The sequence below is a fragment of the Thauera sp. ZXT1-4 genome (genome assembly GCF_052598215.2).
On record NZ_JBQWSN020000002.1, the window covers coordinates 164,261 to 219,756 of the forward strand.

The 55,496-nt window shown below is 68.3% G+C and carries 50 protein-coding genes and 2 tRNA genes (2 of these 52 running past the window's edge); 20 read left to right on the plus strand and 32 right to left on the minus strand.

Annotation, left to right across the window (positions count from 1 at the left end; all coding sequences use genetic code 11):
* On the minus strand, positions 1-775 hold the 5' portion of the coding sequence (locus ACUH78_RS02895; RefSeq protein WP_445332645.1) for an iron-containing alcohol dehydrogenase. The gene continues 383 nt to the left of window position 1, outside the view; 775 of the gene's 1,158 nt are visible here — the first part of the coding sequence; the start codon lies at positions 773-775; the stop codon falls past the left edge of the window.
* Between the two features lie 210 nt (positions 776-985).
* On the opposite strand from ACUH78_RS02895, the gene ACUH78_RS02900 reads away from it, so the two are divergent.
* Positions 986-1,495: a CIA30 family protein gene (locus ACUH78_RS02900; RefSeq protein ID WP_445332644.1), complete on the plus strand. Its 510-nt coding sequence runs from the start codon at positions 986-988 to the stop codon at positions 1,493-1,495.
* An 11-nt stretch (positions 1,496-1,506) separates the two neighbouring features.
* On the opposite strand, the gene ACUH78_RS02905 is transcribed toward ACUH78_RS02900, so the two are convergent.
* The 4 genes from ACUH78_RS02905 to ACUH78_RS02920 all read right to left on the minus strand — a co-directional run bounded on the left by ACUH78_RS02905 (position 1,507) and on the right by ACUH78_RS02920 (position 6,648).
* Positions 1,507-2,151 (minus strand): TolC family protein, encoded by a 645-nt coding sequence (locus ACUH78_RS02905; RefSeq protein WP_445332643.1) that lies wholly within the window; start codon positions 2,149-2,151, stop codon positions 1,507-1,509.
* Positions 2,148-5,201 (minus strand): efflux RND transporter permease subunit, encoded by a 3,054-nt coding sequence (locus ACUH78_RS02910; protein ID WP_445332642.1) that lies wholly within the window; start codon positions 5,199-5,201, stop codon positions 2,148-2,150. The genes ACUH78_RS02905 and ACUH78_RS02910 overlap by 4 nt, the downstream gene beginning before the upstream one ends.
* A 14-nt stretch (positions 5,202-5,215) precedes the next feature.
* Positions 5,216-6,307 carry an efflux RND transporter periplasmic adaptor subunit gene (locus ACUH78_RS02915; RefSeq protein WP_445332641.1) on the minus strand — a complete coding sequence of 364 codons (1,092 nt, stop codon included), beginning with the start codon at positions 6,305-6,307 and terminating at the stop codon, positions 5,216-5,218.
* An 89-nt stretch (positions 6,308-6,396) separates the two neighbouring features.
* Positions 6,397-6,648 carry an RNA recognition motif domain-containing protein gene (locus ACUH78_RS02920; protein ID WP_445332640.1) on the minus strand — a complete coding sequence of 84 codons (252 nt, stop codon included), beginning with the start codon at positions 6,646-6,648 and terminating at the stop codon, positions 6,397-6,399.
* Positions 6,649-6,768: 120 nt separating this feature from the next.
* Between ACUH78_RS02920 and ACUH78_RS02925 the strand changes: the two genes are divergently transcribed.
* Positions 6,769-7,236: a DeoR family transcriptional regulator gene (locus tag ACUH78_RS02925; RefSeq protein ID WP_445332639.1), complete on the plus strand. Its 468-nt coding sequence runs from the start codon at positions 6,769-6,771 to the stop codon at positions 7,234-7,236.
* Here the strand turns inward: ACUH78_RS02925 and ACUH78_RS02930 are convergent.
* The 8 genes from ACUH78_RS02930 to ACUH78_RS02965 all read right to left on the minus strand — a co-directional run bounded on the left by ACUH78_RS02930 (position 7,172) and on the right by ACUH78_RS02965 (position 12,399).
* The gene (locus ACUH78_RS02930; protein WP_445332638.1) at positions 7,172-7,561 is read right to left on the minus strand and encodes a cold-shock protein; all 390 of its coding nucleotides are present in this window, start codon (positions 7,559-7,561) and stop codon (positions 7,172-7,174) included. The two genes, ACUH78_RS02925 and ACUH78_RS02930, sit on opposite strands and share 65 nt — an antisense overlap.
* Positions 7,558-7,779 (minus strand): hypothetical protein, encoded by a 222-nt coding sequence (locus tag ACUH78_RS02935; RefSeq protein WP_418364711.1) that lies wholly within the window; start codon positions 7,777-7,779, stop codon positions 7,558-7,560. The genes ACUH78_RS02930 and ACUH78_RS02935 overlap by 4 nt, the downstream gene beginning before the upstream one ends.
* A gap of 79 nt (positions 7,780-7,858) precedes the next feature.
* On the minus strand, positions 7,859-8,554 hold the full coding sequence (locus tag ACUH78_RS02940; protein WP_277833020.1) for a potassium channel family protein: 696 nt from the start codon (positions 8,552-8,554) through the stop codon (positions 7,859-7,861).
* Complete coding sequence (locus ACUH78_RS02945; RefSeq protein WP_445332637.1) at positions 8,547-9,881, minus strand: TrkH family potassium uptake protein; 1,335 nt, start codon at positions 9,879-9,881, stop codon at positions 8,547-8,549. The genes ACUH78_RS02940 and ACUH78_RS02945 overlap by 8 nt, the downstream gene beginning before the upstream one ends.
* Before the next feature lie 398 nt (positions 9,882-10,279).
* The gene (locus ACUH78_RS02950; RefSeq protein WP_445332636.1) at positions 10,280-10,687 is read right to left on the minus strand and encodes a class I SAM-dependent methyltransferase; all 408 of its coding nucleotides are present in this window, start codon (positions 10,685-10,687) and stop codon (positions 10,280-10,282) included.
* 7 nt (positions 10,688-10,694) lie between these two features.
* Entirely contained in the window at positions 10,695-11,117 is a 423-nt protein-coding gene (locus tag ACUH78_RS02955; RefSeq protein ID WP_445332635.1) for a rhodanese-like domain-containing protein, read from the minus strand.
* A 69-nt stretch (positions 11,118-11,186) separates the two neighbouring features.
* Positions 11,187-11,711: a M48 metallopeptidase family protein gene (locus ACUH78_RS02960; protein ID WP_445332634.1), complete on the minus strand. Its 525-nt coding sequence runs from the start codon at positions 11,709-11,711 to the stop codon at positions 11,187-11,189.
* Positions 11,712-11,772: 61 nt separating this feature from the next.
* Positions 11,773-12,399 (minus strand): LysE family translocator, encoded by a 627-nt coding sequence (locus tag ACUH78_RS02965; protein WP_445332633.1) that lies wholly within the window; start codon positions 12,397-12,399, stop codon positions 11,773-11,775.
* Between the two features lie 114 nt (positions 12,400-12,513).
* Between ACUH78_RS02965 and ACUH78_RS02970 the strand changes: the two genes are divergently transcribed.
* A complete protein-coding gene (locus tag ACUH78_RS02970; RefSeq protein WP_445332632.1) occupies positions 12,514-14,919 on the plus strand; it encodes a molybdopterin-containing oxidoreductase family protein in 2,406 nt (801 codons plus the stop codon).
* 69 nt (positions 14,920-14,988) lie between these two features.
* Here the strand turns inward: ACUH78_RS02970 and ACUH78_RS02975 are convergent, their stop codons facing one another.
* The 3 genes from ACUH78_RS02975 to dbpA all read right to left on the minus strand — a co-directional run bounded on the left by ACUH78_RS02975 (position 14,989) and on the right by dbpA (position 18,467).
* On the minus strand, positions 14,989-15,852 hold the full coding sequence (locus tag ACUH78_RS02975) for a DUF429 domain-containing protein (RefSeq protein WP_418364841.1): 864 nt from the start codon (positions 15,850-15,852) through the stop codon (positions 14,989-14,991).
* Between the two features lie 51 nt (positions 15,853-15,903).
* A complete protein-coding gene (locus tag ACUH78_RS02980) occupies positions 15,904-16,821 on the minus strand; it encodes a histone deacetylase family protein (protein ID WP_418364703.1) in 918 nt (305 codons plus the stop codon).
* 182 nt (positions 16,822-17,003) lie between these two features.
* On the minus strand, positions 17,004-18,467 hold the full coding sequence (dbpA, locus tag ACUH78_RS02985; RefSeq protein WP_445332631.1) for an ATP-dependent RNA helicase DbpA: 1,464 nt from the start codon (positions 18,465-18,467) through the stop codon (positions 17,004-17,006).
* 233 nt (positions 18,468-18,700) lie between these two features.
* Between dbpA and ACUH78_RS02990 the strand changes: the two genes are divergently transcribed.
* The 4 genes from ACUH78_RS02990 (at position 18,701) to ACUH78_RS03005 (ending at position 24,071) form a co-directional block, all read left to right on the plus strand.
* Complete coding sequence (locus ACUH78_RS02990; RefSeq protein WP_445332630.1) at positions 18,701-19,873, plus strand: M20 aminoacylase family protein; 1,173 nt, start codon at positions 18,701-18,703, stop codon at positions 19,871-19,873.
* Between the two features lie 10 nt (positions 19,874-19,883).
* Complete coding sequence (locus ACUH78_RS02995) at positions 19,884-22,382, plus strand: ABC transporter permease (protein WP_445332629.1); 2,499 nt, start codon at positions 19,884-19,886, stop codon at positions 22,380-22,382.
* Positions 22,383-22,385: 3 nt separating this feature from the next.
* Complete coding sequence (locus ACUH78_RS03000) at positions 22,386-23,666, plus strand: DNA recombination protein RmuC (RefSeq protein ID WP_445332628.1); 1,281 nt, start codon at positions 22,386-22,388, stop codon at positions 23,664-23,666.
* A gap of 75 nt (positions 23,667-23,741) precedes the next feature.
* Complete coding sequence (locus ACUH78_RS03005; protein ID WP_418364698.1) at positions 23,742-24,071, plus strand: hypothetical protein; 330 nt, start codon at positions 23,742-23,744, stop codon at positions 24,069-24,071.
* 21 nt (positions 24,072-24,092) lie between these two features.
* Here ACUH78_RS03005 and ACUH78_RS03010 read toward each other — a convergent pair whose 3' ends face one another.
* Positions 24,093-25,790, minus strand: a complete 1,698-nt coding sequence (locus ACUH78_RS03010) for an alkaline phosphatase family protein (RefSeq protein ID WP_418364697.1) — start codon at positions 25,788-25,790, stop codon at positions 24,093-24,095.
* Positions 25,791-25,867: 77 nt separating this feature from the next.
* Here ACUH78_RS03010 and ACUH78_RS03015 point away from each other — a divergent pair, with 77 nt between their 5' ends.
* Positions 25,868-26,722, plus strand: coding sequence for a creatininase family protein (locus ACUH78_RS03015; RefSeq protein WP_418364696.1), 855 nt, complete (start codon positions 25,868-25,870; stop codon positions 26,720-26,722).
* A 75-nt stretch (positions 26,723-26,797) separates the two neighbouring features.
* Here the strand turns inward: ACUH78_RS03015 and ribA are convergent, their stop codons facing one another.
* Positions 26,798-27,955 carry a GTP cyclohydrolase II gene (ribA, locus tag ACUH78_RS03020; RefSeq protein WP_418364695.1) on the minus strand — a complete coding sequence of 386 codons (1,158 nt, stop codon included), beginning with the start codon at positions 27,953-27,955 and terminating at the stop codon, positions 26,798-26,800.
* A 96-nt stretch (positions 27,956-28,051) separates the two neighbouring features.
* Here ribA and ACUH78_RS03025 point away from each other — a divergent pair, with 96 nt between their 5' ends.
* The gene (locus ACUH78_RS03025; RefSeq protein ID WP_418364694.1) at positions 28,052-28,921 is read left to right on the plus strand and encodes a RibD family protein; all 870 of its coding nucleotides are present in this window, start codon (positions 28,052-28,054) and stop codon (positions 28,919-28,921) included.
* Between the two features lie 99 nt (positions 28,922-29,020).
* On the opposite strand, the gene ACUH78_RS03030 is transcribed toward ACUH78_RS03025, so the two are convergent.
* From ACUH78_RS03030 to ACUH78_RS03045, 4 genes are all read right to left on the minus strand, one after another.
* On the minus strand, positions 29,021-30,022 hold the full coding sequence (locus tag ACUH78_RS03030; RefSeq protein WP_418364693.1) for a lysylphosphatidylglycerol synthase transmembrane domain-containing protein: 1,002 nt from the start codon (positions 30,020-30,022) through the stop codon (positions 29,021-29,023).
* Between the two features lie 21 nt (positions 30,023-30,043).
* Entirely contained in the window at positions 30,044-32,017 is a 1,974-nt protein-coding gene (locus ACUH78_RS03035; protein ID WP_418364692.1) for a glycosyltransferase, read from the minus strand.
* 61 nt (positions 32,018-32,078) lie between these two features.
* Positions 32,079-32,477, minus strand: a complete 399-nt coding sequence (locus tag ACUH78_RS03040) for a 6-pyruvoyl trahydropterin synthase family protein (protein WP_418364691.1) — start codon at positions 32,475-32,477, stop codon at positions 32,079-32,081.
* Positions 32,465-33,511 (minus strand): zinc-dependent alcohol dehydrogenase, encoded by a 1,047-nt coding sequence (locus ACUH78_RS03045; RefSeq protein ID WP_418364690.1) that lies wholly within the window; start codon positions 33,509-33,511, stop codon positions 32,465-32,467. The genes ACUH78_RS03040 and ACUH78_RS03045 overlap by 13 nt, the downstream gene beginning before the upstream one ends.
* A 99-nt stretch (positions 33,512-33,610) precedes the next feature.
* Between ACUH78_RS03045 and ACUH78_RS03050 the strand changes: the two genes are divergently transcribed.
* The gene (locus ACUH78_RS03050) at positions 33,611-34,393 is read left to right on the plus strand and encodes a CDP-alcohol phosphatidyltransferase family protein (protein WP_445332627.1); all 783 of its coding nucleotides are present in this window, start codon (positions 33,611-33,613) and stop codon (positions 34,391-34,393) included.
* Between the two features lie 53 nt (positions 34,394-34,446).
* A complete protein-coding gene (locus ACUH78_RS03055) occupies positions 34,447-35,070 on the plus strand; it encodes a YceI family protein (protein ID WP_418364688.1) in 624 nt (207 codons plus the stop codon).
* Positions 35,071-35,125: 55 nt separating this feature from the next.
* On the opposite strand, the gene moaA is transcribed toward ACUH78_RS03055, so the two are convergent.
* On the minus strand, positions 35,126-36,217 hold the full coding sequence (gene moaA / locus ACUH78_RS03060) for a GTP 3',8-cyclase MoaA (RefSeq protein WP_418364687.1): 1,092 nt from the start codon (positions 36,215-36,217) through the stop codon (positions 35,126-35,128).
* Positions 36,218-36,409: 192 nt separating this feature from the next.
* On the opposite strand from moaA, the gene ACUH78_RS03065 reads away from it, so the two are divergent.
* Positions 36,410-38,839 (plus strand): Lon protease family protein, encoded by a 2,430-nt coding sequence (locus tag ACUH78_RS03065; RefSeq protein WP_418364686.1) that lies wholly within the window; start codon positions 36,410-36,412, stop codon positions 38,837-38,839.
* 42 nt (positions 38,840-38,881) lie between these two features.
* On the opposite strand, the gene ACUH78_RS03070 is transcribed toward ACUH78_RS03065, so the two are convergent.
* From ACUH78_RS03070 to ACUH78_RS03095, 6 genes are all read right to left on the minus strand, one after another.
* Positions 38,882-39,493 carry a DUF2238 domain-containing protein gene (locus tag ACUH78_RS03070; protein ID WP_418364685.1) on the minus strand — a complete coding sequence of 204 codons (612 nt, stop codon included), beginning with the start codon at positions 39,491-39,493 and terminating at the stop codon, positions 38,882-38,884.
* Between the two features lie 20 nt (positions 39,494-39,513).
* Positions 39,514-40,884, minus strand: coding sequence for a tryptophanase (locus ACUH78_RS03075; RefSeq protein ID WP_445332626.1), 1,371 nt, complete (start codon positions 40,882-40,884; stop codon positions 39,514-39,516).
* Between the two features lie 361 nt (positions 40,885-41,245).
* A complete protein-coding gene (locus tag ACUH78_RS03080; protein ID WP_445332625.1) occupies positions 41,246-41,650 on the minus strand; it encodes a G protein-coupled receptor family protein in 405 nt (134 codons plus the stop codon).
* A 175-nt stretch (positions 41,651-41,825) separates the two neighbouring features.
* A tRNA-Asn gene (locus ACUH78_RS03085) sits at positions 41,826-41,901 on the minus strand.
* Positions 41,902-41,992: 91 nt separating this feature from the next.
* Positions 41,993-42,068 (minus strand) — tRNA-Asn (locus ACUH78_RS03090).
* 90 nt (positions 42,069-42,158) lie between these two features.
* On the minus strand, positions 42,159-43,367 hold the full coding sequence (locus ACUH78_RS03095) for an amino acid aminotransferase (RefSeq protein WP_418364682.1): 1,209 nt from the start codon (positions 43,365-43,367) through the stop codon (positions 42,159-42,161).
* A 151-nt stretch (positions 43,368-43,518) separates the two neighbouring features.
* Between ACUH78_RS03095 and uvrB the strand changes: the two genes are divergently transcribed.
* Positions 43,519-45,606 carry an excinuclease ABC subunit UvrB gene (gene uvrB, locus ACUH78_RS03100; protein WP_418364681.1) on the plus strand — a complete coding sequence of 696 codons (2,088 nt, stop codon included), beginning with the start codon at positions 43,519-43,521 and terminating at the stop codon, positions 45,604-45,606.
* Between the two features lie 39 nt (positions 45,607-45,645).
* A complete protein-coding gene (locus ACUH78_RS03105; RefSeq protein ID WP_418364680.1) occupies positions 45,646-46,119 on the plus strand; it encodes a low molecular weight protein-tyrosine-phosphatase in 474 nt (157 codons plus the stop codon).
* Between the two features lie 109 nt (positions 46,120-46,228).
* Here the strand turns inward: ACUH78_RS03105 and ACUH78_RS03110 are convergent, their stop codons facing one another.
* Positions 46,229-49,357 (minus strand): Rne/Rng family ribonuclease, encoded by a 3,129-nt coding sequence (locus ACUH78_RS03110; protein ID WP_445332624.1) that lies wholly within the window; start codon positions 49,355-49,357, stop codon positions 46,229-46,231.
* Between the two features lie 443 nt (positions 49,358-49,800).
* On the opposite strand from ACUH78_RS03110, the gene ACUH78_RS03115 reads away from it, so the two are divergent.
* A complete protein-coding gene (locus tag ACUH78_RS03115; protein WP_445332623.1) occupies positions 49,801-50,763 on the plus strand; it encodes an RluA family pseudouridine synthase in 963 nt (320 codons plus the stop codon).
* Positions 50,756-51,412, plus strand: coding sequence for an HAD-IA family hydrolase (locus ACUH78_RS03120; protein ID WP_445332622.1), 657 nt, complete (start codon positions 50,756-50,758; stop codon positions 51,410-51,412). The genes ACUH78_RS03115 and ACUH78_RS03120 overlap by 8 nt, the downstream gene beginning before the upstream one ends.
* Positions 51,413-51,473: 61 nt before the next feature.
* Here ACUH78_RS03120 and ACUH78_RS03125 read toward each other — a convergent pair whose 3' ends face one another.
* Positions 51,474-52,220, minus strand: a complete 747-nt coding sequence (locus ACUH78_RS03125; protein WP_445332621.1) for an SAM-dependent methyltransferase — start codon at positions 52,218-52,220, stop codon at positions 51,474-51,476.
* On the minus strand, positions 52,217-52,792 hold the full coding sequence (locus tag ACUH78_RS03130; RefSeq protein ID WP_418364675.1) for a Maf family protein: 576 nt from the start codon (positions 52,790-52,792) through the stop codon (positions 52,217-52,219). Before ACUH78_RS03130 ends, ACUH78_RS03125 begins: the two co-directional genes overlap by 4 nt.
* A 47-nt stretch (positions 52,793-52,839) precedes the next feature.
* On the opposite strand from ACUH78_RS03130, the gene ACUH78_RS03135 reads away from it, so the two are divergent.
* The 4 genes from ACUH78_RS03135 to ACUH78_RS03150 all read left to right on the plus strand — a co-directional run.
* Entirely contained in the window at positions 52,840-53,364 is a 525-nt protein-coding gene (locus ACUH78_RS03135; protein WP_418364674.1) for a YceD family protein, read from the plus strand.
* Between the two features lie 29 nt (positions 53,365-53,393).
* Positions 53,394-53,573, plus strand: coding sequence for a 50S ribosomal protein L32 (gene rpmF / locus ACUH78_RS03140; protein WP_418364673.1), 180 nt, complete (start codon positions 53,394-53,396; stop codon positions 53,571-53,573).
* A 95-nt stretch (positions 53,574-53,668) separates the two neighbouring features.
* Positions 53,669-54,685: a phosphate acyltransferase PlsX gene (gene plsX / locus ACUH78_RS03145; RefSeq protein WP_418364672.1), complete on the plus strand. Its 1,017-nt coding sequence runs from the start codon at positions 53,669-53,671 to the stop codon at positions 54,683-54,685.
* Positions 54,682-55,496, plus strand: partial view of a beta-ketoacyl-ACP synthase III gene (locus ACUH78_RS03150; protein WP_418364671.1) — the 5' portion only. It continues 151 nt past the right edge of the window; 815 of the gene's 966 nt are visible here — the first part of the coding sequence; its start codon is at positions 54,682-54,684; the stop codon falls past the right edge of the window. Before plsX ends, ACUH78_RS03150 begins: the two co-directional genes overlap by 4 nt.

Below are 55,496 nucleotides of genomic sequence, written 5' to 3' on the forward strand. Positions count from 1 at the left end.
GCACCCCGACGCCGATCAGTCCGTTCAGGGCCTGGGTGGCGGCCCACATCAGGTTGGCGCGTACCGCGTAGTCCTCGGGCGTGGCCAGGGCCTGGGGGCCGACCTCGATCAGGGTCTGCAGCAGACCCTCGGCATAGCGGTCCTGCACCGGGGCGTTCACGGGATAGGTCAGGTATTGCTCCATGACATGCACGAAGGCGTCGACCGCGCCATTGGCGATCTGGCGCGGGGGCAGGGTATAGGTCTTGACCGGGTCGAGCACCGAGAAGCGTGGGAACACGTGCGGGCTGGAGAAGCCGAATTTGGCCTGGAGCGACTTGCGCGTGACCACCGAGAAGCAGTTCATCTCCGAGCCCGTGGCCGGCAGGGTAAGCACGCAGCCGATCGGTAGCGCGCGGGCGACATGCTTGCCGCGCGTTTGCATGATCTCCCACGGCTCGCCCTCGTAGCCGGCAGCGGCGGCGACAAACTTGGTGCCGTCGATCACCGAGCCACCACCCACCGCGAGCAGGAAGTCGATCTGGTCACGGCGCACCAGCTCGACTGCCTTGATCAGTGTCTCGTAGCTCGGGTTGGGCTCGATGCCGCCGAAACGCTGTACGCTGCGCTGCCCGAGTGCGGCCTGCACCTCCGGCAGCGTGCCGTTGCGCTCGGCGCTGCCGCCACCGTAGAGCACCAGCACGCGGGCGCCAGCCGGTACGAGTTCGTCCAGGCGGGCGATCGTGCCTTCACCGAAGACGATGCGGGTGGGGTTGTAGAAGTCGAAGTTCTGCATCGGGGGGTCCTTTGTTGTTGTCGCCGGCAGCGGTTGCCGGAGTGAATGTGGCGGGTCTTGAACGAGACCCGGTATTGAAAAGGCCGAGTCGCAAAAGTTCGCGGCAGTGCGGAAGGTGCCCGCTGGGCTGAATAGCTTCGATGGCGGGCTTGCATTGGCCGGCTGGCGTTGGCCCAGCCTTCTTAAGCTGCGCAGGGCCATAATGGTGCCATGCCTGACACGCTCTTCCTCTTCGATCATCCGCAATCCGTCGCGGCCTGGGGCGCGATCGACGACCGCGTGATGGGCGGGGTATCGCGCAGCGCGCTGCGCCTCGATCCCGCCGGCCATGTGGTGTTCGGTGGTGTGGTCTCGCCGGACAACAACGGCGGCTTCGCCTCGGTGCGCGCGCCCGTGTCGGATGCGCCGAACGGTGCGATCGACGCGCTGCAGATCACCGTGCGCGGCGACGGCCGGCGCTACAAGCTCAATCTGCGCATCGACGGTGGCTTCGATGGCATCAACTACCAGGCGGCTTTCGACACCATGGCTGGCGAGTGGCAGGTGCTGCGGCTGCCGATCGACGCCTTCCGCGCCAGCTTCCGCGGCCGGCCGGTGCCGGATGCGCCGGCGCTGCGCGGCGCACGCATCCGGCAAGTCGGGTTGATGATCGCCGATCGGCAGTTCGGGCCCTTCGAGCTGGCGATTCGAGAGATTGGCACGCTCGCTGCGGGCGAGTAGGGCGCCTTCGATCAGCCTCGGGTCGAGGTCGTGCCTCCTCCCAGCGCGCGATACAACTGCACCACGGCCTGCTGCAGGCCGCGCTTGACCTGCGACTGAGCCAGTTCGCTGTCGAAGAGCTGTGCGAGATCGGTGCTGGCGAAGCGGAGCAGCGTGGTGAGCGTGATGCGCGGCAGGAAGGCCTTGCGGGCGGCGAGTCGGCCCCACAGGTCGATCTCCCAGGCCGGCATCGACAGGCCGGCGACAGCGTTCTCGCCGACACGGTTCTCGCGCGGATCGAAACCGGGCATGCGCTCCCGCGTCGCAGACGCGGTCGCATTCACGCCCGGGAACAGCGCCGCACGCTCGATGCCGTACTGCGCGCGGGCAAGCTCGATGCGCTCGATCGCGATGCGCAGGTCGGCGTTGGCGACCAGCGCCTCCTCGATCAGCGCATGCAGTTCGGGTGCGGGCAGGATCTCCCGCCACGGCAGCGCGCCCAGGCTTGCTGCGTCCTGCTCCGCTTCAGCGTTCGCCGTCGCCGCCTGTCGCGGCCAGCGCTCCGGCACCGGCACGTCCGGTCGCACGAAGGCGGCGGGCTGGCAGGCAGCAAGCAGCAGGGCCAGGACAGCAGACAGGGCGGGGAGCAGACGCCCAGGCAGCGGTGCGCGTCTCATCGTCCCGCCTCCGTCTCGTCGCCGCGGATGCGGAAGAAGCTCGCGTACAGCAGCGGCACCACCACCAGCGTGAGCCCGGTGGCGAAGATGAGGCCGAACATGATGGTCACCGCCATGCTGCGGAAGAAGGGATCGACCAGCAGCGGCGCCACCCCAAGCACGGTGGTAGCCGCCCCCAGGAAGACCGGCCGTGCGCGGCTGGCCGAGGCGTCCAGCACCGCAAGCAGGCGCGGCTTGCCTTCGCGGATCTCCACGTCGATCTGGTCCACCAGCACGATCGCGTTCTTGATCAGCATGCCGGTCAGGCTCAGGAAGCCGAGGATGGCCATGAACTCGAAAGGCGCCTGGAACAGCAGCAGCCCGACCGCGACGCCGACCACCGCCAGCGGCACGGTGAGCCAGATCACTGCGGTCTGGCGCAGGCCGTTGAACATCACGATCACCGCCACCACCATCGCCGCGAAGCCGAAGGGCGCGGCTGCGGCCAGCCCCGCGTTGGCCTCGGCCGAGGCCTTGTGCTCGCCATGCCATTCGAGCACGTAGCCCGGCGGCAGCGCGATGGCCTCGATCTGCGGGCGCAGGCGCTCGAACAGCGGCGCGGACAACTGCCCGGCGGGCGGGTCGCACTGCGCCTTGATGGTGGGGAAGCGGTTCTCGCGCCGGATCAGCGCGTCCTCCCACACCGTGTCGACGCGCTCGACGAACTGGCTCACCGGTACGAACTTGCCCGCCGTCGCGCTGAAAACCTGCGCATTGCCAAGCTCCTCGACGCCGCCGCGCTCGTCGACTGGCGCGCGCGCAAGGATGGGGATCAGGCGATCACGCTCGCGATACACGCCGATCTGCTGGCCGACGTAGTTGCGCTCGAGCGCGGCGGCGATGTCAGAGGGCAGCACGCCGGCGCGCTGCGCGGCCTCGATCGAGAAGCGCGGGCGCACCACCGGCACCGCCTGGCGCCAGTCGTCCTGGATCGCCACCGCCTCGGGGTCGGCGGCCATGATCGCCTTGGCCTCCTCCGCCAGCCGGCGCAGCACCGCTGGGTCGGGGCCGCGGAAGGCGGCCTCGATCTTCTTGCCGCCACCGCGCCCGAGCATGAACTTCCACACCTTCACGCTGGCCTGCGGGAAGCCGGCCTCGAGCTCGGGCTGCAGGCGCTCGATGAGGCCGGCGATGTCCTCGAAGCGTTCCACGTCCACCAGCAGCTGCCCGTAGGCCGGGTTGGGGTCCTCCGGGCTGTAGGTGAGCATGAAGCGCAGCCCGCCCTGGCCGATGAAGCCGGTCACATGAGTCACGCCCGGTGCCGCGCGCACCTTGGCCTCGGCCTCGGCGACCACGGCTGCGGTCGTGCGGAGGTCGGTGCCCTGCGGCAGCGCCAGGTCGACCACGAACTGCGGCCGCGCCGAGTCGGGCATGAAGCCGGGCGGCACATGGCCGAAGGCGACCACGCCGGCCGCGAGCAGGCCGACCAGCACCACGCCGCTGAGCTTGCGGTGGGCCAGCACACCCCGCAGCAGGCCGCGATATGCGCGCAGCGCTCGGCCTTCCTGTACGTTCGTCTCCACCTTCACCTTGAGGAAGGCGGCGCACAGCAGCGGCGTCAGCGTGATCGCGAACAGCCACGACAGCAGCATCGAATACAGGATCACCCAGAACAGCGAGCCGGCGTATTCGCCCATGTCGGTGGGCGACAGGCCGATCGCACTGAAGGCGAGGATGCCGACCACCGTGCCGCCGAGCAGCGGCCAGACCGTCGCGCGCACCACCGCGCCGGCGGCGGAAGCCACTGTTTCACCCTTCTGCAGCCGCACCAGGATGCCGTCGGTGACCACGATCGCGTTGTCCACCAGCATGCCGAGCGCGATGATCAGCGCGCCGAGCGAGATGCGCTGCATCGCGATGCCGTCCATCCACATGGCGATCAGCGTGCCGGCCACGGTCAGCACCAGCACCGCGCCGATGATCAGTCCGCTGCGCAGGCCCATGAAGAGCAGCAGCACCACGACCACGATTGCCACTGCGGCAACCAGGTTGTCGACGAAGCTCGACACGGCAACGCGCACCGAGTCCGACTGGAAGGAGACCACGTTCAGCGCCATGCCCACCGGCCGCTGGTCCTCCAGCTCGGCCAGGCGGCGCTTGACCGCGTCGCCCATCTCCACCACGTTGCCGCCGAGCACGTTGGAGATCCCCAGCCCGATCGCGGCCTGGCCGTCGTGACGCATCAGCACCGCGGGCGGATCCACGTACTCGCGGCGGATCTCCGCCACGTCGCGCAGGCGCAGCAGGCCGCTGCCCGCGTCGCCGGCCACCACCAGCTCGCCGAGCGCGTCCACCGACACCACGGCGTCCGCGGGCTGGATCTGCAGGCGCAGCGGCCCGGCATCGACCGCCCCCGCCGGCGCGACCAGGTTCTGCGCGCGCAGCGAGGCGTAGATGCGGTCGAGCGGCACGCCGAGCTGGGCGGCGCGCGCGCTCGACACCTCGACGTAGATCGCCTCCTTGCGCTCGCCGAGCAGCGCCACCTGCGCCACGCCCGGCACCAGCACCAGCTCGCGGCGCAGGAAGTCGACGTAGTCGTACATCTGGCGCGGGCTGTAGCCCTCGCCGGTGACTGCGTAGAAGAGCGCGAAGACGTCGCCGAAATCGCTCTTCACCACCGGCTCGGCCGCGCCCGGCGGGAGCGTGCGCGCCGCATCGGCGATCCTGCTGCGCAGCTTGTTCCAGACCTGGTCGAGCTCGGCCTGACTGTGCGAGAACGCCAGCTTGGCCTCCACCTTGACCAGCGATTCGCCGGCGCGCGACACGGAGCTGATCTCCTCCACCTCCTGCATCTGCTGCACCGCGCCCTCGATGCGGTCGGTGATCTCCTCGGCCACCTGCGCCGGCGAGGCGCCCGGATAGGCGGTGACGACGACCGCCTGGCGGATGACGAACTCCGGGTCCTCGAAGCGGCCGAGGCGCTCGTAGGCCAGCCAGCCGCCCGCCAGCACCAGCAGCGTGGCCACCCAGGCGACGACCGCCTTGTGGATCGTGTATTCGGCGATGTTCATGCGCGGCCCCGGGCTCAGCGGGATTCGAGCGGACGCACCGCCATGCCTTCGCGCAGCGCACCGACGCCCGCAGCGACGATGCGCTCGCCGGGGGCGAGGCCGGAGGCCACGACCATGTCGGCGCCGACGATGGCGCCGGTGTGTACCGGGCGGCGCGTCACCCGCCCGTCCTGCCCGACCACCCACACGCCCGGCTGGCCCTGCGCGTCCGCGGAGACGGCGGCGAGCGGCACGCGGATCGTGGCGGCGGCCGCGGCCGCTTCAGCCTCTGCGTCCGCTGCCTCCACGCTCACCGCCATCCCCGGCAGCAGGTTCACGCCTGCCGGTACCGAGCGCACGGCGAGCACCACCGCATAGGTCTGCGTCAGCGGGTCGGCCTCGGCGGCGAAGGACTTGAGCTCGAGCGACAGCGCCTGCCGCGGCGCGCCGGCGTCACCCGCCACCGCGCGATCCCCTTCGAGGAAAGCGACCGCGCCCTGCTGCGGCCGCATGCGGCGCACCAGGCGCTCGGGCACGTTCACCACCACTTCGAGCGCGTTCAGATCCTGCAGCTCGGCGATCGGCTGCTTGGCCTGCACATTGGTGAAGGGCTCGATGCGGCGGCGGGTGATCACGCCCGGGAAGGGCGCCTTGATCACGGTGTCGGCGAGGTCGCGCTCGGCGGCGGCGAGGCTGGTGCGCGCGGCCTCGAGGCGGGCGCGGCGGTCGTCGACCTCGGCGCGCGCCACCGCCTGCTCGCTGTCCCACAGGCGCTGGTAGCGCGCGAGGTCGTTCTTCGCGCGCTCGAACTCGGCGCGCGCCGCGTCCAGGCGCGAGCGGTAGATGCGCTCGTCCAGGCGCGCCACCACCTCTCCCGCCTTCACCGGCCGCCCTTCCTCGAGGCTGAATTCATCCACGAAGCCGGGCACGTCGAACGACAGCTCGGCGCGTCTGGCTGCGCGCACCCGCCCGGACAGGCGCACTGCCTCTCTCGCAGCGGTCTCACCCACGGTGACAATGAGCGCCGGACGCGCCGCCTCCACCACCGCTGCGGGCGCAGGTGGCTCGCCGCAGGCCGCGAGGGACAGGCTGAGCAGCCCTGCGCAGAGCACGGAGGGAGTGTTCATCCGAGGAGGTTCCTTAGGGGTTGAATGGCCATACTTGCGCGGCCGTTACGCCGCAGGGGGCTGCTCGACCGGGGAGAGGCGGCGGGGCTTCATGAGGTCCTCCCGACCGGCAGCATCACGCTCGCGTGGACGAAGCGGTCGTTGAAGTAGATGCCGTCGATCCGCCGTGCCACTTCGGTCGCTGCTCCGGTGGGAAGGTCCAGTTCGACGATGAACCAGGGACGTTCCAGGTCGCCCTCATGGATCGGCTCGACCCCGAGCACCGGCCCGAAATGGCGCATGCGCTCGCGCAGTTTCTCGAGGTCCGTTTCGGGGCCCAGGCCCGAGACGATCAGCTTCATCAATGGTCTCCGGTGGTCCGGTTTGAATTGCGTCGAAAAGGGCTTGAAGGATAGATCGGACATCGGGACAATCGGCAGCAGCCGGCCCATTCTGGGCCGAATGATCGCGAGGAGACCTTGATGGACGACTTCGACCGGCGCTTCGAGAAGAGCTTCTCGATGGTGGCTTTCGCGACCAATCGCCACCTCGTCGACCACATGCGCCGACTGGTGCAGCTGCTCGACATGGATGTCGACAGCGCCATGCTGTGGGGACTGGTCGCGCACCTCAGCGTCGCCCACGCGATGCGTCCGGGGGCGCTGCCGTCCGATCTGCTCGCCCCCGACGGCTTCATGCTCGGCGAGGCTCGCGCCGTCCGCCTCGCAGATCTGGTGCAGGTGTCGGGCCTGCCCAAGGAGACCGTGCGGCGCAAGCTGGAGAAGCTGCGCGAGCGCGGCAAGCTCACCCGCAGCGAGGACGGGCGCTGGATTGCGCCACGCAGCGGCGTCGACGAGGGCAGCTACGAGTTCACCCGCGAGTCGGTCAAGCGCCTGTTGCAGACCGCGCGGGTGATCGAAGGCATATTGCAGCACGCCCGCGTGGACTGAAGTGCGACGCGGCAGCCGTCCGAGCCACACCATCGCCGCCAGGAGGGCGAGGAATCCCGCCGCGAACACCAGGGGCAGGGCGCTGCGCCCTCGGCGCGGCCGGCGCCACCGCGCGCTCGCCGACGAAGGTGACTGCCTTCGCCTGCCGCCGCCCCTTGGCGTCGGTGGCCAGCTCGTAGCTGACCAGCTCGTCACGCTGCGGCCGGCGCTGGCGGTTAGTGAGGCTGCTGACGTGCAGAAAGACCGGCTCGCCACCGCCGGTGGGCGTGATGAAGCCGAAACCTCTGTCGTCTTTCCAGGTGGTGACTTTCCCTTGGAGACTCACAGCTCGCCGTGATGACTGAGGTAACGCCGGATGGCGTGAACGACCTCATCGGCGCTTGCATGAACCTCCACTTCGACCCCGAGCACTCGTGCAAGCTCACGTGCCTTCGATAGGTTCAAGTGTGCCCCTCCCCGCTCGGCTGCCTTGACCAGTGCTCGCGCCCGCTCGAAATCTTCGGCCGATTGCCGCTTGAACTGACTCAGGATCCAGTTGAGCATTTTGCGGAGGCCATTTCGGAGGCGACACGATGAGATGAACCACAGACTGCCGGACAGCAGTCACCAGCGGCTTGCCCGGCTAACGTCTGCGGCCACTGGCCGCAAACGCCTCCACCTTCTTGGTGGGCCCGGAGACGATCAGCAGATCGCCGGGCAGCACGACACTGCTGGGCTTGCCGTGCTGGAAGTCCTCGTGCGCGCGCTTGATGCCCACCACCGTGACGCCGAACCGCTCGCGCACCAGGGACTCGGCGAGCGAGAGGTCGTGCGTCGCTGGCGGCGCCTGGATCTTGGCGATCGCAAAGCCGTCGTCGAATTCAATGTAGTCCATCATTCGCCCGCTGATGAGGTGGGCGACGCGCTCACCCATGTCGGCCTCGGGGTAGACGACGTGATGCGCGCCGATGCGCTCGGCGATCTTGCCGTGCTCGGGCGTCATGGCCTTGACCCAGATATCCGGGATCTCCAGCTCGGTCAGCGCCATCACAGTCATCAGGCTCGCGGCCAGATCGCCACCGATACCCACGATGGCGTGCGAGAAGTCCGCCACGCCGAGTTGGCGCATGGTCATCGCGTTGGTCGAATCGGCCTGGACTGCGTGGGTCAGCAGGTCCGCCCACGCATGCACGGGTTCGGCATCACGGTCGATCCCCATCACGTCGTGCCCGAGTTGCATCAGGGAGTCGGCTACGGCGCCACCAAAGCGGCCCAGACCGATCACGACCACACTGTCGCCCTTCGAGAAGGCGAACTGCTCTGTAAATAGCCTAGCCAACAACGGGATGCTCCTCTGGATAGCGGAACGGCATACGATGCTCGCCCAGCGCGAGCGATGCCGCCAATGTGATCGTTCCAACCCGTCCGACGTACATCAGCAGGACCAGCATCATTTGGGCGGATTCGGGCAGTTCAGCGGTGATGCCGGTGGACAGGCCTACCGTTGCAAAGGCCGAGACCACCTCGAAGATGATCCTGTCGGTGGCGATGTCGGTGGTGTGGAGGATGAAGACCGTGCCCAGTACGATCACCGCGCTGCTGAGAACGAGCACGGTGATGGCCTGGCGCTGGGCCGAATGGCTGATACGCCGACCGAAAGCCTCCGTATCCATCCGCCCCCGGATCTCGGCGATCACCAGCATTACCAGGATCATCGCCGTACCCACCTTGACACCACCGGCCGTTCCAGCACTGCCGCCGCCGATGAACATCAGGAAGTAGTGCACCCCGAGGCTCTCGTGCGTCAGCCCACCGATATCGATCGAATTGAATCCGGCCGTGCGTGCCGACACCGACGCGAAGATCGCCGACAGCAACTTGTCTCCGGCGGCCATTGGACCGAGCGTGCGCGGATTGGACCACTCGAAGCCAAGCAGCAGGATCGTGCCGCCCACCAGCAGCACGGCCGTGCCCACGAGCGTGAGCTTGGTATGCACCGACCAGCGGTGCGGGCTGGCGAACTTCCGGCGCAGGTCATGCAAGACAGGAAAGCCCAGGCCGCCGATCACGATCGCCAGCATGATGGGGGCGAGGATGAAGACGTCGGTCGCATGGCGTACCAGCCCGTCTGCGTGGATCGAGAATCCCGCGTTGTTGAAAGCGGACACGGCGTGGAAGAGTCCGCTCCAGGCGGCGTTGGCCCAAGGCAGCTCGTAAGCGTTGCGCAAACGCAGCATCAAGGTCAGCGCTACAAACAGCTCGATGATCAGGGTTACGATCAGTACGAGCTTGGCCACGCTGGTGATGTCGCCGATACCGACGGCGTGTGTTTCAGCCTGCGCGGTGAGCCGCGTGCGTAAGCGGAACGATCGGTTGACGATGAGCCCGAGCAGCGTGGCGGCCGTCATCATGCCGAAGCCACCGATCTGGAACAGCACCATGATCACCCACTGCCCGAACGACGACCAGTAGGTGCCCGTATCCACCGTCACCAAGCCGGTCACGCATACCGCCGATACCGAGGTGAACAGCGCGGTAAGCCAGGGCGTGGCGACCGCATCTGCACGAGCGATCGGCAACATGAGCAGCCCGGTTCCGATCAGGATCGTGATCAGGAACGCGGTCGGAACGACACGGGCCGGGTGCTGGACCTCACGAATCTTCAATTCGCACCATCCTTCGAGTCATGTTGCGGCGCGGAAGAACAGCGCACATCGGGTGCGAATCATACGCCCGGCGGGTTGGGATTGCTGAGGTCAGAACCTTCGTGCCGCTGAACGTGAAGCGGTGGATGGTGATGCGTAGACTGCCTCCCGCAGCAGACGTCGCCGGATCGCGGATTGAGCGTGTAACCTCCCTCTCTGGCCAGTAACGTCCGACCCACGCCCGCCACGCATCGGTCGTTGCGCCAACAGACCGTAGTGATAGGGCGCACTCCGCCCCAAGGGCACTTCGACAATCGCGCCGAAAGCGGCTTCCGACAGCCAGGCAGCACACTGCTCGGGCTTGGGACGAATCGCCAACGGCAGCCCGCGCGGCGTTTCAATGTCGCTACGCCAGTGAATCACCGATAGCGAGCCGCCAGGCTGGAGAATCCGGTGGGCTCGCGTAGCAGGGCCTGCGGGTCCTTGATGTGCAGCAGGTTGAAGACCATGACGTGGCCCTGCGAACCATCGGGCACGCCCGTGCCGTACTCGACGAAGTCACGCACTTCGGCGCGGACGTTCGCTAGCCCTGCGTCCTTGGCCCGCTGTTGGACGAGGCTGACCATGTCAGGCTCGATATCGAGCGCCGTCACCGTGCCCTGCGTGCAGCTTGCCGCCGGCAAGGTGAAGGTGCCGTAGCCACAGCCGAACTCAAGCGCGTTGCAGCGGCTGTTCTGCGGTAACCGTAGCCGTTCCAGCACAGCCTGAGGATCAAAGAACGAGGCCCAGTAGGCCTCGTCCGGCATGCCGCTCTCGCGTCCTTTCATGAAAGCCTCAGTGTTTCGCCGGAGCAGCTGTCTTGCTTGCCGCGTCGAATCCGCCCTTCGCCTTCCATTCTTCGAATCTGCCCTGCAGGATGCGCACGTTCTCGTAGCCGGCGACCCGCAGCGCGAAGCCGGCCTGGGCCGACAGGCTACCGGTGTTGCAGTAGGTCAGCACCGGCTTGTCGCGCGGAATGCTGTCGCGCTCGGCGAGCACCCGGCGCCACTCCAGATTGACCGCACCGGGGATGTGGTCCTTGGCGAACTGGCCGGCATCACGCGCGTCGAAGTCGCGGCGCACGGTGTCCTGGAACAGCAGGCCGGATTTGTCCTGCTTGGCCACGCCTTCGAGCTCGAGCCGCTTGGGGCTCGAGAGCGCCTTGCCGATGCGGGCGACGTGCTTGTAGAGCGAGGACTTGGTCACGTTTGCGTTCATGGCAACACTCGAACCTGCGTAAGAACGCTGGCAAATAGGGCGCGGACAATTCTGCTCGCGTATGCCCGGCTACCCCGCAGTCCAGAGCGCTTCGCCGCCCGCGTCGCGGTAGACCAGGTAGGCGCGCAGGTCGAACTCGTACTGGTGGTAGTCCGGCTCCATGTGCAGGCAGAGCTGATAGAAGGCCTTGTCGTGCTCGCGCACGCGCAGGTGGGCGAGTTCGTGCACCACGATCATGCGCAGGAACTCCTCCGGTACGGCGCGGAACAGGGTCGCGATGTGGATCTCGCGCTTGGCCTGCAGGCGTGCGCCCTGCACGCGCGAGATGGCGGTGTGGGTGCCGAGCGCGTTGCGGATCACGTGCAGGGTGTTGTCGAAGCGCACCTTGCCGAGCGGCGGCGCGCTGCGCAGGTGTTCGGCCTTGAGCGCCTGAACGTAGTCGTAGAGCGCGCTGTCGGAGCGTACGGTGTGCGCCTTCGGGTAGCGCCGCAGCAGCGCGGGGGCGAATCGAGCCTGTTCGATGAGGGCAAGCACCTGCTGCTGCAGGTGTGCGGGATAGCCGGCGAGGTAGGCGGGTGCGGGGCGGGGGCGCATGGTGAGGGAGGGCGAAAGCCCGGGGGGCCGGGCGGTGACGGTCGGCCAGGTGTGCGGTGCTTCAGCGCGTGACGATGAGCCGCAGCCCGAGCGCCACGAAGATGCAGCCGGCGATGCGATCGAGCCAGGTGCCCACGCGCGGCTTGCCATTGAGCCACTGGCCGACGCTGCCGGCGAAGTAGCCGAGCAGGCCGAAGAGCAGCGCGCTCTGCGCGGTGAACACGATGCCCAGCAGCGCCATCTGCAGGCCCACGCTGCCGTTGTCGGGCACCACGAACTGCGGCAGGAAGGCGACGAAGAAGAGTGCCACCTTGGGGTTGATCGCGTTGGCGAACACCCCCTTGAAGAACAGCGTGGACAAGGCCTGGTCGGGCATCTCGGCGCGTGCCACCCGGGTGCCGCCGCGGCTGCGCAGGGCCTGCACGCCCAGCCACAGCAGATAGAGCCCGCCGACGACCTTGAGCGCGGTGAAGGCGAGCGGCGATGCGGCGATCAGCGCGCTTACCCCGATCACTGCGAGCGCGGTGTGGCTGAGGCAACCGAGCGCGCAGCCCAGTCCGAAGGCGATACCACGGCTGCGCCCCTTCGACATGCCCATGGCCAGCACCATGAGGTTGTCCGGGCCGGGCGAGACGGTGACGACGATGGCGGCGAGCAGGAAAGCGAGAAACTGGTCGGGGGCGAGCATGGTCTGCGAGTGCCGTGGTGGTGTGGCGCAATGGCCGGCGGGTTTCGAAGCGTCGTATCTTATGTCTTCGCGCCGGCCGGGTGCACCGGTCCGGGCATCATGGAGCCTGCAATCATGAAAGAAGCCCACACGGCGCAAGCCTCCGCATCCAGACAGTCGATTCCCGGTTTCTGCGGCCTGTGCAAGTCGCGCTGCGGCTCGCGCATGGTGGTGGAGGACGGCCGCCTCGTCGCGCAACAGCCGGATCCGTCGCACCCCACCGGGCGGGCGCAGTGCGTGAAGGGGCGTGCTGCGCCGGAGCTGGTCTACGACCCGCAGCGCCTGCTGCGTCCGATGCTGCGCACGCGGCCCAAGGGGGAGGCCGACCCGGGCTGGCGCGAGATCTCGTGGGACGAGGCGCTCACGCGTACGGCGGCGGCGCTGGCGCGCATCCGCGACGAATCCGGTCCCGAAGCGGTGGCGTTCGCAATCGCGACCCCGAGCGGCACCCCGATCGCCGATGACGTTCGCTGGATCGAGCGTCTGGCCAATGCCTTCGGCAGCCCCAACGTCGCCAACGGTACCGAGATCTGCAACTGGCACAAGGACTACACCCATGTGCACACCTTCGGTCGCGGCATCGCCACGCCCGATTTTGCGCACAGCCGCTGCATCGTGCTGTGGGGCCACAACCCGCGCGACACCTGGCTCAACAACGCACTGTCGATCCGCGACGCGAAGGCGCGTGGCGCGCGCGTGGTGGTGGTCGATCCGCGCAAGGCCGGGTTTGCGGCGGGCGCCGACCTGTGGCTGCGCGTGCGCCCGGGGGCGGATGGCGCGCTCGCGCTCGGCGTGGCGCGCGCCATGCTGACGCACGGCTGGTTCGATGCCGATTTCGTGCGCGATTTCACCAATGCGCCGCTGCTGGTACGCAGCGACACCGGGCGTTTTCTGCGCGCGGGCGAACTCGCGGTGCCGCCTGCGGGGGCTGCGGCGGATGATTTCGTGGCGCTGGGTGCGGACGGGGCGGCGGTTGCGTGTGCGCAGGGAGTGGGGCCACGCCGTGGCGCGGGCGTTCAGCCCGTGCTTGCGGGTGCGTGCGAGCTGGCGGATGCGGACGGACGCCGCGTGCACTGCCGTACTGCGTTTTCGCTGTTTGAGGAAGCGTGTGCTGCCTATACGCCCGAGCGCGTGGCGGCGCTGTGCTGGATCGAGCCGGGGCAAGTGGAGCAGTGTGCCCGCCTGCTGCACGAGGCCGGCGCGGCGGTCGCCTACTACTGCTGGGCGGGCGTGTGCCAGCATACCAACGCCACCCAGACCGACCGCGCGATCGCCACGCTGATAGCGCTCACCGGCAGTTTCGATGCACCCGGCGGCAATGTGGCGTTCACGCCGCTGCCGGCGAACGAAGTTTCCGGCAAGGCGCTGCTCACGGCCGCGCAGCGTGCGCGCTGCATCGGCCTCGAGCAGTCGCGGATCGGGCCGGCGTGCAATGCGCGGATCGGCTCGGACGTGCTCTACGACGCGATCCTCGAGCAAAAGCCCTATCCGGTCCGTGCGCTGATCGGCTTCGGGTGCAACTTCCTGCTCAACCATGCCGACGCCGAACGCGGCGCGCGGGCGCTCGGTGCGCTCGAGTTCTGTGTCTATGCCGACGTGACGCTGACGCCGACCGCTGCGCTTGCCGACATCGTGCTGCCGATCTGCACGCCCTGGGAGCGCGAGGCCTTGCGGGTCGGCTTCGAGGGTAGCCAGGCCGCCGAGCAGTGGGTCCAGCTGCGACTGGCCGCGATCGAGCCGCTGGGCGAAAGCCGCGCCGACGCGTGGGTGGTGTTCGAACTGGCCAAGCGGCTGGGCCTGGCGGAGCACTTCTGGGGCGGCGACCTGGAGGCCGGGCTGGCCCACGTCCTCGCCCCCTTAGGCGTCTGCCTCGAGCAGTTGCGGCGCACGCCCGGCGGCCTTGCGCAGCCGGGTGCCACCCGCTACCGCAAGTATCTGGAAGAGGGCTTCCAGACCCCAACCGGCCGTATCGAGCTGTACTCCGAGAACCTGCTGGCCCACGGTGTGCCGCCGTTGCCCACCTTCGTCGAGCCGGCGGACTCGCCCTTCGGGTCGAGCGCCGGCGACTTTCCGCTCGTGATGACCACCGCCAAGCTGCGCCACTTCCGCCACGGGCAGGACCGGCAGGCACCCTCGCTGCGCCGCCGCGCGCCCGAGCCGGCGGTGCACCTGCATCCGGATGCCGCCCATGAACGCGGGATTGCCGAGGGCGATCGGGTGCGCGTGCGCACGGCCAACGGCAGCATCCGCGTGCGCGCGCGCCTCGACGCCGCGCTCGATGCGCGCGTGGTGTGGGTCGAGTACGGCTGGTGGCAGCCCGGCGGGCGCGGTGGGGCGGACGGCTACGACGCGCTCTCGGAGCAGGGCGCGAACTACAGCCGGCTGGTGTCGGACCGTCGCGTCGATCCGGTCAGCGGCTCGCAGCCGCTGCGCTCCGGGCTGTGCGAAGTCGAGTTGGAAGGCCCGCGCTTGCAGGGGTGATCGGCGGCCGCGGGCGTTTCGACTTGATGTGCCGGCGTGGGGTCTGGCCGCAGAGGAGGTCGCCGGGCTTCAGCAGCCGGCGATCCACCCTTCCAGCGGGTCCATTGCCGCGGGCAGGCCGAAATTCGGCGGGCCCTGGCGTGCGGCCGCGGCGGCCTGCAGCAGGGCGAGCGCGGCGTCGAGCAGGTCGCCGCTGGCGTCGTCCTCCAGGGCCTGGCGTTGCTCGGGCGAAGCGACCAAGGTCGGTGTGCCCAAGGGGCCTCGCTCCGCGGGGGATGCTGGGGGCCGCCCGGCGGTGAGTGCGTCGATGATTTGCGCACGCGCGGCATGGCGTTCCTCGTTCTGCTTGCGGCGCTCGTCACTCTTGTACGAGGCCGTGGTGATGCGGCGGGCGAGCAGGCCTGGGTAGGCTTCGAGGGCGATGCGTTGCGGGTCGCCGTCATGCAGACCGGGTACGTGCACGCCGGCCGCGAGCAGGCGGGGGGCGCCTTCGAGGAACATCAGCCCCACCGGGGGATTCACCAGCTTGAGCGGACTGTGCGAGCGCGCGGGCAGGTCGGTGGCGCGGTGGGCGTAGCGCTGGCCGCTGGGGCGGGATTCGCGGTAGGTGTCGAGCGCGGTGCGAAAGGCCGGCTTGCCCAGTGCCGCGCAATGGCGCACCAGTGTCGCCCAGTCCCGCGGCCAGCCCAGGTCGCGCACCGCTTCGCGTGGCAGGCCGAAGGGAAAGTCGAACGCGCCCAGCCAGGGACCGGGGCGGGCGAGCAGGGCTTCGAAGGCGGGCCAGTCGGAGCAGCGCTCGAAACCCCCAAGCACGACGCGGTCGCCATCGAGGTGGCCGCAGGCCACCGTGATCGCTTTGGCGCGGCGTGGGGCGGAGGTGAAATCCACGCCGATCAGGCGCAGGTGGGGAACAGCGTTGGCTGCAGGCGGCATGTAGGGGTGGATGGTCGAGCGGACGGCGTCGAAGGCATGCGCTGGGGACACTCAGCCCGGGCGCAGCATCCGTGCTGCTGTGCGGATGGTGTTGAAGTGGATCGCCACGGTATCGTCGATCGGCTGAGCATAGCCGCCGGCCATGGCGATGGCGACCGGCACCCCCTCGGTACGGCAGGCCCCGAGTACGCGTGCGTCGCGGGCGGCCAGTCCCTCGATGCTGAGCGCGAGCCGGCCGAGGCGGTCGCCGGCGAAGGGGTCAGCGCCGGCGAGGTAGATCACCAGCTCGGGGCGGGCGCGGCTGAAGACGGTATCGAGCGCGGCGTCGAGTGCGGTGAGGTAGGCTTCGTCACCGGTGTCGTCGGGCAGATCCACATCGAGGTCGCTCGTCTGCTTGCGGAAGGGGAAGTTCTTTGCGCCATGCAGGCTGCAGGTGAAGACTTCGGGGGTGTCTGCGAGGATGGCGGCGGTGCCGTCGCCCTGGTGCACATCGCAATCGACGATGGCGATGCGTCCGGCGCGGCCTTCGGCGCGCATCGCCAGGGCGGCGATTGCGGCGTCGTTGAACACGCAGAAGCCCGAGCCGAAGTCGCGATAGGCGTGGTGGGTGCCGCCGGCGAGGTTGGCCGCGCAGGGGCTGCCACCTTCGCGTTCGAGCGCGCTGCGGCAGGCAGCGAGCGTGGCGCCTGCCGAGCGGCGTGAGCGCTCGACCATCTCTTCGCTCCACGGGAAACCGATCCGCCGCACCTCTGCAGCGTCCAGCGTGCCGCTGGCGACGCGCTGCAGGTAGCCGGCGTCGTGGGCACGCAGGATTTCCGCGTCACCCGCTGCCGCGGGCACGCGGAAATCTCCCTCCGCGAACAAGCCGCTGTCGCGCAGGCGGGCGCGCAGCAGGGCGTACTTCTCCATCGGGAACCGGTGCCCCTCGGGCAGGGGCAGGACGAAATGGTCGGCGTAGTAGAGCTTCAAGACAGGCTTCAGGACAAAGGGTTTTCGGTCGAGCGTGGCGGGCTGGGGCGGTCGAGGCGAGGTCTGGCCCCGGCAGCTGCTTCAGGCCGCTGGCGTGTCGCGAAGTGCGCAAAGGATGAACCGCGGCCAGCACGCGCGCGCCTGCCCACCCCCCGTACGTCCGCGCCCTGGGCTGCTGTGCCTCATGCCTCCAGCGCCCGCACCTTCACCTTTCGACCCTTGAGCTTGCCGGCCGCAAGGCGCCGCACCGCCTCGCGTGCGATCGCGCGCTCGACGGCGACGTAGGTGGTCTGGTCGGTGACGGTGATCTTGCCGATCTGCTCGCGCTGGAAACCCGCCTCGCCGGTGAGTGCGCCGAGCACGTCAGCCGGGCGGATCTTGTCCTTGCGTCCGCCCAGGATCAACAGCGTCACCATGGGGGCCTGCAGCGGCAGTCCTTCGTCTGCCGTCAATTCGTCGAGCGCGTGCCATTCCGGCTCGAAGCCCATCGCCTGCGCGATGCCCGCGAGCCGGCGCTTGTCCGCGCTGCTGCACAGGCTCAGCGCCCAGCCTTCTTCGTCGCCGCGCCCGGTGCGACCGATGCGGTGGATGTGGATCTCGGGGTCGGGGGTGACATCAACGTTGATCACCGCTTCGAGCTGGGCGATGTCCAGCCCGCGAGCCGCTACGTCGGTGGCCACCAGCACCGAGCAGCTGCGGTTGGCGAACTGGATCAGCACCTGGTCGCGCTCGCGCTGCTCGAGTTCACCGCTGAGGGCGAGCGCGGCGAAGCCTTGCGCGCGCAGCAGCTCGACGAGGTCACGGCATTGCCGGCGGGTGTTGCAGAAGGCCAGGGTGCTGGCCGGGCGGTAGTGACGCAGCAACTTCGCGACCGCCTGCAGCCGCGCCGGGTGCTCGATCTCGTAGAAGCGCTGGCGGATCTTGCTGGCGGCGTGCTGCTCGGGCAGCTTCACCTCCTGCGGCTTGCGCAGGAAGCGTGCGGCAAGCGCGGCGATGCCTTCGGGATAGGTGGCGGAGAACAGCAAGGTTTGCCGCGCCGACGGACACCGGCTGGCGACGAAGGCGATGTCGTCGTGGAAGCCCATGTCCAGCATGCGGTCAGCCTCGTCGAGCACCAGGGTGTCGAGTGCGTCGAGCACCAGGCTGCCGCGTTCGAGGTGGTCCATGATGCGTCCCGGCGTGCCGACCACAACGTGGGCGCCATGCTCCAGGCTGTCGCGCTGCGGCCGCATGGGGGTGCCGCCGCATAGCGGCAGCACCTTGATGTTGGCTTCGAAGCGCGCCAGACGGCGGATTTCCTGGGTAACCTGGTCGGCCAGTTCGCGGGTCGGGCACAGCACCATGGCCTGTACGGCCAGTTTGCGCACGTCGAGCCGGGCCAGCAGCGGCAGCGCGAAGGCCGCGGTCTTGCCGCTGCCGGTCTTGGCCTGTGCGATGAGGTCGTGCCCGGCGAGCGCCAGCGGCAGGCTGGCTGCCTGGATTGGAGTCATCGTGCGGTAGTCCAGCCGGCCCAGGGCGTCCAGCATGGCTGGGGGCAGGGGCAGGCTGTCGAAGGGCAGGCCGGGCTCGGTCGCCGGGGGCTGCGCCTCGGGCTGGTCGGGTGCGCCGCTGGGGTGCCCGGAGGCATTGTCGAAAAGTTGGGTCATGCGCAATTATCAGGCCTGATTCGGCGCCGTCAGCAGAAAACTTGCCGGAACGGTGCCGCGCGTGATTCGACCCCCGATTCGGCACGGGTGGATGAGCGTGATCGGGAACTTCGCCCCCGCGCCGGCTTCTGACCCAACCTGCGACGCCGACTGTGCGCAGCATGATCCGTCGCTCTGCCCGCGTGTAATACACTCGAGTTCCCCGCAACAGATGACAACAATACGGTGCAGCCATGAGCCTCATCGAACACGTTCGCCCCCTGAAGAACAAACTGACTGCGATCCGTCGCGACATCCACGCCCACCCGGAGCTCGCGTTTCAGGAGCACCGCACCGCAGAGCTGGTCGCCCGCCACCTGGAATCGCTCGGCATCGAGACCCACCGCGGCATCGGCGGCACCGGTGTCGTGGGCGTCGTGCGCGGCGGGCATGGCCTGCGTGCGGTCGGTCTGCGTGCCGACATGGATGCGCTGCCGATCACCGAGCGCAACACGTTCGCACACGCGTCCACCGTGGCGGGCTGCATGCACGCCTGCGGCCACGACGGCCACACCACCATGCTGCTCGGTGCGGCCGAGGCGCTGGTCGCGAAGCCGCACTTCGACGGCACCGTGTATCTGATCTTCCAGCCAGCCGAAGAAGGCGAGGGCGGTGCGGTGGCGATGATCGAGGATGGCCTGTTCGACCGCTTCCCGATGGAGGCAGTGTTCGGCATGCACAACTGGCCGGGCATGGAGGCGGGGAACTTTGCAGTGCATACCGGCCCGGTGATGGCCAGCGCCGACCGCTTCGACATCCGTTTTACGGGGGTTGGTGCGCATGCCGCCATGCCGCACCTCGGCGTGGACCCGGTCGTCGCGGGCGCGGCCTTCGTGCAGGCGGCGCAGACGCTGGTGAGCCGTGTGCTCGATCCCATCGAAGCCGGCGTCGTGTCGGTGACGCAGTTCCACGCCGGCGAGGCCTACAACGTGATTCCCGACCGCGCCGAGCTGTGCGGTACGGTGCGTACCTTCTCCGCCGAGGTGCGTGATCGCCTCGAGCAGGGCCTGCGGCAGATGGCCGAGGGCATCGCATTGAGCCACGGCGTGCAGGTGGACTTCCAGTTCCGCCGTGGCTATCCGCCGACGGTCAACACCGCCGCCGAGGCTGCGCTGTGCGCCGAGGCTGCGCGTGCGGTTGCGGGCAGCGAGCGGGTATTCACCGACCGTCGTCCGAGCATGGGTGCCGAGGACTTCGCCTATTTCCTGCAGCACAAACCGGGCGCCTATGTGTGGATCGGGAATGGCCCGGGCGAGGGCGGCTGCACCCTGCACAACCCCAATTACGACTTCAACGACGAGGTGATGCCGGTCGGCGTGGCCTACTGGAGCGAACTGGTGCGTCGTCTGCTCGGCGCGGTGAAATGAGGCCGGCGCGATGATGCGAACCCTGCGTCTTGCCTTGCGCATGATGCTGCGCGACCTGCGCGCGGGTGAACTGCACCTGCTCGGCCTGGCGATCGTGATCGCGGTCGCCAGCCTCACCAGCGTCGGCTTCCTGGCCGACCGGGTCGGTCGCGCGCTGGATCGCGAGGCCAACCAGCTGCTTGGCGGCGACCTGTTGCTGCGCGCCGATCAGCCCTGGTCGGCACGGTTCGTGGATGAGGCGCACGCCCGCGGCCTGCAGACGGCGACCACGGTGCTGTTCACCAGCATGGCCAGTACCGAGGAGGCTGCGGTGCTGGGCGGCGTCAAGGTGGTAGAGGACGGATATCCGCTGCGTGGCGCAATCCGCATCGCATCGGGGCCGAACCAGCCCGACGCGCCGGCTGGCCGTGCGCCGGCGCCGGGTGAGGTGTGGCTGGACGAGCGCCTGTTCGCGGAGCTCGGTGTGCGTCAGGGCGATACGGTCGGGCTGGGCATGCTCGAGTTCCGGGTCGGCGCCATGGTGAGCTTCGAATCCGACCGCGGTGCGAACTTCTTTGCGCTGCTGCCGCGCGCGATCTTCAATCTGAGCGATCTGGAGGCCACCGGGTTGATCACCGTCGGCAGCCGCGCCACGTGGCGCCTGCATGTGGCGGGCACGCCGCAGGCCGTCGAGGCCTACGAGAAATGGGCGCGCGACCATCTCGGCCGCGGCCAGCGCGTGGAGACGGTGGAGAACGCCCGCCCCGAGGTGCGCGCCGCGCTTGACCAGGCACAGCGTTTCCTGCGCCTGGCGGCGCTGCTGGCGGTGATCCTCGCCGCGGTCGCGGTGGGCCTGTCGGCGCGGCGCTTCATGGCTCGCCACCTCGACGGCTGCGCGGTGATGCGAGTGTTGGGTGCAGGTCAGGCGCAGGTGCTGGGCATCGTGGTGGGGGAGTTCCTGCTCTTCGGACTGGCGGCCGCGCTGGCGGGCACGGCGCTTGGCTGGACGGTGCAGTGGGGGCTGGCCGGCGGGCTGCGCGAGCTGATGGCGACCGAGCTCCCGGCGCCGTCCCTGTTGCCGCTGGCGCACGGGCTGGTGGTCGGCATGGCATTGCTGGCAGGTTTCGTGCTGCCTCAGCTCCTCCGCCTGGGCAAAGTGAGCACGCTGCGTGTGCTGCGGCGCGAGTTCGAGTTCGCCGAGCCGGTGTCGGGCGCGGCCTGGGTGCTCGGGCTGGCGGCGCTGCTCGGTCTGATCTTCTGGATCGCGGCCGATGCCCGCCTCGGGGCGCTGGTTGCGATCGGCTTTGCGATGGCGCTCGGCGTGTTCGCGCTGGCGGCCTGGGGCGTGCTCGTGCTTGCGGGGCGGCTCAAGGGGCAGGGCAGCCTGCGCGGTGGCGGCTGGCGGTACGGCATCGCCGCGCTCGGGCGGCGCATGGGCAGCAGCGTCATTCAGGCTGCCGCACTGGGCCTGGGCATGACCACGCTGCTGCTGCTGACCCTGGTGCGCGCCGACCTGCTCGACAACTGGCGCAACATGGCGCCGTCCGATGCGCCCAACCGCTTCATCATCAACATCCAGCCCGATCAGCGTGAGGGTGTGCGCGCGCACTTCTTGGACGCCGGGCTGGAGGCGCCGGCCATCCAGCCGATGATCCGAGGGCGCATGCTGAGCATCAACGGCCAGGCCATCGACCCGGCGAGTTTCACGGACGAGCGCTCGCGGCGTCTGGCCGAGCGCGAGTTCAACCTGTCCTATGGCGCGGATCTTCCCGCCGGCAACGTGCTCGAGGCCGGGCGTTGGCACGGCGCGGCGACCGAGCCGCAGCTCTCGGTCGAAACGGGGCTGGCGGCGACCTTCGGCTTGAAGGTCGGCGACCGCGTCCGCTTCGAGATCGCCGGGCAGCAGGTCGAGGCGCCGATCACCAGCGTGCGCAAGCTGGATTGGGATTCGATGCGGGTGAACTTCTTCTTCATCGCATCCGAAGGCCTGCTGGAGAAGTATCCCGCGAGTCTGATCACCAGCTTCCATCTGCCTGCGGGCGAACACGATTTCACTACGCGGCTGGTGGCGGACTTCCCCAACCTCACCGTCATCGACATCGCCGCGGTGATCGCACAGGTACAGGCGATGACCGACAAGCTGATCGTGATCGTGCAGTTCGTGTTCGGCTTCGCGGTGCTGGCCGGTCTGGTCGTGCTCTATGCGGCCTTGCAGTCCACCCACGACGAGCGCGACTACGAGCTTGCCATGCTGCGCACCCTGGGCGCGCGCAACCGCCAGGTGCGACAGGCCCTGTTTGCCGAGTTCCTCGTGCTCGGCGGAGTCGCTGGTGTGCTGGCCGGTATCGGGGCGAGCGCGATCGGCTGGTTGCTGGCAGAGGAGGTGTTCCGCATGAGCTACGTGCCGGCGCTGGCGCCGGTGCTGGCTGCGGTGGTGCTGGGCGCAGCTGGCGTGGTGGCGGGGGGCTGGCTCGGTACCCGTGGGCTCCTTGCCCGCCCGCCGCTGGCCAGCCTGCGTGCGCTGGGCTGAACGATGAACTTTCCGCAACTGAGTCACGCCGAGGCGCTGATTGCCGGCTTGCTCGCCGCCGTGCTGGTGTTGCTGCTGTGCTTGCTGGTGCGCAGCTTCCGGGCGGAGGGCGCGCTGCGCACCCGGCTTGGCGACGATCTGGCGGAGCTCATGGAGCAGCAGCTCAACCTCCAGCATCGGGATCTCTTGCGTGACCTCCACGAGGGCCTCGCCCGCCAGACCGACCGTATCGGCGAGCACGCCCGTGCCGACCGCGAGCTGCTGCAGCGCGGCCTTACTGCGGCCTCGTTGCAGCTGTCGCGCGGCATGAAGGTGCTGACGCAAAGCGTCGATGGCCGCCTGGATACCCTGTCGGGCCAGGTCAATCAGCGTCTGGACGAGGGGTTCCGCAAAACGAACGAGACCTTCGCCAGCGTGATGGCACGTCTGGCGACGATCGACGAGGCGCAGAAGAAGATCGACGGCCTCACCACCAACGTGGTGAGCCTGCAGGAGCTGCTTGGCGACAAGCGTGCGCGCGGCGCCTTCGGGGAGGTGCAGCTCGAGAACCTGGTGCGCAACATGCTGCCGCCCGAGGCTTTTTCCTTTCAGCAGGTGCTGCCCAATGGCACGCGCGTCGATTGCCTGCTCACCCTGCCCGAGCCGACCGGAAAGGTGGCGGTGGACGCCAAGTTTCCGCTCGAGAACTACCATCGCATGTTCGATACCGCGCTGGCCGAGCTCGATCGCCGCGCCGCACAGCAGGCCTTTCGCGCCGACGTGAAGCGCCATGTCGACGCGATCGCCGGCAAGTACATCCTGCCCGGCACCACGTCGGATGGCGCGGTGATGTTCCTGCCTGCCGAAGCCGTGTTCGCCGAGTTGCACGCCTGGCACCCGGAAGTCGTTGCCTATGCGCAGCAAAAACACGTCTGGATCGTCTCGCCGACCACGCTGATGGCGGTGCTCAACACCGCGCGCGCGGTGTTGAAGGATGTGGAGACGCGCAAGCAGATCCACATCATTCAGGACGCGCTCGGCAAGCTCGCGAAGGACTTCCACCGCTTCGACGAGCGGATGGCCGCGCTCGCGCGCCACATCGACCAGGCCAGCCGCGACGTGCAGGAGGTGCACACCTCGAGCCGCAAGATCAGCGCCCACTTTCGCCGCATCGAGGCGGTCCAGCTCGATGACGAGGACGATGCGCTCAACGGTACAGCGCCTGACGTGCCCGCCGTGGAGGCTGCTGTACCCGGCGGCGGTAGTCCGGCGGGGTCATCCCTGCAGGGGCAGTCCGGTATTTGACGCAAGACAGGGATGCGGGCCGCGCGGGCCTGTATGGTCCCTGCACCCATCATCCTTTACGAGGCGCCAGAGCCGATGACCGACGTTCCCCTTCCCATCCTGTTCATCATTGGGGTGTTCTTCACCTTCTGGCTGATCCTGCGCAAATTTCACCGCATCGAGGAGGCCAAGCGCGCGCTGCCCGACCTCAACGGCTACCTCTACGCAAACGAGCAGACGGAGGCGCGCTGCAAGGCCTGCGATTCCACCGAGCTGAAGGACGAGGGACTGACGCACGGCAAGGATGAGCGCCGCATCGTTTCCTGCGTGCGCTGCAAGACCCTGCTGTATCGCTTCGATCCGCCCGAAGAGGGGGGGCAAGAGGGGGGCGAAGGTGAGCGGGAGGCAGGTGTGAGCGGTCACTGAGCGCCTGCAAGTGCGCCACGCTCAGTCGCTACCGTCGAAGGCGTCGATGAAGATCGGGGTCAGCGCGTGCATGGGACCGAGCGACGCGCCGCGCGGATGCAGCCCGGGTACGAAACCTGCCGCCTCCAGCCGCTTGAGCAGAGCTGCATTGCGGGCGATCACATGCACCGGCACGTCCCAGGGCTGATCCGGCCCGGTCACGCTGCCGATCGGCTGATGGTCGCCGATCAGGATCAGCACCAGGTTCTCGGGGGCGTGGCGGGCGAGATAGTCTGCCAGCCAGGTGAACTGGTAGCGCATCGAGGCGAGGTAGGCGGGCAGCGGGGCACTCCAGTCGGTGGGTACGGCTTCGGCGGCATCCACCTCGGCCTGCGTGAAGGCTTCGCGGCCGAGCAGGGTGGACCACTCGGCGCGGAACGGCGGTAGCGCTCGGAAAGGAGCGTGGGTGGTCACGGTGGGGAAGACCACCAGCCGCGGCTGGCGTGCATCGCTCGGAGAGTCCGGACGGAGCGGCTCATTCCTGACCTGCCCCGCCTGTGGCTTGCCCTCGCCGCCGGCCCCGAAGCCGAGCCCGAACTCCTGCGCATGGATCAGCGCCATCGAGGCCTGGTCCGGGATGCGCCAGAAACCGAAGGGACGCCCCTCATAGCCGATGCTGTCGGCGTTGCCGTAGCGGTCGAAGCCGTAGAAGGCGCCTTCGGGCCAGGGTTTCTGCAGGCCTGGCATCCAGCCCACGGTGCGGTAGCCATTCGCGGCGAAGTGGCGCACCAGGGTCGGGCGATCGGTGGTGAGCAGCAGCTGGTAGTCGGTGGGGTCGCGCATGTCCAGGCCGGAGAGCAGGCTCGCGTGGGCGAGCCACGAGGCGCCGCCGAAGGTCGGCGACACCACCCGCGCCGACACCACCGCCCGCCCGGACGAGGCGATCGCGGTCGCGAGGCGCTCGCGCGGCGCCGCGAGCTTGGTCGCGATGTCCGCGCGGTCGAGCGTGACCGCGCCGTAGGCCTCGCCGAACACGAGCAGCACGTCGGCGCCGTCGAGTGCATCCAGGGTGCCTGCGAAGCGCGGACCGGGTCCAAGACGCTCGGCACTTGCGCCGCGCGAAAGCGCCGCATCGAGCAGCCGGTACTGCTCGGCCAGCATTGCGGACACCGTGGGCGCGAACATCGACACCGGCGGTCGCCCGGTTGAACTCTGGGCCAGCCACAGCGCGACCGTGAGCGTGGCAAAGCCCAGCATCAGCGTACGCGCCGGCCGCTGTGCCGCGGCGCGGCCGAGCGCGCCGATGCAGGCGCGCACGACCAGGTAGAGCAGGGCAAGGACGAGTACGGCGACCGCCAGCGTCAGTGCCACGCGCAGCCATGCGCCTTCGCTGCCGCCCATGCGGATCACCGCGCCCAGATGCGGCGCGTCCCAGTAGGCATTGACCCGGCGCCCCAGTATCGCAGGCACGGTGACGTCGATGTAATGCAACACCACCCACAGTGTGCCGAGCGTGGCCAATGCGCGCGCGAGCCAGCGTGGCAGCGGGCCTGCGAGCCCGACCCACGCAGCGACCAGCATCGTGAGGGGCGCGAGCTCGGGCGCCAGCCGCCATTCCAGCGCCGGCCACAGCGTGGGCCAGGCGTTGCCGTGGGCGAGCAGGGTGTTGAGCACCAGGAGGGCGATTGCCGTCGCGGCGATGGCCATGCCGCGCGACCAGAGGCCGGTCGGTGTCCTCATGCGCCACCTCGAACCGGCGCTGCCTTGCGGCAGGCTATGATGGGCGCACCTGAACGCGCCCCGAGGAGTTCTCGCCCATGACCGTGCCTGTCGCGCTGCCCTGGTGGCAGGATCTCACCCCGCAGCGCATCGCTCGCCTCGCCGCGGACGATGGCGTGGCCATCCTGCCGCTGGCGGCGGTGGAGCAGCATGGCGAGCATCTGCCGTTGTCCACCGACCTCGACATCGCGCTCGGCCTGCTGCAGGCGGCGGTACCGAAGCTGCCCGAGGGAATGCCGGTGTGCGTGCTGCCGCCGCTGACGGTGGGGTTGAGCCTGGAGCACACGGCCTTCGCCGGCACCCTGAGCCTGAGCCCGGAGACGGCGCTGGCCACGCTGGTCGAGCTCGGCGACAGCGTCGCGCGCGCCGGGCTGCGGCGGCTGGTGCTGTTCAACAGCCATGGCGGCAACAAGGCGCTGGTGGACCTGGCCGCGCTCAAGCTGCGCGTGGCGCATCGCATGCTGGTGGTGCGTGCAAACTATTTCCGCTTCGCGCCGCCGCCCGACGCGCTGCCTGCGGCCGAACTGCGTCACGGCCTGCATGGCGGCGCGCTCGAGACCGCGATGATGCTTCACCTGGCGCCGCACAAGGTGCGCACGGCGGCACTGCGGGATTACCCTTCGCTCGGCGCCGAAATGGCCGCCGCGGGGCGCACGCTGGGCGCGGAGAGCGAGGCAGGCTTCGGGTGGATGGCGCAGGACCTGAACCCTGACGGCGTCACCGGCAACGCGTCCCTGGCCGATGCGGCGCTCGGTGCGCGCCTGGTCGAGCATTTCGCCACCGTGCTGGCACGAGTCATCGGGGACGCGCGGGCATTCGACCTGGCCGGCCTGCGCGACCGTGGTGCAGATGTCGGTACCGCCAGCGGTGCGGACTGCGGCGAGGGGGGCTGAACGCCGCCGCTCGCTGCGCACACGAATGCGTACGGGCGCGCCAGGCACAGGCATGGTCGTCGCCCGTGGCGATGGTCAGAGTTTGGTGGCCACGTCCGGCGCCGGCAGGCACTCGGGGTCGGCGGAGGCCGGCTCGCCCTGCTCGTTGAGCAGCTCGTGCAGCCAGTGCCCGTGGCGGTTGGCCTTGGTGCGCAGGTAGCGCTGGTTCTGCGTGGTGACCTCGCCGTAGATCGCCTGGCGCGCGACCACATTGATGCCAGCGTGCTGCAGCGCCTCGACCTTGCTCGGGTTGTTGGTCAGCAGCATCACCTGATGGATGCCGAGCTGCTCAAGCATCTCGTGGGCGACGCGGAAGTCGCGCTCGTCCTTGGAGAAACCGATCACCTGGTCGGCGTCGATGGTGTCCAGGCCCTCGTCCTGCAGTCCGTAGGCGCGCAGCTTGTTGGCCAGGCCGATGCCGCGCCCTTCCTGCGACAGATAGAGCAGCACGCCGCCGCCCATGGCATTGATCGCAGCCACGCCGCGGCGCAGCTGTTCACCGCAGTCGCAGCGCAGGCTGCCGAAGAGATCGCCGGTGAGGCAGGACGAGTGCAGGCGGACAGGGACGGCCTCGGGCCAGCGTGAAGTGTCGCCGATGACGATGGCGACGTGCTCGTGAATGCCGTCGGCCTCGCGGAAGAGCACGAAGCGGCTATCCTCGGCTTCGGCGAGCGGCACGCGGGCCTCGCTGATGCGGGCGAGTCCGCCCGGGCCGCTCTCGCACAGGCGCAGCGCGGTCTCGCTGCTTACCGCGAGCAACTCGCCGCTCGCGATCTCGGCAGCCACGGCGTCGGCGCGACCCGGCGCGATATCGCATGCGATCGCCGCGGGCACGAGCTGGGCGCGCCCGAGCAGACGCAGTGCCGCGCGCTCGGGATCCGCGCCGGGTGTGGAGGTAGCGGCGGCAGGCAGACGGACGCCGCGTTTCCAGGCCAGATCGCGCAGGCTGGCGGCGCCAGGCAGGGGCGAAAGGTCGAGCGAGACGGTCTCGCCCGCATCGCGGTGTCCGAGCGCGGCCATACGGTGCTCGCTCAGCACCAGCCGGGCAGGTGCGCCGGACAGGGATTGCAGCGCGGCAAGCGCCTTGTCGTCGAGGCCTTCGACCGCCTGAACGAGAATTTCGCGGCCAGGGTGGCGGAGCAGGATCGGAAGCCCGCGTCGCAGGTCGAAGATGGCACGCTCGGCTTGGCGCATTCGTTGTTCTCCGTGGGGATGTTCTCGGGTTGCCAGGCTGCGATGCACGCACAGAGCGGGCGCCGCGGGTGCAAACCGTCTTTTGAGGAATGTTCGATGTCGGAAAGACTTCTACCAGATTGGGGCTGGGCCTGCATCCTGCAAGCGTACGACGTGAATTGGGCCGTCGAGATGCGTACAAGTTTCATCGTTGGCGATACGACGATCAAGGTCGAGGCCGGCGGCGCGTGGCGCTGCAATGTGGCGCTGGCGTCGGAGACGTCGCAGCTGCTCGACATTTTCCTCCCGCTGGTGACTGCACCGGGACCGCTCGTCGTGGCCCAACTTGGGCAGAGCCTGGATGGACGCATCGCAACCGAGAGCGGCGCTTCGCATTACATCAACGGGCCCGAGGCGCGTATGCATCTGCATCGGCTGCGTGCGGTGGTCGATGCGGTGATCGTTGGCGTGGGCACCCTGAATGCGGACAATCCGCAGCTCACGGTGCGCCACGTGCCGGGGGTAAATCCATTGCGGGTGGTGCTCGACCCGCGCGGTCGGGCCAATCCTGCGGCGCGCGTGTTCCATGACCGCAGCGCGCCTACACTTCATCTGGTTGCAGATGGAGGCAGCGGCGAAGACCCTGGCGCTCCGGGCATGGTCGGGTCCGGCGAGCTTGTGCGCCGTGCGCTGCCGGCAGGGGATGCGGGCTTCGACCCGGCGGTCGTGCTGGCCTCGCTGCATGCGGCGGGCTACCGGCGGGTGCTGGTGGAAGGCGGGGGCGTGACGGTGTCGCGGTTCCTGCAAGCGGGTGTGCTCGATCGGCTGCACATGCTGGTGGCGCCGATGCTGATCGGCTCGGGCCGGCCGGGGCTGGCGTTGCCACCGATCCAGTCGCTGGCGCAGGCGCTGCGCCCGATGAGCCGTTGCTTTTCCTGTGGCGGTGATGTGGTGTTCGACCTCGACCTGCGCCGGCAGATGGCGTGAGGTGGTGTTTGCGTGCATCCCCTCGCAGGATGCGTCCCCGGTCCCTGCAGGGTGCGCGCTCTGCATACAGGATGCGTCTACCGCTGCTGCAGTGTGGCCTCAGCCAGGGTCCGGGACGGCCACTGTGCCGCCGTGGCGCAGCATCAGCGCGCCGGGCAGGCTGGACAGCAGCACCACCGCGCCGTAGCTGATCGAGATCGCCACCCCCTGCGCCGGATCGAGACCTGCCGCCTGCCACAGCAGCGCCGCCGCGCCTTCGCGCAGGCCCCAGCCAGCGATCGAGAGCGGGATCGCCATCGCCAGCAGCACCCAGGGGATGAGCGGCGCGGCCGTGGCGAGGGGCGTGTCGATGCCGATCATGCGCATGCAGCACAGATACACGCCGACATAGCTTGCGACCACGAGTAGTGAGGCGATCAGCTGGGGCAGGAAAGCTCCGCGTGCGAGCAGCGCCTGCCGTGCCGCCTGCCGCAACTGGCTGAGATGCACGCGCAGGCGGGTTCTCGAAAGGGTCAGCCCGAGCGCCAGTAGCGCGAGCAGCAGCCCGGCCAGCGTCGCCTCCGTGTGACTCGGGCCGCTGAACGCGCCGTGGACGGCCGAGCGCAGCGCAGGTGACAGCGCCAGGCTGGCGAGCACCACCAGCAGGAGCGCGAGCTGGCCGGAGGCGCGCTCCAGCACCACGGCTTGCCACGCCGCAGCGCCACCACGCTGGAAATGGCTTTCCTTGCGGGCGTGACGCCAGGCGCGCGCGGCGTCGCCCATCACCCCGCCGGGCAGCACCTGGTTGAGGAAGGTGGCAAGGTAGTACTCGCGCACTGCGGCGCCAAGCGGCAGATGCGCACCCAGGCGCGCTGCGGTGAGCCGCCAGCGCCAGGCCGACAGCACCACCTGCGGCACGCCGAGCGCGAGCGCTGCCGCGAGCCAGCCCGGATGCGGTGCGGAAAAGGCTGCGCCGAGTGCGCGTGGGTCGAGCCAGTACAGCACGCCCGCGAGCAGGCCGATGCTGGCGGCCAGGCGCAGGATGCGGGCGCGGTGCGCGGCAGCGGTGGCGCCGGTCCCATGACTGCCATGGGCGGGGTTTGCGGGCGGGGGCAGGCTCATCCGGCAGGCGCTCGCGCGAGTTCAGGCAAGTGGTGGTGCGCTTTCGCCCGGGGCCGGCGGCAGCGCGAAGAGATCCAGATGGCCGACCTCCAGCCTGCCGGGTCCACTCCGGCAGTCCGCGCTGCGGCGGGCATGCCAGGCGTCGATGCGTACGCTGGCTTCCGGGCGCTGCGCGCTGGCGGCGTCGCGCCAGCCGTCGATGAGTGCCTGCGCGAGCGCAGCCGATGCAGGTTCGGCGATGTCCAGCCGCCACGGGCTGGGCGCGAGCGTGACCGTGAAGCCGCGCTGTCGCAGCGCGCTGGCGAGTGCCGGTGCGGCGTCGGGACCGAGCGCGGGGCCGAGCCCCTTGTCGCGACGCTGATGGGCGTTGAAGGCTTCGCGCACGAAATCGTCTTCCGCCTCCAGCGCCGCCGCGTCCGCGGGTTCTGCCGAGGACGATGGCGAGAACGACCATCCACCATCCACGCTCAGGGTGATCAGCAGCGCGCAGCCGGTCTGCGCGCAGGCCTGCGCCAAGCGGTCGAGCCAAGCGGTTTCCACCAGGTCGAGCAGCGCGGAGGCGGTGACGAGATCGGCCTCGGCGAGGGTGTGGCGGTCGAGCTGCCCGAGGTCGGCGCAGCGCGTGCGCAGCGCTGCGGTGCCGCCCTGTGCGTCGCGCAGTCCCTCGCAGGCGACGCGGGCATGGGCGAGCAGCGCGGGGTCGTGGTCGACCAGGGTCCACTGCTGCGGCCCGGGCAGGCGTGGCGCGAGGTGGCGCGGATTGGCGCCGCTGCCGCTGCCAAGGTCGGTGATGCGCAGCGCACGCCCGGGGGCGGCGACCTGGCGTTGGCGCAGCCACTCGGCGGCGAGCGCCTCGAGCCGTGGGGCGCGGGCCGCGCTGTCGGCGGTGGCGCGCAGGGCGAGCCAGTCGGCGTCGAAGCAGGCATCGGGATGAGGCGCGTTCGGGGCGGACGAACTCGTCGTCAGTGCAGCGGCGAACTCGGCGCCGGCCAGCCTCCAGTCGCGCAGGCGTCCGCGTGCCTCGCGGGCGCCGTCGCGCAGGGCAAGGCGCAGGCTGCGTTCGCGCAGCAGGCTCGACAAGGCTTCGCCAAGGGCGTCGGCCTCGCCCGGCGGCACCGCGATACCCGCGGCCGCGGGCAAGGTGTCGGCCAGGGCGCCGCCGGTGGTGGTGAGCACCGGCAGTCCGGCCGCCAGCGCCTCGGTCACCACCATGCCGTAGCCCTCGTAATACGAGGGCAGCACGAAGAGGTCGGCCTCGGCGTAGGCGGCGCGCAGCGCTTCGTCGCTGCATTCGCCGCGCAGGTGGATGCGCTCGTGCAGGCCGGCCGCCTCGATCAGGCGCGCGACCTCGGCGGCGAAGTCCGGGTCACGCATGGTGCTGCCGATCAGTTCGCACTGCCAGGGCAACTCGCGCAGCCCGGCGAGCGCCCGCACGAGCAGATCCTGCCCCTTGCGCGGCGCGAGGCTGCCGACGCAGAGCAGGCGCGGCGGCTCGCTGTCGGCGGGGGCCAGCGGCAGGGGCGCCACGCCCGGCTCCACGACTGCGATGCGTGCGCGCGAGACGCCGAATCCGGCGAGCCGGCGCGCGGTGAAGGCGCTGGTGGTGAGGATGCGCTGTGCGGCGCCCAGTGCGGCGCGTTCGCTCGCATACAGGCAGGCGCGCTGCGCGGCGCTCAGCCCGCGCTCGTCGCCGAGCGGGTGATGGACGATGGCGACGAGCGCGAGGCGGTCGCGCTGGCGGATCGCGACCTCGGGCAGGCCGCCGAGCGCGAGGCCGTCCACGAGCACGGTGCGCCCTGAGGGGATTGCGTCCAGGGTGCGCGCGAGCGCGGCGCGCGCGGTCGCGTCGGCGCGCGGGAAGCGTCCGGGCAGGCCGTGCACCGTGACCGTCCAGCCGAGTCGGCGCAGTTCTGCGACGATGTGGGCGTCGTACAGGTAGCCGCCCGTGCGCTGCGCCGGATCGCCGGGCACGATGAAGTCGAGCGTTCGGTTCATGCGATGGGGTGCGGTCGCGTGCGGGCGGGGGCAGGGCGCGGGACGGCCGGCGGCGCCGAGGTCACAGCGCGCCTTCGTAGCTCGCCCACGCGATGTGCGATTCGTGAAGGGTGATCTTCAGGTGCTGCAGGCCCTGGCCGCCCGCGCCGAGACGGCCGTCCCGGATGGCGGCCGCCATGCGGTCGAAGATCACGCGCGCCATGAACTCGGTGGTGGTGTTGCGGCCTTGGAGCGCGGGTTCGTCGTCGAGGTTGCGGAAGTTGAACTCGGTGAGCACCGCCTTGAGCGTGTCGCTGGCGAGGCCGATGTCGACCACGAGGCCGTCGGCATCGAGCTCGGCGCGCTGGAAGCAGGCGTCGACCAGATAGGTGGCGCCATGCACGCGCTGCGCCGGGCCGAAGATCTCGCCGCGGAAACTGTGGGCGATCATGATGTGGTCGCGGACGGTCAGGCTGTACATGCGGGATCTCCGGAGTCGTGGGGGTGAGCGGTCTGGTGGGCGTCGGCGCCCGGGTAGCGGATGCGCTCGCACAGCGCGCCTGCCGGTGCGTGGGCGAGGCGGTGCATGAGCGCGGGCAGCGCGGCGAAATCCGTCTCGCCGCTGATCAGCGCATCGAGTCGGGCGTCGACGAGCAGGCGCAGCGCGAGTTCCATGCGGCGGCGGTGGTCCCAGCGCGGGCTGCGCTGGGGCGGCAAGTGGCCGACCTGGCTGGAGCGGATGGCGAGCCGGCGCGCGTGGAAGGCGCCGCCCAGCGGCAGGCCGACCTGCGCGCTGCCGTACCAGCTCATCTCGATGATGCTCGCTTCCTGGCCCGCGAGCGCCAGTGCGGTGGCAAGGCCGGCAGGGTTGCCGCTGGCGTGGAAGACGAGGTCGCAGTCGCCGCGCGCCGCATCGGGCAGGCGGTGTGTGAGGCCGAGCGCCTCCGCGAGCCGCGCGCGGCCGGGGTCGATGTCGATCAGTTCGACGTCGGTGCCGGGGATGCGGTTGCACAGCCAGGCGACCAGGCTGCCGACCACGCCGGCGCCGACGACAGCGATGCGGTCGCCCACGCTGGGCGCGCCGTCCCAGCAGCCGTTGATCGCGGTCTCCATGTTGGCGGCGAGCACCGCGCGCGCGGGCGGCAGGCCGTCGGGCAGGGGCAGCACGGCCGCCGCCGGCACGATGTAGCGCTGCTGGTGCGGATGAAGGCAGAACACCGGGCGGGCGCAGAGGGCTTCGGCATCGGGTCCCGCGCCGGCCTCGACGACGCCGACGCTGATGTAGCCGTACTTGACCGGACCGGGAAACGCGCCCTCCTGGAAGGGCGCGCGCATGCGCTGGTATTCGCTCGCCGGCACCTCGCCGCGATACACCAGGCTCTCGGTGCCGCGGCTGATGCCGCTGTAGAGGTTGCGCACGAGGACTTCGCCGTCCTGCAGCGGGCGCAGCGGCGCCGGGCGCAGGGCGCCGTGTCCCGGGGCGAGGGTCCAGAACGCGAGGTTGGTGTCGGGCATCCTGTGTTCCTGGGCGTTCGTAAGGCGAGGGGTGGAGTCGGCTGGGTGTTTCCGCCGTCTTGCGCGAACCCTTCGCGCGGTCCGATGATCGAAGCCGACATGGTAGCAGCGCGCCGCGACCGAGGCGCCGGAGGCGAGGAGAGCATGAACGAGGACGGCATGCCCGCGACGCAGGCTTCGTGGCCGCAGCTCTGGCTGGAGTTGGCGGGCGGGCTCGCGGTGACGATCGCACTCGGCGCGCTGGCGGCGAGTGTGATGGCCCTGCCGCTCCGCGTCGCGGGTGTGGCGGCGGTGGTGATGGCGGCGGTGGGCGCCCTGATCCTGCACGCGTGGCCGGATACGCGCCGCGGGCTGGGGCCGGCCAACCGCGTGACCCTGTTGCGCGCCGCGCTGGTGGCGCTGGTGGCGGGGGCGCTGGCGGCGCCGGCGTGGGCGCAGCAGCACGCGACCGCGCTTGCCCTGGTCGCCGCGCTGGCGCTGCTGATGGACGGCGTCGATGGCTGGGTGGCGCGGCGCTGCGGCTGCGAGAGCGCGTTCGGCGCGCGCTTCGATATGGAGCTCGACGCCTTCCTGATCCTGATCCTGTGCGTGCATCTGCTGCTGATGGACAAGGCGGGGTCGTGGGTGCTGGCGATCGGGGCGATGCGTTACGGCTTCGTGGCGGCGATGTTCGTCTGGCCCTGGCTCGAAGGGCCGCTGCCCGAGAGTCGGCGGCGCAAGCTGGTGTGTGTGTGGCAGGTCGCCAGCCTGCTCGTGAGCCTGCTGCCGATGGTGAAGCCCGCGCTCGCGGTGCCGCTGCTGGTGCTGGCACTGGCGCTGCTGGCGTGGTCGTTCGCGGTCGATGTCCGGTGGCGGCGCGCGCATGGCCGCGTCGACGCCTGAATGGGTGCCGGGCGCTCGCCGGCACGGGTTGGAAGCGTAAGGAGGAAGACAGGATGAAGAGGAACACACGGTTTTTCGGCCTGCGTCCCTGGCTTGCGGCAGGGCTCGCGGCGGCCGCTCTGGGCGCTGCGCCGGCCTGGGCCGAGCCGCACGGCTACACGATCGATCCCGATCATTTCGCGATCGGCTTTCAGGTCAATCACGTGGGCTACGCCGACGTGATCGGCATGTTCCTCAAGGCGCGCGGCAGCTTCGTGTATGACGAGGAGGCGCGCACGCTGGTGTCGGGGAAGGTCGTCGTGGCCGCCGACAGCGTGTTCAGCAACCACGAGGCGCGCGACCGTCATGTGCGCGACAGCGATTTCCTCGACGCCGGGCGCTATCCGGAAATCGTCTTCGAGGCCACGGGCTTCGAGCTGACGGGCGAGCGTGACGGGCGGCTCGAGGGCCGGCTCGGCGGCAATCTCACCCTGCTCGGCAAGACGCGACCGGTGACGCTGGACGTGTCGCTGAACAAGGTGGCGAGCTATCCCTTCGGCCATCGCAAGCACACGCTGGGCATCTCGGCCCGTACCACCCTGCTACGCAGCGAGTGGGGGATGGACTATGCGCTCAAGGGCGGCATGGTCGGCGATGCGGTGCAACTGCGCTTCGAACTAGAGGCGATCCGGGATTGAGCGATTCGACAAGGGACCGGGTGCGGCGGTGCCTCACCCGGCAGCCGTCGTCGCCTCAACCGCCGATGTAGGACATCTCGATCTTGCGCTGCGCCGCCGTTGCCGCCGTGCGGATCTCCGAATAGCGGTCGTCACGGCCATTCCAGACACGGGCGATGACGGCGTCGATCTGTGCGTCGTCCGCGCCGGTGCGAAGCAAGGTGCGCAGGTCGTGACCCTGCTGGGCGAACAGGCAGGTGTAGAGTTGCCCTTCGGTGGATAGTCGGATGCGTGTGCAGCTTGAGCAGAAGGCCTGCGTGACCGAGGAGATCACACCGATTTCACCTGCGCCATCCTTGTAGCGCCAGCGTTCGGCGACCTCGCCCACGTAGTTCGGGTCGGCAGGTTCGAGCGGGAACAGGCGGTCGATGCGTGCGACAACCTCGCGCGAGGGCAGTACTTCGTCCATCTTCCACCCGTTCGAGGCGCCTACGTCCATGAACTCGATGAAGCGCAGGATGTGCCCACTATGGCGGAAATGGGTGGCCATGGCCTCGATGTCACCGTCGTTGGTGCCGCGCTTGACGACCATGTTCACCTTGATCGGACCCAGCCCGGCTGCCCGTGCGGCGTCGATGCCTTCGAGCACCTTCTCCACCGGGTAGTCGGCGTCGTTCATGCGCCGGAACAGGGCGTCGTCCAGCGCATCTAGGCTCACGGTGACCCGATGCAGGCCGGCGTCGGCCAGGCGCTGCGCCATGCGGGGCAGCAGCACGCCGTTCGTGGTCAGCGTGATCTCCACCCCGTCCAGACGGGCGAGCATCTCGATCAGGCGCTCGACGTCCTTGCGCAGCAGCGGCTCGCCCCCGGTGATGCGGATCTTGCGCACGCCGCGTGCCGCGAACAGGTGCGCCACACGCAGGATCTCCTCGAAACTGAGCAGTTCGCGCCTGGGCAGGAAGGCATAGTCGTCGCCGAACACCTCGCGCGGCATGCAATACACGCAGCGGAAGTTGCAGCGGTCCGTGACCGAGATGCGCAGGTCGCGTACCTCGCGCCCGCGGCGGTCGACAAGCGCTTCACCCGGGGCTGGGCGTGAGGCCGGGTCGGGCACCTCGGTGTGGGGTGCGTTGCTCGGAGCAAGCTGCTGGATCGGGATGACTTTCATGGTCGGCGGCGGGGTCGGGTTGCAGGATTATCAAAGCATGGACAACGCGATGCAAGGCACGGTTCGCGGCAGGGTTCGCGCTGGGGCGCATCGTGATGCGGGTCAAGGCGTGGCAGCCTGTGGGCGCGGGCCGCGAAGGCGGGGTGTATCATTGCGCTCCGGATCGATCCGGCATCAGGAGAAGAATCAAACATGGCCGATCTCGTGCCGCTGCCGGCAACGGCGCTGCGCAAGCAGTGCGACCCCGCCTGCTTCACCTTCGAAACCACCGAATCCCTCATCGAACATGCCGGCGACCTCGGCCAGGCGCGCGCCGTGGAAGCGATCCGCTTCGGGCTCGCGATGGGGCACACCGGCTATCACGTCTTTGTGCTGGGCGAGACGGGCAGCGGCAAGCACGCCACCACCTTCCGGCTGCTGCACGAACGCGCGGCGAGCGAACTCGTGCCGCCCGACCTGTGCTACCTGCACAACTTCGGCGAGCCGCTCAAGCCGAAGCTGCTCGCGCTGCCTGCCGGACGGGGCGGGGCGTTGCGTACGCACATGCAGACCTTCATCCGCGACCTCGGGCCGGCGCTCGGTGCCGCGCTCGACAGCGATGCGCACGTAGATCGCGTCGAATCGCTGCAGAGTGCGCACAAGGCGCGCGAGGAGGCCGCCCTGCGCGAGCTCGGCCAGGCCTGCGCAGCCGAGAACATTTCCCTGATGCAGACGCCCGAGGGCTTCGTGTTCGCACCCACCAGGGAGGGCGAAGCGATGTCGCCCGAGGTTTTCGAGGCCTTGCCCGAAGACGAGCGCAAGACCATCGAGGCGCGCGTCGGCGCCTGGAGCGACCGCCTGGAGGATCTGCTCAACGACTTCCCCGGCTGGCGCAAGGCAGTGCGTGAATCCATCGAGCGCGCCGAGCGCGAGGTGCTGGGCCCGGCCGTCGCGCACCTGCTGCGCGAGGTGCGTGAGGCGCATGAGGATCTGTCCGAGGTGCTCGCCTTCCTCGACGCCGTGGAGCGCGACGTGCTCGACTCCGCGATCAAGGGCACGATGCTGGATGAGGAGGATGAGGAGGCACCCGAGCCGGAGGAGAACACCCGTTACCACCGCTACCAGGTCAAGCTGCTGGTCGACCATTCGGCCTCTCAGGGCGCGCCGGTGGTGTTCGAGAACAACCCGGGCTACGGCAACCTGATTGGCCGCATCGAACACATCGTGCAGCAGGGCAACCAGGTCAGCCACTTCAACCTGATCCGTGCCGGTGCCCTGCATCGCGCCAACGGTGGCTACCTGGTGCTGGATGCCGAGCGCCTGCTGTCGCAGCCCTTTGCCTGGGAAGGCCTCAAGCGCTGCCTGCGCGCGGGTGAGATCCGCATCGAACCGCCTGCCGAGGCGCAGGGCTGGAGCGGCGCGCTGACGCTCGAGCCCGAGGCGCTGCCGTGCGCGCTCAAGGTGGTGCTGATCGGCGATCGCGACGTGTATTACCTGCTCATGGAGCACGATCCGGAGTTCGCCGACCTGTTCAAGGTGCCGGCCGACTTCGATGATGACCTGCCGCGAACGCCCGGGAATGAGTGCGAGTACGCGCGCCTGATGGCGCTGCTGGTGCGTACGGCCAAGCTCCTCCCGGTGCATCGCGAAGGTGTTGCGCGCCTGGTGGAGGAAGCCTCGCGTCTGGCGGACGACTCCGGGCGCCTGTCGCTGAACACGCGCGCGCTGTCCGACCTGATGCGCGAGGCCGATTTTCATGCGCGTGGCAAGGGGTTGGCCGTCACCGGGCGTACCGAAGTGGAAGATGCGCTCGCGGCCCGCAAGCGTCGTGCCGACCGCTATCCGACCCGTGTGCTGGAGTCCATCCTGGACGGCACCACGCTGATCTCCACCGACGGCGAACGCGCCGGGCAGATCAACGGGCTGGTGGTGATCGAACTGGCCGGCGAGCTCTTCGGTCACCCGGTACGCATCACCGCCACCGTGCGCATGGGCGAAGGCGATGTGGTCGACATCGAGCGCGAGACCGAGCTGGGCGGTGCCATCCACTCCAAGGGCGTGCTGATCCTGTCCGCCTTCCTCGCCGCGCGCTATGCCCGCCACCAGCCGCTGTCGCTGTCGGCGAGCCTGGTGTTCGAGCAGTCGTATGCGCCGGTCGAGGGCGACTCCGCCTCGCTTGCCGAGCTGTGCGCGCTGCTGTCGGCGCTCACGCAGATCCCCATCCAGCAGCGCTTTGCGATCACCGGCTCGGTGAACCAGTTCGGTGAGGTGCAGGTGATCGGTGGCGTCAACGAGAAGATCGAGGGCTTCTTCGACCTGTGCAAGGCACGCGGGCTGGACGGCTCGCATGGGGTGGTGATCCCGGCCGCGAGCGTGCGCCACCTGATGTTGCGCGAAGACGTGGTCGAGGCCGCGGCCAAGGGCTTGTTCCACATCCACGCGGTGAAGACGGTGGATGAGGCGATGACGGTACTGACCGGCGTCGAGGCGGGCGAGCCGGATGCGAAGGGTGTCATCCCCAAGGGTACGCTGAACCACAAGATCGCCACCGTGCTCGCCGAAATGACCGCGGCACGGCATGCGCACGCGGATGGCGACGGTTCGGCCGGCGCGCGCCAGCACCGGCGCCGGCACGCCGTGTAAGGCTGGTCGGGCGACTGCCATCGGTCGTCGCCCGACCAGCGTTCAGTGCGGGCGCTGCTTCAGTCCGGCCAGTTGACGGTCGTGCATCCGGCCCAGCAGCAGTTGTGCACCCATTGCCCCCAGCAGCGCCATCAGCATGTCGGCCTGCGCGTCCCAAGGATCCCCCTGGGTGCCGAGGAATTCCACTGCACCGCCGCCCCACAGCACGGCCGACGTCCACTCCACGAGCTCGTAGAGCGCGCTGATCCCCAGGCAGCTCAGCGTGAGTAGCGCGAACAGCCATTTTCCGGCGCGCAGCGGCGAGGTGCGCAGCAGCAGCTCACGCCCGAGGATGGCCGGCGTCACCCCCTGGAAGAAATGGCCGAAACGGTCGTAGGGGTTGCGCGCGAGCTCGAACCAGTCCTGCACCACGAAGCCGATCGGTACGCGCGCATACGTGTAGCTGCCCCCCAGGATCAAAATCAGAGAGAAGAAGGCGATCAACCCGTAACAGAGCGGGGTGAGCGGAAAGCGCCGTGCGGTGGCGACGAGGATGGGCATGGCAATGAGCACCGGTGCCACCTCTGCCCACCACACGCCGCGATCGTATGGGGCGACGCCTGAAGCTGCGAGCGCAGTGAGGACGACTGCGAGGAGGGTCACGGGCAGGCGCATCGCAGGAGGGAGGTCCGCTCTCAGGCCCACGCACACTCGCAGGTGAAGTGGCGCAGGAAGGGCGGCTGCTTGACGATCCGCACGCCGCGGATGTTACGTGCGTCTTCCTTTACCTCGGCGATCACCTCGGCCGCGTAATCGAAATGCGACTGAGTGTACATGCGGCGCGGGAAGGCCAGACGCACGAGCTCCATGCTGTGGTAAGTCTCGCTGCCGTCCTCGCGGCGCTTGCCGAACATCACCGAGCCGATCTCCACGCCGCGGATGCCGCCCTGCAGATAGAGCGCGTTGCACAATGCCCAGGCGGGGTATTGCTCGACGGGCATGTCGGGCAGGATGCTGCGTGCGTCGATATACACCGCGTGGCCGCCGGTTGGGCGCATGATGCCCACGCCGGCGGTTTCCAGTCGCTCGCCGAGGTATTCCGCGGTGCGCAGGCGATAGCGCAGGTAGTCCTCATCGATGCCTTCCTGCAGGCCCACCGCGAGCGCCTCGAGATCCCGGCCCGCCAGGCCGCCGTAAGTCGGGAAGCCTTCGGTGAGGATCAGCATGTTGCGCACCGCGTCCATCCATTGTTCGTCGCGCAGCACGATGAAGCCGCCGATATTGACCATGCCGTCCTTCTTCGCGCTCATGGTGCAGCCGTCGGCGAGCGAGAACATTTCCTGCACGATGGCCTTCACCGGCACGTCCGTGTAGCCCGGCTCGCGCATCTTGATGAACATCGCGTTCTCGGCGAAGCGGCACACATCCATGATCAGCGGCTTGCCATGGCGGTGCAGCAGCTCGGAATAGGCGCGCATGTTGGCCATCGACACCGGCTGGCCGCCGCCGGTGTTGTTGGTCACCGTGATCATGCCGAAGGGGATGCTGTCGCCGCGGGTGCGCAGCAGGTGCTCGACGCGGTCGAGGTCGATGTTGCCCTTGAACGGGTGGATCAGCGCCGGCTGCAGGCCTTCGGGGATGACGAGGTCGAGTGCCTCGACACCGAGGTATTCGAGGTTGGCGCGCGTGGTGTCGAAGTGGCAGTTGTTGGGCACCACGTCGCCCTTCCTGCATGCGGCGGTGAACAGCACCTTCTCGGCGGCGCGGCCCTGATGCGTGGGCATGAAGTGCTCCATGCCTGTGAGTTCGCGGATCACCGCCTGCAGGCGGTAGAAGCTGCGTGCGCCGGCGTAGCTTTCGTCGCCCTCCATGATCGCCCCCCACTGCCGGCTCGACATCGCACCGGTGCCCGAGTCGGTGAGCCAGTCGATCAGCACGTCCTCGGCCCGCAGGCGGAAGGGGTTGAGACGGGCTTCGTCCAGCAGGCGCTCGCGCTCGGCGCGCGTGGTCATGCGGATCGGCTCGATGCTCTTGATGCGGAAGGGTTCGATCAGGGTGGTGGGCATGGCGGCTCCAAGTGCATTCGTGAACGGAGCAGGGAAATTAAGACCGAAAACCGGAGCGTGGTGTCGCTTATTTGCAACAGGTTCGGGTCGTCTTCCCACTCGCGACCTAATCGCGGGTGATCACCTCTGAGGGCAGGATGCCGGCAAAATCGCCGCTGGCGGTGTCTGCGGGTCCGCCCGGGTGGTGAGCATATCCTTGGTGCGGCAAGCTATTACTTAGAAGGAACTGTTGGTCAGACTGAGATGCCTCTTGCAACGCAAGAAAGTGGTGGGAAACTTGGCATTTCCCACCGTTCACGGGCATGTCACTTATGCAACCGTCCGACTACCGTCCGCAGGCCTCGGGACGGATCGAGGTGGCTTAGTTCAGGTCAGCCCAGGTAGTACCTTTCTTACGGTCGTACCGCAGCGAGACCTTGGAAGTGGAGCACAGGTTCAGGTTTTCCCACACGGCTTCTTCGCCGTCATCGTAGACCACCTTCATGTCCCATTGGCAGCCCTTCGAGCCTTGCTCGAACTCGATGTCGACGCTTTCGTTGTTCGCGAGGACGTCGCTGCCCATGACGTCTTCTTCCCAGTCGTTGCTTGAGGCTGACGAGACATACACCTCACTTATCACGTAGCCAGTCCTGTTCAAGAGGCTAAAATCGAGGTTCTCAGCATGTGCGGCAGTTGCGGCAAAGAGCGGAGCGCAGACGAGCGCCAGCATCGGGAATAGCTTTTTCATCAATTGTCCTTCATCTTGATAATCGGCAAAGGCGCTCACGAAGGTTCATAACCCTGTGGACCGTTTATTGGGGTGCGTTCTTCGTGGAGGCGGAGAATGCGGCAGCAGTAACTTCATGTGGGCAGCGCGAACGTCATGGGCGAGTCACTTTTCGCGCCGTGCATCCCCGTAAACGAAAAATGCCATCCCGAAGGATGGCACTCTCGTTTGATGCTGGCTCCCCGACCTGGGCTCGAACCAGGGACCTACGGATTAACAGTCCGGCGCTCTACCGACTGAGCTATCGGGGAATTACCTTTTTACAGCTTTCGCTGCGAGTTACTCTTCCGCAGCCTTCGCTGCGACTTGCTGTTCCTGTGAGAAACACCAAGTCCTGAAACTTGGCTCCCCGACCTGGGCTCGAACCAGGGACCTACGGATTAACAGTCCGGCGCTCTACCGACTGAGCTATCGGGGAACAGAGGCGCGCATTTTAGGCAGACCGCGCGCGCTCGTCAAGGCAGAGCGGCGTTTTTCTGGATGCCGTCTGCCTCGACGTGCGCCGGTGTCAGCCCTTGACCACCTGCGCGATCGCCTTGGCGACGTAGCCGATGTTCTTCGAGTTGAGCGCGGCCAGGCAGATGCGGCCGGTCGAGACGGCGTAGATGCCGAAGTCGGACTTCAGCGTCTCGACCTGTGCGGCGGTCAGGCCAGTGTAGGAGAACATGCCACGCTGCTTGATCACGAAGGAAAAGTCCTGCGCCACGCCCGCCGCCTTGAGCTGCTCGACCAGGCCGGTGCGCATGGCGCGGATGCGTTCGCGCATGCCGCCGAGCTCGTCTTCCCACATCTGGCGCAGCTCGGGCGAGGACAGCACCGCGGCGACGATGGCGCCGCCATGGATCGGCGGGTTGGAGTAGTTGGTGCGGATCACGCGCTTGACCTGCGACAGCACGCGGCCGGCTTCTTCCTTGCTGGCGGTGACGATGGACAGTGCGCCGACGCGCTCGCCGTAGAGCGAGAAGCTCTTCGAGAACGAGCTCGACACGAAGAACTGCAGGCCGCTGGCCGACAGGGCGCGCACGGCCACGGCGTCGGCGTCGATGCCTTCGGCAAAGCCCTGGTAGGCCATGTCGAGGAAGGGGATGAGGCCGCGCTCACGGCACACGGCGACCACTTCGTCCCACTGCGCATCGGACAGGTCGGCGCCGGTAGGGTTGTGGCAGCAGGCGTGCAACACGATGATCGAGCCGGGTTGCAGGCTGTCGAGCTTGGCCTTCATGCCGGCGAAGTTCACGCCGCGGGTGGCGGCCTCGTAGTAGGGGTAGTTTTCGACCGGGAAGCCGGCTGACTCGAACAGCGCGCGGTGGTTCTCCCAGCTCGGGTCGGAAATGTAGACGGTGGCGCCGGGCACCAGGCGCTTGAGGTAGTCGGCGCCGACCTTGAGCGCGCCGGTGCCGCCGAGGGCCTCGACGGTGATGGTCTGGCCGCTGGTGGCGAGCTGCGAGTCCTTGCCGAAGAGCAGGCCCTGCACCGCGTTGTTGTAGGCGGCGGGGCCTTCGATCGGCTGATAGCCGCGCGGCGGCATGGCTTCGAGGCGTGCCTTCTCGGCGGCGCGCACGGCGGCGAGCAGCGGGATCTTGCCGTTGTCGTCGTAGTACACGCCGACGCCGAGGTTGACCTTCTCGGCGCGGGTGTCGGCGGCGAAGGCCTCGTTGAGGCCAAGGATCGGGTCACGGGGCGCCATCTCGACGGCGGCGAAGATCGAAGCGGACATGAGGACTCCAGTTGTTCCGGTAGGGCAGCGGTGGGTGTGCGTGGTGGGAACGGACTTGCGCCGTGCCTTGTCACGCGATTTGGGAAATAATCGGCGTTTTCGTCCGGCCTCGCCATGCGGCGATGCACCGGAATGGAGCAGGAATTTTAGCATGACGACTCAAGGCAATAGCGCCGGAAACGATGCACCGCAGCATGGCGGGACGGTGCTCGGCTTCGAGGGCAGTCCCTTCCGCCTGCACCAGCCCTTTCCGCCGGCGGGCGACCAGCCCGAGGCGATCCGCCTGCTGTGCGAGGGCGTGGAGGATGGCCTGATGTACCAGACCCTGCTCGGCGTGACCGGCTCGGGCAAGACCTACACCATGGCCAACGTCATCGCCCGGATGGGCCGCCCGGCACTGGTGCTGGCGCCGAACAAGACGCTGGCGGCGCAGTTGTACGCCGAGTTCAAGGAGTTCCTGCCCGAGAACGCGGTCGAGTACTTCGTCAGCTACTACGACTACTATCAGCCCGAGGCCTACGTGCCCTCGCGCGACCTTTTCATCGAGAAGGACTCTTCGATCAACGAGCACATCGAGCAGATGCGGCTGTCAGCGACCAAGAGCCTGATGGAGCGCCGCGACGTGGTGATCGTGGCGACGGTGTCGTGCATCTACGGCATCGGCGACCCGGTGGATTACCACGCCATGATCCTGCACCTGCGCGAGGGCGAGCGCATGGCGCATCGCGACCTCATCCAGCGCCTGGTGGCGATGCAGTACACCCGCGCCGACATCGATTTCCGCCGCGGTACCTTCCGCGTGCGCGGCGACGTGATTGACGTTTTCCCGGCGGAGAACGCCGAGCTTGCGGTGCGTATCGAGATGTTCGACGACGAGATCGAGCATCTGACGCTGTTTGACCCGCTCACCGGCCACCTCAAGCACAAGCTGGCGCGCTTCACCGTGTATCCGTCCAGTCATTACGTGACCCCGCGCGCGACCGTGCTCGAGGCGATCGAGAAGATCAAGGAGGAACTGAAGGAGCGCATCGCGCTGTTCCAGCGCGAGGGCAAGTTGGTGGAGGCGCAGCGCATCGAGCAGCGCACCCGCTTCGACCTCGAGATGTTGAACGAGATGGGCTTCTGCAAGGGCATCGAGAACTACTCGCGTCATCTGTCGGGCCGCGGCCCGGGCGAGCCGCCGCCCACTTTGATCGACTATCTGCCGCAGGACGCGCTGCTGTTCATCGACGAGTCGCACGTCGCCATCGGCCAGGTCGGCGGCATGTACAAGGGCGACCGCTCGCGCAAGGAGAACCTCGTCGGTTACGGCTTCCGCCTGCCATCCGCGCTGGACAACCGGCCGCTGAAGTTCGACGAGTTCGAGCGCCTGATGCCGCAGACCGTTTTCGTGTCGGCGACGCCGGCGAAGTACGAGGAGGAACACCAGGGGCAGGTGGTGGAGCAGGTGGTGCGCCCGACCGGCCTGATTGATCCGGTGGTCGAGGTGCGCCCGGCGATGACGCAGGTGGATGACCTGCTCACCGAGATCAAGAAGCGGCTCGAGGTGAACGAGCGCGTGCTGGTAACCGTGCTGACCAAGCGCATGGCCGAGGACCTCACCGACTACCTCGCCGACAACGGCATCCGCGTGCGCTACCTGCACTCCGACATCGACACCGTGGAACGGGTCGAGATCATCCGCGACCTGCGTCTGGGCGAGTTCGATGTGCTGGTGGGCATCAACCTGCTGCGCGAGGGCCTGGACATCCCGGAGGTGTCGCTGGTGGCGATCCTGGATGCGGACAAGGAGGGTTTCCTGCGCTCCGAACGCTCGCTGATCCAGACCATCGGTCGCGCTGCGCGCCACCTCCACGGCACCGCCATCCTCTACGCCGACCGCATGACCGATTCGATGAAGGCGGCCATCGGCGAGACCGAGCGCCGCCGGCAGAAGCAGGTCGCCTTCAACGAGGCGAACGGCATCGTGCCCAAGTCGGTGACGAAACGCATCAAGGACATCATCGACGGGGTCTATGATTCGGATGGGGCCAAGCGTGACGCCGCCCGTGTGGCCGAGAAGGACGCCGACTACGCGGTGATGGACGAGAAGTCGCTGGCGCGGGCGATCAAGCGCTTGGAAAAGGAGATGCAGGAACACGCCCGCAACCTGGAGTTCGAGAAGGCCGCTGCGGCGCGCGACGAGTTGTTCAAGCTTCGCCAGCGCGCATTTGGCGCAGACCAGCACGGCAGCGTTTGACGAACGAACAAGAAGAAAGCATCGGAAGGAGGGGATGAAATGACGAGGGTTCTTTTCGTCTGCACTGGGAATATCTGCCGTTCGCCAACCGCGGAGGGCGTTGCGCGGCACTTCATCGAGACTGGTGGACTCAGTGGCCTGGTGGAAGTCGATTCTGCCGGCACGCATGGTTACCACGCCGGCGAGGCGCCCGATCCACGTACGCAGAAGGCCGCGCAGCAGCGCGGTTACGACCTGTCGGGCCTACGCGCGCGCAAGCTTGAGGCGCGTGATTTCCTCGAGTTCGACCTGCTGCTGGCGATGGACCGCGGCCATCTGGAAGCGATGCGGCGCCAGTGCCCACCGGTATACCAGCCGCGGCTGCGGCTGTTTCTGGAATTCGACGGTTTGCGACGCTTTGGTGACGAGGTGCCCGATCCGTACTACGGTGGGCCGCGCGGCTTCGATCTCGTGCTCGACATGTGCGAGCACGGTGTGCGCGGGCTGCTGGATGCGGTGGCAACCCGGGTCTGAGTTCTGGCTGGCGGCGCCTTTCCGGTGGGACGGCGCAGGGTAGGGAAGAAAAGAAGGCCATCCGATTTTGGATGGCCTTCTTCCGCGTGAGACGCTCTGCCTGTAAGGCTTACTTCTGCGTTTCGACCTGTTGCAGCGGTTCGTCGATAACCACCGGTGCCGGACGCGGCTTGCGGCCCAGACGGACGGGCGCTTCGACGGCGCCCGTGCCGAACTGGGAGAGCTTGCCGGGATCAGTTTCAATCTTGATCAGGCCGCTGTCCGCGGCCGGTGCCTCAGATGCGCCTGCGGGCTGAGCTGCCTCGGTCTCCGTGGCCACGGTCTGTGCCTCACTCGCCGGCGTTTCGGGTACCGCAGTCGGGGCGAGCGGTGCAGGAGCACGCTCCACTTCTGCAGCGGCCTCTGGCGCCGATTCGATGGAAACGGCGTCGGTGGCAACAGCTTCGGCGGCAGCGGCTTCGATCGCAACCGTCTGCTGCTCGACGGCTTCTGCGAGGGAAGCCTCCACCTTTTCGTGCTCGACCGGTTCCTGGCTGGCGAGCGCGCTTGCCGCCTGTTCCGTTGCAGCCTCCGGTACAGCGGCGGGCGCAGTGGTTTCGGGTTGCTCGGCCACTGTTGCGCTGACTGCCTCCGCGTGGGCGACCTGGGTGGCGGCGTCCTGGGTGGAAGCAACCTGAGGGGCATCGCGCTCGGTGGCGACCGCACCGGCTTCCACCGGCAGCGGTGCCGGAGCCTGCTCGGGCGGCGTGCTTTCCTCGGTCTGCACGGTTTCGGCTGCCGCGACGGCGACCGGAAGCTCGGCTGCAGCCTGTTCGGTCTGCAGGGAGGGGATCCCGGCGATGGTGTCGACTGCCTGCGGGGCAGCCTCGGCGGCCGCTGCGGCGCTCACGGTTTCGGCTGCGGGTTCGTCTGCGGTAGCGGTCGCTTCGGCAGAGGGCGCTTCTGCTGCGGGCGCGGAGTCGTCGCGCGCTTCGTCGCCGTCGCTCGATTCAGCGGCGGAGGCGACCGCCTGGCCTTCGCTGGTGCGACGGCCACGGCCGCGGCCGCGCCGACGGCGCTTCTCGGACGGTGCCGTTTCGCCCTCGGTGGATTCCGCCTGTGCGGTCGCGTCGACTTCCGCCGCGCCAGTATCGGTGCTCGGGGCGGCCATGCTTGCTGCGGCGGCGGTCTTTAGCAGCTCTTCCTCTGCGCTCGGTGCGCGGTTCTCGGTACTGCGCTCCGTGCTGTCCTCGCTGCGGTTGCCGCGCTGGCCACGGCCGCGGCGGCTGCCCTCACTGCGCTCTGCGCGTTCGCCGCGCTCGCCCTGGCTGCGCTGAGGTTTCTCGGCGCCCTCGGGGCGTTCGCTGCGTTCGGTTCGCTCGGTGCGCTCGCCACGGCCACTGCGGCCGCCCTGCTGCGATTCGCCGTCGCGTTCGCCACGCCGGCTACGGTTGCCGTTGCTGCGGCGGCCTTCGCCGTTGCGCTCACTGCGACCGCGCGGCTCGCGCTTGGGCGTTTCCTCGATGACTGCTGCGGGCGCAGGCGCGGCTTCCGCCTTACCGCCCGAGAGCCAGCCGAACAGACGTGCAAACAGGCCCTTGGCGGCAGGCGCAGCCGCAGCGGCGGGCGCGGGAGCCGTGACCGGGGCGGGCTGTGATGGTGCGATACCCTTGACCGCTGCTTCAGGACGGGCGGGGCGCTCGTTGGCCTTGGAGGGCAGACGGGCGTCCTCCTCGGCGGGCTTTTGCACCATCTGGTAGCTGGCCAGCGCGATGTCTTCGGCGTTGAGCTGGTCGTGACGCAGGCGAATGATCTCGTGTGCCGGCGTCTCGAGGTGGCGGTTCGGCACGATGATCAGCTGCACCTTGTGGCGCATCTCGATGCGTGCGATGTCGACCCGTTTCTCGTTGAGCAGGAAGGTGGCCACGTCGACCGGCACCTGCAGGTGCACTGCGCCCGTGTTGTCCTTCATGGCCTCTTCTTCGAGGATGCGGACGATGTGCAGGGCCGACGATTCGGTGCTGCGGATGTGGCCGGTGCCGTTGCAGCGCGGGCAGGGGATGTAGCTGGTCTCGGCCAGCGCCGGACGCAGGCGCTGGCGCGACAGCTCGAGCAGGCCGAAGCGGCTGATCTTGCCCGTCTGCACGCGGGCGCGGTCGTGGCGCAGTGCGTCGCGCAGGCGGTTCTCGACCTCGCGTTGGTTCTTGGCCGACTCCATGTCGATGAAGTCGATCACGATCAGGCCGCCCAGGTCGCGCAGGCGCAACTGGCGGGCGATCTCGTCGGCTGCCTCGCAGTTGGTGCGGAAGGCGGTTTCCTCGATATCCGAGCCCTTGGTGGCACGGCCCGAGTTGACGTCGATCGAGACCAGCGCCTCGGTGTGGTCGATCACGACTGCACCGCCCGAAGGCAGGTTCACCTGGCGCGAGTAGGCGGATTCGATCTGGTGCTCGATCTGGAAGCGCGAGAACAGCGGCACGTCGTCGCTGTAGCGCTTCACTCGGGCGACGTTGCCCGGCATCACGTGGGCCATGAACTGCGTGGCCTGCTCGTAGATGTCGTCGGTGTCGATCAGGATCTCACCGATATCAGGCTGGAAGTAATCGCGGATCGCGCGGATGACCAGGCTGCCTTCCTGATAGATGAGGAAGGCGCCGGACTGGCTCTGGGCTGCACCCTCGATCGCGCGCCACAGCTGCAGCAGGTAGTTGAGGTCCCACTGCAGTTCTTCGGCACTGCGGCCAATGGCTGCGGTGCGGGCGATCAAGCTCATGCCCTGGGGCACTTCGAGCTGGTCCATGTTCTCGCGCAACTCGGCGCGCTCGTCACCCTCGACGCGGCGCGAGACACCGCCGCCGCGCGGGTTGTTGGGCATGAGCACGAGGTAGCGGCCCGCCAGCGAGATGTAGGTGGTGAGCGCTGCACCCTTGTTGCCGCGCTCGTCCTTCTCGACCTGGACGATGAGCTCCTGGCCTTCCTTCAGTGCCTCCTTGATGGAGGCCTTGCCGGCATCCACGCCCGGCTGGAAATAGGCCCGGGAAATTTCCTTGAACGGCAGAAAGCCGTGGCGATCAGCGCCATAGTCGACGAAAGCCGCCTCGAGGCTGGGCTCGATACGGGTGATGACCGCCTTGTAGATGTTGCTCTTGCGTTCTTCTTTTGCGGCCGATTCGATATCGAGGTCGATCAGTTTCTGACCGTCCACGATCGCGACGCGCAGTTCTTCGGCCTGCGTCGCATTGAAAAGCATGCGCTTCATTTGGATCGTTCTCCCGCGCAAATCACACGGGCAGGACGAACGGCGCGCACCATCGCGCTTTCCGGGTTCAGGAGCGATTGGGTAGAGCTGCTGCTTTCATCCGGTGGGTTGATCGGGCTGTGATGGGTCGGCTGGTCGAAATTCTCTTGCTCCCGCCCGGCGTGCCGCGTGGGCTTCGGGCCGGAGCATTTGATCCTGCGTGTGTGACTTGTACGTCAAAATCCAACCCGTGGGCTGGATGGGTATGTCGAAGGTGATCGCTTGCGTTACCATCGGCGCCTTTTCGGCCTTGGATGGCATGCAAGGGTGTAGCCGGGAGCGCTCTTCAGGGCTCATTGCCAGCAGTCTGCCTGCGTCTTCCTTGGCAGATGTTTCGACCTGCAGGATGTTGTGACGCCGCACTTGGCTGGACGCGACCGGTTAACCGCGCAGAAGTATATTTCATGACGACGATTGAAAGCAAAGCGATCGCTGTGCGCCACGAGCGCATCGACGACGCGGCCGCAGGGCAGCGCATCGACAATTACCTGCTGCGCCTCGCCAAGGGCGTGCCGAAGAGTCACGTCTATCGCATCCTGCGCAGCGGTGAGGTGCGGGTGAATGGGCGCCGTGTGCAGCAGACCTACCGTCTGCAGGAGGGCGACGAGGTGCGCATCCCGCCCATCCGCATCGCCGAGCCGACGCGCAGCGCGCCCGCGCCGGCGGGCAAGCCGTTGCCGGTGGTCTATGAGGACGATGCGCTGCTGGTCATCGACAAGCCATCGGGCAAGGCGGTGCATGGCGGCAGCGGGGTGAGCTACGGCGTGATCGAGCAGCTGCGCGTGCAGCGCCCGGAGCTGCGCATGCTCGAGCTTGCGCATCGCCTCGATCGCGAGACCTCGGGCTTGCTGATCGTCGCCAAGAAGCGCTCGGCCCTGACGGCGCTGCACGACATGATGCGCGCGGGGAGTGTGGAGAAGCGCTACCTGACGCTGGTGCCCGGGCGCTGGACGAACGCGATGCAGCACGTCAGGGCGCCGCTGTACAAGTACCTGACCCCGGAGGGTGAGCGTCGCGTGCGTGTGGCTGAGGACGGCAAGCCTGCGCACAGCATCGTGCGTCTGGTTCGGCGCTGGCGCGACTACAGCCTGCTCGAGGTGGAACTCAAGACCGGGCGCACCCATCAGATCCGCGTGCATCTCGCCCACCTGGGCTTTCCCTTGTGCGGCGATGACAAATACGGCGATTTCGCGCTCAACAAGCAGCTCGAGGGCGAGGGGCTGCGGCGCATGTTTCTGCATGCGGCGCTGTTGCGTTTCGCCCATCCCTTGAGCGGCGCGGCGCTGTCCTTCGCATCGCCGCTGCCCGATGACCTGCAATCCTTCATCGAGCGGCTCGATGCCGCGGAGAAAAATGCCCATGGCTGAACGTTTTGACCTCATCGTCTTCGACTGGGATGGCACGCTGATGGATTCGGCGGGCGCGATCGTGCGCGCGATGCAGGCCGCGACCCGCGACCTCGGCCTTGCCGAGCTGCCGGAGGAGCGTGCGCGCTACGTGATCGGGCTGGGGTTGGGCGAGGCCCTGCGTCATGCGGTCCCGGACCTGGAAGAGTCGGCCTATCCGCGCATGGTGGAGCGTTACCGGCACCACTATCTGTCCTCGGATCAGGAGCTCTCGCTGTTCGAGGGCGTGGTCGAGATGATCGACGCGCTCGCAGCGCGCGGGCACCTGCTCGCGGTCGCCACTGGCAAGAGTCGGATCGGGCTCGACCGGGCGCTGGGGCATTCCGGGCTGGGGCGCTACTTCCACGCCACGCGCTGTGCGGATGAGTGCTTCTCCAAGCCCCATCCGGCGATGCTCGAGGCGCTGATGGACGAGTTGGGCGCCAGCCCGGAGCGCACGCTGATGATCGGCGATACCACGCACGACCTGCAGATGGCGAAAAATGCGCGCACTGCGAGTCTCGGCGTGGGCTTCGGTGCACACCCCCTGGCGGCGCTAGAGGCAGAGTCGCCGCTTGCCTGCGTTCGCACGCCGGCCGAGATGGCGAGCTGGCTGTTGATGCACGCCTGAGCAGCTTCCGGGGTGCTTTCGACTCGTAGCGCTTGCGTCGGGGTGGGGGTTGCTCGGGGCGTCAGGCGAGAACGAGGAACAGGGTCGGTCGCCGTGCCAGTGCGGGCCGTTCCGCCTTGCGCCAGTCTCGCACGGTGCGGGTGAGGATCGTCTCGCCTGCCGTATTGAGGTCGCAGGCGACGCAGACGCGGGTGGCGGGGCCGAGCTGCTTCAGCAGTGCTTCGAGCATGCGTTCGTTGCGGTACGGCGTCTCGATGAAGAGCTGCGTGCGTCCGAGCCGGCGCGATTCTTCCTCCAGTGCGCGCAGGCGCGCATCGCGCTCCATCTCTGCGACCGGGAGATAGCCGTGGAAGGCGAAGCTCTGGCCGTTCAGTCCGGAGCCCATCAGCCCGAGCAGAATGGAGGACGGGCCGACCAGCGGCGCGACGCGGATCCCGAGCGCGTGCGCGCGGGCCACGAGGCGGGCGCCCGGGTCGGCCACCGCGGGGCAGCCGGCGTCCGACATCAGGCCGAGGTCGTGACCAGCGACCGCGGGTGCGAGCAGGGCGTCGAAGGCGGCGTCCGTCGCCTTGTCCGGATCTCCGGGGAGTTCCTGGATGTCCGTTTCGCGCAGGGGGTAAGGGTAGTCCAGCTGTTTGAGATGCGCGCGTGCCGCGCGCGCAGTTTCGACCACGAAGTGGCGCAGCTCCGCCGCGACGGCTTGCGCCTGCGCGGGCAGGAAGGCTGGCCAGGGCGTGGTTTCGCCCAGCGCCACCGGCAGCAGGTACAGCGTTCCCTTGCTGGTGGCGTGGTTTGCCGCCGCGCTCATGGCAACTCCACGCCTTCGGCGCGCAGCATGCGGGACAGGGCGATCAGCGGCAGGCCGATCAGTGCGGTGGGGTCGTCGCCGCGCATGGCTTCGAGGAGCGCGATGCCCAGTCCTTCGGACTTCGCGCTGCCGGCGCAGTCGAGCGGTCGCTCGCGCGCAACATAGCGTTGGATCTCCGCGTCGCTCAAGTCGCGGAAGCGCACATGGGTGGGGACGCCTTCCACCTGGATGTGACCGCTGCGTGTGTTGAGCAGGGCGAGCGCGGTGTGAAACACGACCGTCCTGCCGCGCATGCGCTGCAGCTGGGCGATCGCGCGCTCTTCGGTGCCGGGTTTGCCGAAGATCTCGTCATCGAGATAGGCAACCTGATCGCTGCCGATGATCAGCGCGTCCGGCCAGCGCGCAGCGACCGCGCGCGCCTTCTCGCAGGCGAGGCGCTCGGCGGTGGCCGCCGGGCGCTCGCCTGCGAGCGGTGCCTCGTCGGTCTCGGGTCGGTCTGTGTCGAAGGGGAGTTGCAGCCGCTCGAGCAGAATCTTGCGGTAGGCAGAGGTGGAGGCGAGGACGAGATTCATGATGTGGCTTTACACGCAAGTGGAAAAAATCATATCATGCGCGGCTTATGTCGCAACAAGGCGTTCCGTCCAGGGTCATTCATGATCCGTTCAGGTTTGCTACCGAGCACCGCGCCCTGCAGGGTGAAGTGCAGGTGGCCGATTTGCCGCGTCTGGCCGACGCGCTGGCCTCAACCGAGGCCGCGCTGAAGTGGTCGCTGGAGGGGGCGACGGTCGACGGTGTGCAAGGTACGGAGCCCCGTCTGCGGTTGACGGTTGCGGGCGAGCTCGATCTGTCTTGTCAGCGTTGTCTGGGCGGGCTTGCATGGCCTGTGCAGCTTGAGACGGTGCTGCAGCCGGTGCGTGCCGGTCAGCCGATCCCCGAGGAAGAGCTCGAGGACGATCAGGTCGATGCGATCGAGATCGATGGCGATCTCGATGTGCTTGCGCTGCTCGAGGACGAGGTGCTGCTCGCCATGCCAATCGCCCCGCGACACCAGGTTTGTGAACTGCCGTCCCCAGCGGGGGCGGCGTCAAAAGAATCGCCTTTCGCTGCGCTGGCGTCGCTGCGAGGCAGTCCCAGCGCGAAATAGGCGCGATATTTGTTTTAGGAGTTTTATCCATGGCCGTTCAACAGAACAAGAAGTCCCCGTCCAAGCGTGGCATGCACCGTGCCCACGATTTCCTCACCGGCCCGGCGCTGGCGGTCGAGGCGACCACCGGTGAAGTGCATCTGCGCCACCACATCAGCCCGAACGGTTTCTACCGCGGCAAGAAGGTTCTGAAGGCCAAGGGCGAGTAATCCGGCAGCCTGGATGCGCGAAGGCGGCGCAGGGCGCTTGGCGCCCGCGCCGCCTTTTTTCCGACCACGATAACTAGAAAGCACGCGATATGCCGATGGGTGTCACCATTGCGATCGACTGCATGGGTGGCGATCACGGCCCGGTCGTGACCGTGCCCGCAGCGCTGGATTTCCTGCGCAGCCACCCCCAGGCCGGGGCGATCCTTGTCGGCCGGGAAGAGGCGATTCGGCCCCTGCTGGGCAATGCAGCCTCCGAATACGGCGCCCGGCTTCGGGTGCATCCTGCCAGCGAGGTCGTGACCATGGACGATCCGCCTGCGATCGCCATGCGCAACAAGAAGGACTCTTCGATGCGGGTCGCGATCGACCTGGTCAAGTCGGGGGAGGCCAACGCGGCAGTGTCCGCTGGCAACACCGGCGCATTGATGGCGATCTCCCGTTTCGTGCTCAAGACGCTGCCTGGCATCGACCGGCCCGCGATCGCGACCATCCTGCCGTCGGTGAAGGGGCATACCTATGTCCTCGATCTGGGTGCCAACGTCGATTGCAGTGCCGAGCACCTGCTGCAGTTCGGCGTGATGGGCGCGATGCTGGTAGCGGCGATCGAGCACAAGGAACGCCCCAGCGTCGGTCTGCTGAACATCGGCGAAGAGGTCATCAAGGGTAACGACGTCGTGAAGGAAGCGTCCGAACTGCTGCGTGGCAGCGGGCTCAACTTCTACGGTAACGTCGAGGGCAACGACATCTACGAAGGTACGGTTGATGTGGTTGTCTGCGATGGCTTCGTGGGCAACGTCGCGCTCAAGACCTCCGAGGGGCTGGCGCAGATGATCGGCGCGTTCCTGAAGCAGGAGTTCAAGCGTTCCCTGCTGACCCGGCTGATGGGTCTGTGTGCGTTGCCGGTGCTGCTGCGCTTCAAGAAGCGGGTCGATCACCGGCTCTACAATGGCGCGCCGCTGCTGGGTCTGCGCGGGGTGGTGCTGAAGAGTCACGGGTCTGCCGACAAGCTGGCGTTCGGCAATGCGCTGGGGCGTGCAGCCGAGGCGGCTTCGAACTGCCTGATCGAGCGCATCAGCGAGCGTATGGCGAGCATGAACGAGGTGAATGGATGATCTACGCACGCATCGCGGGTACCGGAAGTTTCCTGCCCGGCAGTCCGGTCAGCAACGACGATCTCGTCGCCCGGGGGATCGATACCTCCGACGAGTGGATCGTCACCCGCTCGGGCATCCGTGCACGCCACCTCGCGGCCGCTGACGTGGGTGCCAGCGATCTGGCGCGCATCGCCGCCGAGCGCGCGATCGAGGCGGCCGGCTGCGAGGCCGATGACATCGATCTGGTCATTGTCGCCACCTCGACGCCCGACTACATCTTCCCCAGTACGGCCGCGCTGGTGCAGTCCAAGCTTGGCATCCGCAACGGCGGTCCGGCGTTCGACGTGCAGGCGGTGTGCAGCGGCTTTGTGTATGCGCTCTCCATCGCGGAGAAGTTCATCCGTTCGGGCAGCCACAAGCGCGCGCTCGTGATCGGCGCAGAGGTGTTCTCGCGTATCCTCGACTGGTCCGACCGCGCTACCTGCGTGCTGTTTGGCGACGGCGCCGGCGCGGTGGTGCTCGAGGCATCGGAGCGGCCGGGCATCCTGTCTTCCGCGCTGCATGCCGACGGCAGCCATCACCCGATCCTGTGCGTGCCGGGCGGCGTGGCTTCCGGACAGGTGATCGGCGACCCCTTCCTGCGCATGGACGGCCAGGCCGTGTTCAAGTTTGCGGTCAAGGTGCTCGGCGACGTGGCCCAGGAAGTGCTGGACATCGCGGGCGAGGGTAACGAAAGTGTCGACTGGCTGGTCCCTCATCAGGCGAACATCCGCATCATCCAGGCCACGGCGAAGCGCCTCGGCCTGCCGATGGAGCGCGTGGTCACGAC

Coding starts and splice junctions, on each gene's coding strand:
- ACUH78_RS02900 (WP_445332644.1), top strand. CDS start 986: ATGCCTGACACGCTCTTCCTCTTCGATCATCCGCAATCCGTCGCGGCC.
- ACUH78_RS02905 (WP_445332643.1), bottom strand. CDS start 2,151: ATGAGACGCGCACCGCTGCCTGGGCGTCTGCTCCCCGCCCTGTCTGCT.
- ACUH78_RS02910 (WP_445332642.1), bottom strand. CDS start 5,201: ATGAACATCGCCGAATACACGATCCACAAGGCGGTCGTCGCCTGGGTG.
- ACUH78_RS02915 (WP_445332641.1), bottom strand. CDS start 6,307: ATGAACACTCCCTCCGTGCTCTGCGCAGGGCTGCTCAGCCTGTCCCTC.
- ACUH78_RS02920 (WP_445332640.1), bottom strand. CDS start 6,648: ATGAAGCTGATCGTCTCGGGCCTGGGCCCCGAAACGGACCTCGAGAAA.
- ACUH78_RS02925 (WP_445332639.1), top strand. CDS start 6,769: ATGGACGACTTCGACCGGCGCTTCGAGAAGAGCTTCTCGATGGTGGCT.
- ACUH78_RS02935 (WP_418364711.1), bottom strand. CDS start 7,779: ATGCTCAACTGGATCCTGAGTCAGTTCAAGCGGCAATCGGCCGAAGAT.
- ACUH78_RS02950 (WP_445332636.1), bottom strand. CDS start 10,687: ATGAAAGGACGCGAGAGCGGCATGCCGGACGAGGCCTACTGGGCCTCG.
- ACUH78_RS02955 (WP_445332635.1), bottom strand. CDS start 11,117: ATGAACGCAAACGTGACCAAGTCCTCGCTCTACAAGCACGTCGCCCGC.
- ACUH78_RS02960 (WP_445332634.1), bottom strand. CDS start 11,711: ATGCGCCCCCGCCCCGCACCCGCCTACCTCGCCGGCTATCCCGCACAC.
- ACUH78_RS02965 (WP_445332633.1), bottom strand. CDS start 12,399: ATGCTCGCCCCCGACCAGTTTCTCGCTTTCCTGCTCGCCGCCATCGTC.
- ACUH78_RS02970 (WP_445332632.1), top strand. CDS start 12,514: ATGAAAGAAGCCCACACGGCGCAAGCCTCCGCATCCAGACAGTCGATT.
- ACUH78_RS02975 (WP_418364841.1), bottom strand. CDS start 15,852: ATGCCGCCTGCAGCCAACGCTGTTCCCCACCTGCGCCTGATCGGCGTG.
- dbpA (WP_445332631.1), bottom strand. CDS start 18,467: ATGACCCAACTTTTCGACAATGCCTCCGGGCACCCCAGCGGCGCACCC.
- ACUH78_RS02990 (WP_445332630.1), top strand. CDS start 18,701: ATGAGCCTCATCGAACACGTTCGCCCCCTGAAGAACAAACTGACTGCG.
- ACUH78_RS02995 (WP_445332629.1), top strand. CDS start 19,884: ATGATGCGAACCCTGCGTCTTGCCTTGCGCATGATGCTGCGCGACCTG.
- ACUH78_RS03000 (WP_445332628.1), top strand. CDS start 22,386: ATGAACTTTCCGCAACTGAGTCACGCCGAGGCGCTGATTGCCGGCTTG.
- ACUH78_RS03005 (WP_418364698.1), top strand. CDS start 23,742: ATGACCGACGTTCCCCTTCCCATCCTGTTCATCATTGGGGTGTTCTTC.
- ACUH78_RS03010 (WP_418364697.1), bottom strand. CDS start 25,790: ATGAGGACACCGACCGGCCTCTGGTCGCGCGGCATGGCCATCGCCGCG.
- ACUH78_RS03015 (WP_418364696.1), top strand. CDS start 25,868: ATGACCGTGCCTGTCGCGCTGCCCTGGTGGCAGGATCTCACCCCGCAG.
- ribA (WP_418364695.1), bottom strand. CDS start 27,955: ATGCGCCAAGCCGAGCGTGCCATCTTCGACCTGCGACGCGGGCTTCCG.
- ACUH78_RS03025 (WP_418364694.1), top strand. CDS start 28,052: ATGTCGGAAAGACTTCTACCAGATTGGGGCTGGGCCTGCATCCTGCAA.
- ACUH78_RS03030 (WP_418364693.1), bottom strand. CDS start 30,022: ATGAGCCTGCCCCCGCCCGCAAACCCCGCCCATGGCAGTCATGGGACC.
- ACUH78_RS03035 (WP_418364692.1), bottom strand. CDS start 32,017: ATGAACCGAACGCTCGACTTCATCGTGCCCGGCGATCCGGCGCAGCGC.
- ACUH78_RS03040 (WP_418364691.1), bottom strand. CDS start 32,477: ATGTACAGCCTGACCGTCCGCGACCACATCATGATCGCCCACAGTTTC.
- ACUH78_RS03045 (WP_418364690.1), bottom strand. CDS start 33,511: ATGCCCGACACCAACCTCGCGTTCTGGACCCTCGCCCCGGGACACGGC.
- ACUH78_RS03050 (WP_445332627.1), top strand. CDS start 33,611: ATGGTAGCAGCGCGCCGCGACCGAGGCGCCGGAGGCGAGGAGAGCATG.
- ACUH78_RS03055 (WP_418364688.1), top strand. CDS start 34,447: ATGAAGAGGAACACACGGTTTTTCGGCCTGCGTCCCTGGCTTGCGGCA.
- moaA (WP_418364687.1), bottom strand. CDS start 36,217: ATGAAAGTCATCCCGATCCAGCAGCTTGCTCCGAGCAACGCACCCCAC.
- ACUH78_RS03065 (WP_418364686.1), top strand. CDS start 36,410: ATGGCCGATCTCGTGCCGCTGCCGGCAACGGCGCTGCGCAAGCAGTGC.
- ACUH78_RS03070 (WP_418364685.1), bottom strand. CDS start 39,493: ATGCGCCTGCCCGTGACCCTCCTCGCAGTCGTCCTCACTGCGCTCGCA.
- ACUH78_RS03075 (WP_445332626.1), bottom strand. CDS start 40,884: ATGCCCACCACCCTGATCGAACCCTTCCGCATCAAGAGCATCGAGCCG.
- ACUH78_RS03095 (WP_418364682.1), bottom strand. CDS start 43,367: ATGTCCGCTTCGATCTTCGCCGCCGTCGAGATGGCGCCCCGTGACCCG.
- uvrB (WP_418364681.1), top strand. CDS start 43,519: ATGACGACTCAAGGCAATAGCGCCGGAAACGATGCACCGCAGCATGGC.
- ACUH78_RS03105 (WP_418364680.1), top strand. CDS start 45,646: ATGACGAGGGTTCTTTTCGTCTGCACTGGGAATATCTGCCGTTCGCCA.
- ACUH78_RS03110 (WP_445332624.1), bottom strand. CDS start 49,357: ATGAAGCGCATGCTTTTCAATGCGACGCAGGCCGAAGAACTGCGCGTC.
- ACUH78_RS03115 (WP_445332623.1), top strand. CDS start 49,801: ATGACGACGATTGAAAGCAAAGCGATCGCTGTGCGCCACGAGCGCATC.
- ACUH78_RS03120 (WP_445332622.1), top strand. CDS start 50,756: ATGGCTGAACGTTTTGACCTCATCGTCTTCGACTGGGATGGCACGCTG.
- ACUH78_RS03125 (WP_445332621.1), bottom strand. CDS start 52,220: ATGAGCGCGGCGGCAAACCACGCCACCAGCAAGGGAACGCTGTACCTG.
- ACUH78_RS03130 (WP_418364675.1), bottom strand. CDS start 52,792: ATGAATCTCGTCCTCGCCTCCACCTCTGCCTACCGCAAGATTCTGCTC.
- ACUH78_RS03135 (WP_418364674.1), top strand. CDS start 52,840: ATGTCGCAACAAGGCGTTCCGTCCAGGGTCATTCATGATCCGTTCAGG.
- rpmF (WP_418364673.1), top strand. CDS start 53,394: ATGGCCGTTCAACAGAACAAGAAGTCCCCGTCCAAGCGTGGCATGCAC.
- plsX (WP_418364672.1), top strand. CDS start 53,669: ATGGGTGTCACCATTGCGATCGACTGCATGGGTGGCGATCACGGCCCG.